This window comes from Pseudoalteromonas luteoviolacea NCIMB 1944 (assembly GCF_001625565.1).
GTDB lineage: Bacteria > Pseudomonadota > Gammaproteobacteria > Enterobacterales > Alteromonadaceae > Pseudoalteromonas > Pseudoalteromonas luteoviolacea_F.
This window is the reverse complement of the sequence record NZ_AUXS01000026.1, coordinates 115,344-167,039: the sequence shown is the minus strand read 5'-3', so window position 1 is coordinate 167,039 and position 51,696 is coordinate 115,344. Positions and strand designations below refer to the sequence as shown.

Annotated in this window: 39 protein-coding genes and 1 pseudogene (1 of these 40 cut by a window edge); 27 read left to right on the top strand and 13 right to left on the bottom strand. The window is 42.6% G+C overall.

Annotated elements, in window-relative coordinates; all coding sequences use genetic code 11:
* Positions 1–327: 327 nt before the first annotated feature.
* The 6 genes from N483_RS10220 to N483_RS10200 all read right to left on the bottom strand — a co-directional run bounded on the left by N483_RS10220 (position 328) and on the right by N483_RS10200 (position 5,317).
* Entirely contained in the window at positions 328–714 is a 387-nt protein-coding gene (locus N483_RS10220; RefSeq protein WP_036976996.1) for a hypothetical protein, read from the bottom strand.
* A 59-nt stretch (positions 715–773) separates the two neighbouring features.
* Positions 774–1,403, bottom strand: coding sequence for a hypothetical protein (locus N483_RS10215; RefSeq protein WP_023401161.1), 630 nt, complete (start codon positions 1,401–1,403; stop codon positions 774–776).
* Positions 1,404–1,980: 577 nt separating this feature from the next.
* Complete coding sequence (locus N483_RS26950) at positions 1,981–2,223, bottom strand: hypothetical protein (RefSeq protein ID WP_155250802.1); 243 nt, start codon at positions 2,221–2,223, stop codon at positions 1,981–1,983.
* On the bottom strand, positions 2,204–3,148 hold the full coding sequence (locus N483_RS10210) for an ornithine cyclodeaminase family protein (protein ID WP_023401160.1): 945 nt from the start codon (positions 3,146–3,148) through the stop codon (positions 2,204–2,206). The genes N483_RS26950 and N483_RS10210 overlap by 20 nt, the downstream gene beginning before the upstream one ends.
* Positions 3,149–3,160: 12 nt before the next feature.
* A complete protein-coding gene (locus N483_RS10205; RefSeq protein WP_023401159.1) occupies positions 3,161–4,240 on the bottom strand; it encodes a M24 family metallopeptidase in 1,080 nt (359 codons plus the stop codon).
* Positions 4,241–4,588: 348 nt separating this feature from the next.
* Positions 4,589–5,317, bottom strand: a complete 729-nt coding sequence (locus N483_RS10200) for a hypothetical protein (RefSeq protein ID WP_023401158.1) — start codon at positions 5,315–5,317, stop codon at positions 4,589–4,591.
* A 186-nt stretch (positions 5,318–5,503) separates the two neighbouring features.
* Here N483_RS10200 and N483_RS10195 point away from each other — a divergent pair, with 186 nt between their 5' ends.
* The 9 genes from N483_RS10195 (at position 5,504) to N483_RS10155 (ending at position 13,162) form a co-directional block, all read left to right on the top strand.
* The gene (locus tag N483_RS10195; RefSeq protein ID WP_023401157.1) at positions 5,504–7,891 is read left to right on the top strand and encodes a hypothetical protein; all 2,388 of its coding nucleotides are present in this window, start codon (positions 5,504–5,506) and stop codon (positions 7,889–7,891) included.
* 380 nt (positions 7,892–8,271) lie between these two features.
* Entirely contained in the window at positions 8,272–9,270 is a 999-nt protein-coding gene (locus N483_RS10190; protein WP_023401156.1) for a sphingomyelin phosphodiesterase, read from the top strand.
* 342 nt (positions 9,271–9,612) lie between these two features.
* Positions 9,613–9,813, top strand: a complete 201-nt coding sequence (locus tag N483_RS10185; protein ID WP_023401155.1) for a hypothetical protein — start codon at positions 9,613–9,615, stop codon at positions 9,811–9,813.
* A gap of 329 nt (positions 9,814–10,142) precedes the next feature.
* Positions 10,143–10,508, top strand: coding sequence for a DUF2306 domain-containing protein (locus N483_RS10180; protein WP_023401154.1), 366 nt, complete (start codon positions 10,143–10,145; stop codon positions 10,506–10,508).
* A gap of 95 nt (positions 10,509–10,603) precedes the next feature.
* Positions 10,604–10,993, top strand: a complete 390-nt coding sequence (locus N483_RS10175; RefSeq protein ID WP_023401153.1) for a hypothetical protein — start codon at positions 10,604–10,606, stop codon at positions 10,991–10,993.
* Positions 10,994–11,105: 112 nt separating this feature from the next.
* Positions 11,106–11,483 (top strand): MerR family transcriptional regulator, encoded by a 378-nt coding sequence (locus tag N483_RS10170; RefSeq protein ID WP_023401152.1) that lies wholly within the window; start codon positions 11,106–11,108, stop codon positions 11,481–11,483.
* Positions 11,484–11,519: 36 nt separating this feature from the next.
* On the top strand, positions 11,520–12,095 hold the full coding sequence (locus N483_RS10165; RefSeq protein ID WP_023401151.1) for an NAD(P)H-dependent oxidoreductase: 576 nt from the start codon (positions 11,520–11,522) through the stop codon (positions 12,093–12,095).
* A gap of 386 nt (positions 12,096–12,481) precedes the next feature.
* Positions 12,482–12,712 carry a hypothetical protein gene (locus tag N483_RS10160; RefSeq protein WP_023401150.1) on the top strand — a complete coding sequence of 77 codons (231 nt, stop codon included), beginning with the start codon at positions 12,482–12,484 and terminating at the stop codon, positions 12,710–12,712.
* Positions 12,713–12,940: 228 nt separating this feature from the next.
* Complete coding sequence (locus N483_RS10155) at positions 12,941–13,162, top strand: hypothetical protein (protein ID WP_023401149.1); 222 nt, start codon at positions 12,941–12,943, stop codon at positions 13,160–13,162.
* A gap of 114 nt (positions 13,163–13,276) precedes the next feature.
* Here the strand turns inward: N483_RS10155 and N483_RS10150 are convergent, their stop codons facing one another.
* From N483_RS10150 to N483_RS10125, 6 genes are all read right to left on the bottom strand, one after another.
* Positions 13,277–13,744, bottom strand: coding sequence for a GNAT family N-acetyltransferase (locus N483_RS10150; protein ID WP_023401148.1), 468 nt, complete (start codon positions 13,742–13,744; stop codon positions 13,277–13,279).
* An 80-nt stretch (positions 13,745–13,824) separates the two neighbouring features.
* The gene (locus N483_RS10145) at positions 13,825–14,487 is read right to left on the bottom strand and encodes a DNA alkylation repair protein (RefSeq protein WP_023401147.1); all 663 of its coding nucleotides are present in this window, start codon (positions 14,485–14,487) and stop codon (positions 13,825–13,827) included.
* A gap of 93 nt (positions 14,488–14,580) precedes the next feature.
* The gene (locus N483_RS26945; RefSeq protein WP_023401146.1) at positions 14,581–34,761 is read right to left on the bottom strand and encodes a non-ribosomal peptide synthetase; all 20,181 of its coding nucleotides are present in this window, start codon (positions 34,759–34,761) and stop codon (positions 14,581–14,583) included.
* A gap of 92 nt (positions 34,762–34,853) precedes the next feature.
* The gene (locus N483_RS10135) at positions 34,854–36,596 is read right to left on the bottom strand and encodes a carbamoyltransferase (RefSeq protein ID WP_023401145.1); all 1,743 of its coding nucleotides are present in this window, start codon (positions 36,594–36,596) and stop codon (positions 34,854–34,856) included.
* Between the two features lie 77 nt (positions 36,597–36,673).
* Complete coding sequence (gene fabD, locus N483_RS10130; RefSeq protein ID WP_023401144.1) at positions 36,674–37,786, bottom strand: ACP S-malonyltransferase; 1,113 nt, start codon at positions 37,784–37,786, stop codon at positions 36,674–36,676.
* Positions 37,787–37,800: 14 nt separating this feature from the next.
* A complete protein-coding gene (locus tag N483_RS10125) occupies positions 37,801–39,288 on the bottom strand; it encodes a PfaD family polyunsaturated fatty acid/polyketide biosynthesis protein (RefSeq protein WP_023401143.1) in 1,488 nt (495 codons plus the stop codon).
* Between the two features lie 272 nt (positions 39,289–39,560).
* On the opposite strand from N483_RS10125, the gene N483_RS10120 reads away from it, so the two are divergent.
* The 11 genes from N483_RS10120 to N483_RS27610 all read left to right on the top strand — a co-directional run bounded on the left by N483_RS10120 (position 39,561) and on the right by N483_RS27610 (position 46,170).
* Positions 39,561–40,073 carry a M23 family metallopeptidase gene (locus N483_RS10120; RefSeq protein WP_023401142.1) on the top strand — a complete coding sequence of 171 codons (513 nt, stop codon included), beginning with the start codon at positions 39,561–39,563 and terminating at the stop codon, positions 40,071–40,073.
* A gap of 171 nt (positions 40,074–40,244) precedes the next feature.
* Complete coding sequence (locus N483_RS10115; RefSeq protein WP_023401141.1) at positions 40,245–40,613, top strand: hypothetical protein; 369 nt, start codon at positions 40,245–40,247, stop codon at positions 40,611–40,613.
* A 675-nt stretch (positions 40,614–41,288) separates the two neighbouring features.
* Positions 41,289–41,687, top strand: coding sequence for a hypothetical protein (locus N483_RS10105; RefSeq protein WP_023401139.1), 399 nt, complete (start codon positions 41,289–41,291; stop codon positions 41,685–41,687).
* A gap of 547 nt (positions 41,688–42,234) precedes the next feature.
* A complete protein-coding gene (locus tag N483_RS10100) occupies positions 42,235–42,714 on the top strand; it encodes a DUF1203 domain-containing protein (RefSeq protein ID WP_023401137.1) in 480 nt (159 codons plus the stop codon).
* A gap of 120 nt (positions 42,715–42,834) precedes the next feature.
* Positions 42,835–43,326 (top strand): GNAT family N-acetyltransferase, encoded by a 492-nt coding sequence (locus N483_RS10095; RefSeq protein WP_023401136.1) that lies wholly within the window; start codon positions 42,835–42,837, stop codon positions 43,324–43,326.
* A 24-nt stretch (positions 43,327–43,350) separates the two neighbouring features.
* Positions 43,351–43,605, top strand: a complete 255-nt coding sequence (locus N483_RS27260) for a hypothetical protein (RefSeq protein WP_023401135.1) — start codon at positions 43,351–43,353, stop codon at positions 43,603–43,605.
* A 125-nt stretch (positions 43,606–43,730) separates the two neighbouring features.
* Complete coding sequence (locus N483_RS10085; RefSeq protein ID WP_023401134.1) at positions 43,731–44,042, top strand: DUF6966 domain-containing protein; 312 nt, start codon at positions 43,731–43,733, stop codon at positions 44,040–44,042.
* A gap of 462 nt (positions 44,043–44,504) precedes the next feature.
* On the top strand, positions 44,505–44,828 hold the full coding sequence (locus N483_RS10075; RefSeq protein ID WP_023401132.1) for a hypothetical protein: 324 nt from the start codon (positions 44,505–44,507) through the stop codon (positions 44,826–44,828).
* A 95-nt stretch (positions 44,829–44,923) separates the two neighbouring features.
* The gene (locus tag N483_RS27475) at positions 44,924–45,523 is read left to right on the top strand and encodes an SMI1/KNR4 family protein (protein WP_023401131.1); all 600 of its coding nucleotides are present in this window, start codon (positions 44,924–44,926) and stop codon (positions 45,521–45,523) included.
* Between the two features lie 106 nt (positions 45,524–45,629).
* On the top strand, positions 45,630–46,058 hold the full coding sequence (locus N483_RS10065) for a hypothetical protein (RefSeq protein ID WP_023401130.1): 429 nt from the start codon (positions 45,630–45,632) through the stop codon (positions 46,056–46,058).
* Positions 46,045–46,170, top strand: a complete 126-nt coding sequence (locus N483_RS27610) for a hypothetical protein (protein ID WP_023401129.1) — start codon at positions 46,045–46,047, stop codon at positions 46,168–46,170. Before N483_RS10065 ends, N483_RS27610 begins: the two co-directional genes overlap by 14 nt.
* A gap of 264 nt (positions 46,171–46,434) precedes the next feature.
* Here the strand turns inward: N483_RS27610 and N483_RS10060 are convergent.
* A pseudogene (locus N483_RS10060) lies at positions 46,435–47,590 on the bottom strand (IS110 family transposase).
* A 127-nt stretch (positions 47,591–47,717) separates the two neighbouring features.
* On the opposite strand from N483_RS10060, the gene N483_RS10055 reads away from it, so the two are divergent.
* The 7 genes from N483_RS10055 to N483_RS10025 form a co-directional block, all read left to right on the top strand.
* A complete protein-coding gene (locus N483_RS10055) occupies positions 47,718–48,005 on the top strand; it encodes a hypothetical protein (protein ID WP_023401126.1) in 288 nt (95 codons plus the stop codon).
* Between the two features lie 594 nt (positions 48,006–48,599).
* Complete coding sequence (locus N483_RS10050) at positions 48,600–48,980, top strand: hypothetical protein (protein WP_023401125.1); 381 nt, start codon at positions 48,600–48,602, stop codon at positions 48,978–48,980.
* A gap of 34 nt (positions 48,981–49,014) precedes the next feature.
* Positions 49,015–49,464, top strand: a complete 450-nt coding sequence (locus N483_RS10045; protein WP_023401124.1) for a hypothetical protein — start codon at positions 49,015–49,017, stop codon at positions 49,462–49,464.
* 545 nt (positions 49,465–50,009) lie between these two features.
* Positions 50,010–50,444: a hypothetical protein gene (locus N483_RS10040; protein ID WP_023401123.1), complete on the top strand. Its 435-nt coding sequence runs from the start codon at positions 50,010–50,012 to the stop codon at positions 50,442–50,444.
* Positions 50,445–50,566: 122 nt separating this feature from the next.
* On the top strand, positions 50,567–51,031 hold the full coding sequence (locus tag N483_RS10035; protein WP_023401122.1) for a hypothetical protein: 465 nt from the start codon (positions 50,567–50,569) through the stop codon (positions 51,029–51,031).
* A gap of 115 nt (positions 51,032–51,146) precedes the next feature.
* Positions 51,147–51,566, top strand: coding sequence for a hypothetical protein (locus tag N483_RS10030; protein ID WP_023401121.1), 420 nt, complete (start codon positions 51,147–51,149; stop codon positions 51,564–51,566).
* A gap of 118 nt (positions 51,567–51,684) precedes the next feature.
* Positions 51,685–51,696, top strand: the start of a protein-coding gene (locus N483_RS10025) for a hypothetical protein (protein WP_023401120.1). 273 nt of this gene lie beyond the right edge of the window; only the first 12 of its 285 coding nucleotides appear in the window; its start codon is at positions 51,685–51,687; its stop codon lies beyond the right edge, outside the window.

Here is a 51,696-nt window from a genome sequence, read left to right as displayed (position 1 = left end):
GGCTTGCCCCGCAATCCATTTACTAGCTAGGAACTACGTTAATTGTTCGGAATTAGTTGACCACAACACATGGATCCTGAAACAAGTTCAGGATGACGAACTTTGTTGGTTCAGGAGGATGGTCTTTGGTTCAGGAGGGTGGTCTTTGGTTCAGGAGGATAGTCTTTGGTGTAGGTGAGGGCCTGTCGTATTGGAATGGCACAGCTTAAGGAGCGTCACAGCTGCCAAGGCTGTCATTGTGGGCTTGCTCCGCAATCCATTTACTAGCACTGTCTCGTCATTGTGGGCTTGCCCCGCAATCCATGTTTATTAATGCAAGATAGGTTTTCAAGGTGCCAGCTCCTGTCTTAACACTTGAATGGTAGCATCGGCGGATTGTGCATGTGTTTTTGTGAGGAGCGTTTGCTGTATGTGTTTGAGTTGTTTGAGGTCGAATGCAATTTCGTTTAAGAGTTCTAGATGTTCTTCTCGTTCCCAGCGCTTTGAGTGGTTCTTTAATTGCGTATAGTTCTTATTGATAACGGACCAAGTGATCTGCCATTGATGTTTGTATTTTTTCTCTTTGGTTAATATCCATCTTTGCAGGCTAATTATTGATGTATTTAGCGCTTGAACGACTTTTAAATTAGCTTTTATAGATGGGTCCAAAACATGTTGGATGTGGCGAGATGATTCAGTAAGTTGGTTGATTTGGAGCAAGGAGAATACGGTCATTGACAGAAACACCAGAGTTATCGCTCCAAAGCTAAAGGCTATCTACTTTTCCAAAGCATTCATGCGGCTTCACTCTTTTTGGGTTTTTGGCGAGTTACTATCAAAGCACTAGTCACGGTGAGCAGCAGCAAACTGGGAAGAACAATTAGGCCGATTTGCAGCAGTATTTTTGTTGCTTGTTGGTCCACAATATCTAATTTGGTGTGTACTGAAACAGCCCAAGGTTTGGTGCTTATTGGAATTTGATAGTTAATATCTTTAGACCCATCATTTCTTGTTTGAATTCCGCCAAATGGAACACCTTCACCAGCCGATTGCGTAAAAGTTTTAACCTCGACGCCATTGTCCATAGTCCAACCAGTTGTATCTTTGTTGATATTTGAAGGCTTAGGGTGCGCGATCACTTTATTCTCGTGCTCGATGATACAAGCAAAATGCTCACTACTTTGTAGTGTGTTTTCTAGCATATTCTGGACATCACTAAGTACCTTAGCTGAGTCTTCGCCTCGTTCCAGTTCAATAGATACAAGCGTTGCTAACCTTTCTGCCTGTTCTCGATTTTTATCTAGATTGAGCTTGAATAACACGTGATATAGTTGGTTGTGAAGGAGGGGAGTTGCAACAACGACAACAAAGGTGGTTATAATAAAAAACGTACCAAATACTTTTAAAAAAGAGAATTGTGTCATATGTTCGGCTCTTTAAAAGTCCGTTCCTAATTTGCAGGCAGATAACTGGCTGCGGCCCCATTATTACTTTTAATACAAACAAGTACACCAAACAAGCCTATGTTTATCCCATATAGATGGTTACGCGATTTACCTTGATGCAGATATATATAAATGATGCGCTAAGGTAAATAATTGTGTGGTGCAGTGAACTATTTATATCTAACCAAAATAAAAGCGCTTATATACTTATAAGTGCATTGCTTTTTGATTGGAGAATAATTGCTACTAATTATAATCGGCTATTGAATAATAGCTAATATGTCCGTTATTTTTGCTACAAAGCCATATTTTGACTGTGGCAACAGTCCAAGTCCTAGCGCATATATGTGGTTAGAATAATTATAATGATGTTTAAATTATCGTTGATGATTGACTAAAAGCAGTGTTTGTTTCTTTGAGATACGTAGCATAGAGGTGTATTGTTAAGATAACTTTCTGTGTGCTACATGAAGCGAAGCAGCCACTAATAAACCTAGTGTCATAGCTAGGGGTTAATACCAATCAAGCGGGAGTGATTGGTATTTGCTACTGAGCATTATAAATGCCAGATGTTTTTGTCATCGGCTAACACCTGGCATGCTTCACCTGATTTGTAACGCAGGTAAAAAGCGTCGTCGTAAAGCACTTTACTGCTACAGATCACATCTTCATACCTGTAACAGATCAGCAGATGATCTTGATGGCAAATCAACGTATTACACAGACGTTTGTCATGAACAATGTTAACTGAGATAACCTGACACGCCTTGCACTTAGCCTTACTCTTGAACCAAGTCATAAACAAGTTTCGCCGTCACTAAATCACTTAAAGCTGTGCCCACAGATTTAAAAAGCGTAATTTCACTTTGGTTAGTCCGTCGATAGGTATGACTCTTGGCCAGCTCAGTTAATTCTGCCTTAACCTGTGATTCACTAAATACGCCCTCGGAAATTGGGAGTAGTAACTCACCAGCTTCATTTAACACATTAATTCGACTGTCTACATATACTGAGCTGCGGGTAACAGTGCGAGTGTCGCACTCCCTGTATTGTTTGTGATGATTTCCAATTAAGTCAATATGAGTACCAGGGGACACCCAGTTACCATCAAAAAGAGGAGTATGGCTTCCTGTGGCACAACTGATCACGTCGGCAGATGCAATCAAACTTTGGCATGCTGTACCAAATTCAAATTGTATTTTCCCGTGCTGTGCAGACAACACTGACAATAAGGTTTTTGCTTTATCAGGGTTTCTGGCGACGACAGTGACTTTTTCGTAGTCACGTACATTCAGGTGTGCATTGATCATAAAAGGTGCGAGATTACCTGAGCCAAAGAACACTAAGTGTTTGGCATCCTTTTTTGCTAAATAGGAGGCGGCGAGCGCAGATACAGCAGCCGTGCGCCAAAGTGTCACTTCGGTTCCATCAATAAGCGCAAGTGGCTCCCCAGTTTGACGAGAAAATAGCATTATCTTTGAGTAGAGACTTGCTTTGTCCTGTTTAAAGTTTTCCGGAAAGTATGTAAAGGCTTTCACACCAATGACTTCGTTGTTCCAAGCTGGCAGCACGGCAAACGCATCGTGATTATCAGCTGAGTTATCTAGCTCAAACACTTGGCGCATCGGCATATTGGCGTCACCCGAAAAGCCTTCAGCAATGGTATCAATTAAGGCTTTAAAATTGAGTGCTTGTTTTACTTGTGCGCGATTAATTAATTGCATAACTTTGCTTCCTTATAATTCAAAATTTTGCGCAGAGTGAGTCAGCTGTTGATAGCCGTTTGGAGTGACCACTATATCTTCTTCCAGTCGTACTCCCCCGACATGAGGAATATAAATCCCTGGCTCTATTGTGATCACATTGCCGGCGCTCAACACATAGGGGTTATTGGGCTTGATAAATGGATGTTCATGTAGAGCAAGGCCCAACCCATGACCAAGCCCTTCACCTGCGAATTGAGCGAATTCGCTATTATTCAATACTCGATGCGCAACCTGATTCAAGGCATCGCAAGACACGCCTTGCTGTACTTTTTCTAATGCTGCATGTTGGGCACGTTGAACGGTGTTAAACATGGCTTGTTGTTGAGCACTGGGTGTGCCGTAAATATAGGTCCGTGTCATATCTGAGCGGTAACCACCAACAACAGCACCAAAATCGATTAAGATCAGATCACCATGACGTAATGCACGTTCACTAGGATCGCCATGGGGTAGAGCACTTCTTTCGCCAAAAAGTAAAATAGTATCAAAGGAAACCCCTTGGGAGCCTTTTTGACGCATTTTGTATTCCAGTTCCAACGCCAGATCTCGCTCCTTTACCCCTTCACGGACGAGCGTTAAAGTTTCACAAAGGGCTGCATCAGCAATGTTGGCAGCCTGTTGAAGAAATGCTATCTCTATGTCATCTTTCACTTCTCGTAGCGTTTCCACCCAACCATATGCACCCTGTACATACGGGTAGGTCAAGTCAGCGGCAATGGCTTCCCACTGAGCTACACTGACATTTTCTGATTCATAGGCGATTTTATTGAGCTCTGGAAATAGCGCTAAAATACACTGGCCTAGGCGCTGGGCATCTCGGTCACGTTTTATCACGTGTATATTTTCCGTTTCCAAGCAAGCCCGTTCGTAATATCTATAATCGGTAATTAAGTAAGTGTTGCTCTTGGATATTAGTAATGTGGCAGCATTGCCACTAAAACCAGAGAGGTATTGAATATTCTCATGGCCTGAAACTACCATCATATCTATGTCATGCTGTGACAACTTTGCTATCAATTGTTGTCTTCGAGAGTTATGGTTCGCTTTCAACTACGCCACCTATTAGAAATTGAGTGATGTACTTCACTCTGTTAACCAAATTCAATGTCTTTGCTGTGAAATATATTGTATACAATTGTGATAAGCAAGCTTTAAATAATTAGTGACGGAGTGTTACAACGCGCAATGTTGCAATAGATGACTTTGATTTTTAGCTAAAACTTAAACCCTAGCTATAGAGCTTGGGGGGATATAGTGACAGCAAGAGGGTAAAGGTGTTTAAAGTTATAGAATGTGGGCTAATTAAAAGCTTTAGGAGTGACTACTAGAGTAAAAAAATGCATTGGCAACCATCAAAGAAAGCGCAGTGTTTCTGCGCTTTACAGGTTCAGTGTGTTGTTATAGCTGTTCTTTTATATCAATGAGTTGAATTTTACCTGAACTATTGTCTATCAGTTCAAATGAGTGAGCATTTCGCACCAAAACACTTCCACTGCCATCGTCTATAACTACTTTCCCGGATACGTTCTTAACGACTATTTTCCCTGAGCCATCTTCAATGGACACATCGCCGTCAACCTGCTCAACAACAACCTTGCCTGAGCCATCACCAATGGCAATTGCACCATGCACACCATGGATGTTAATGTTTCCGGAGCCGTCTTCAATCTCTACCGACAAGAGGTTATTGCTGATCCTGATTGACCCTGAGCCATCTTCAATTCGACTTACGCTGGCATTTTCGATTATGATCGCGCCTGATCGGTCTTTGATCTCGGTTAGTAATTCACTAGGTACGGTTATGGTTAAATGGAGCAAAGTGTGGTTGTACGCTCGGTGACAGGTATTGGCGGTCAGCAGTGCGATGTTTTTTTGCTTAATGAGTTCAAAGCAGTAGTCTGTGCTCGCCTGAGATTGATATATATCAGCTTTAACACTTATCTTATCGGTCTCTTCGCCAATAACCGTTAGTTTTCCAGAGCCTGCGTCAATTTTTAATCTATCTAAATCAGCTACGGGCAATGACAGAGTGCGACTTTCCACAAAATCAAAATCATTTGAAAACAATTGCATTGCAGATAGCTGAGTGCAAAAAAAAGCCACAGCTGTCAAAAAGTAAATTTTCATCTCAATGTCCTTAGATACGCATTTTTAACTGTGACGCAGTAGTCTAGAAAAAGGTTTAAAGGCCATTTTGAAACGCAAGCTTTTTGGCGTTTCAGCTACCTAACTTGTCGGCGTTAAGCGAATTTACTTGGCTCTCCCCTTAAATTATTGTATACAATATACATAAGTTGATAATGAGAAGCTCCTATGCGTAAAACTTGCTTAAGTATCTGTCTAGCCACCTTGCTAAGTGGCTGCGCTGCGACAACACCGATCAAGACGTCGTCTAAAATATTACCTCCATCAAAAATGCAGGTGGAACTTGACGTTTCTGGCCGCACCAGCACCTTAAAAAATATTGATATTCAATATGTTGGGAAAAACATTCCGCGTACATACAGTGACGGTAAAATCACTAACAGCCGTGGATATGATTGGTGGGTAAGCAAGCATTTTGCTCTAAAGAGTGATCTTCCAGAAGAAAAGGTTCGCTTGTATTTAGAGTTACTAGAGATGTCATACCCGCATTACGTTGAATTATTCGGTATGGAACCCAGTAACATAGAAAACCAACGTATCGCGGTTGTTTATGGTAGCTCTAGAGCCAGAGTGCGAGAAGCGATGCTAGATGATGGCTTTTTACGTGGGGTGCATACACATGCTGGTGGCGAAACCATGTTTTACAATCGTGCTGGCTATAGTTTCCCAAGCCATCGGCAGCATCACCAACGGTACATTGTTATCCATGAAACCATGCATGCATTTCATATGGCGCTTAATGGTCACTCAACATGGGCACCTAATTGGATCACCGAGGGAATGGCTGATGCGATAGCCAGTCATACTTTTGATCCACAGAAAAAACAGCTCAATGTAATGGTTTTTGACCGAGCGCCGATGAACTACTTAACGTCAGGACTTGCCCAATATCATCAAGGGGGACAACCAAGTTTTGAACAAATTAATGACAACCCGAGCCTTAAACGCGGATTGAATTTTTTTATCGTACACTTTTTGTTGAGCGATCCGACACGTTACCATTACTTTAAACGCTATTTGAAGGAGTTAATGCGTGCAAATCCTGACTCGCAGGAGACATTACCGACAGCCAATAAACTACTAAAAGCAACTTTTCCAGATTGGCCGACTCTTGAAGCTGAGTTCAGTCAATTTGTTAAAACTGCACAATCTAGCTTTTATATTGTTCAAGGGCCTTGGGAGCAAAGTGGAGCAGGTTACTTCCTAAGAAGTGATAAAAGTGAAACTCTGCACCGTCTTGATATTATTGCTGACAATGACAGCTTGCAAACGACTTTAGACTTTCCCGCACCGTCTTCGCACCCCTTGATCATGCCTGTGAGTAAAAACAGCTTGGCAGCCTTAATACATTTCGAGCCCGAACAAGTAGGGCGCGGCGAAATTGGTATTGGTCTGTTAACTGAGCTTAGCAAAGACAGCAAGAAAAAGCGCTTGGGGCTGCTCAAAGAAGCTGATTTTAGTCAAGATAAAATGCTGACTTTATTAATAAAAAATGGCAACAAGCTTGAGTTTAATGGAGCCGGTTATGACGAATCAAGCCAGTATGTTTCTCTGACTCCTGAGGCCATCGAAGATATTCAAAAGTATCAGCAGTTGGCACTTAATTTGACCAAGCTAGATGATCAACTTGTGGTGACGCTCAATACTAAGTCTCAAAGCCAAAAAGTGACTTTTAATATGCCTAAAAATGCGCAAGATAAGGTTAACTTGCAGCAAATTGCAATCCTTGGTAAAGCGATGAACCATACGCTTACGCCATACGTTTTTGGCCACACAGCGTCTGTAGTATCATTAAATGAGTCTATCGCTAATCCTTGGTTATATCGAGATGCTCCACTGGCAATGCGAGCATTCAACACCTGCGAGGAGTTTACTCACGATATACCACAGTGCCGAACCCAGTTAAAAAACGCCTTTGATAAGCTCACTGATCAAAACAAGCATGATGAGTTGTCTACACAATTACGACAATACTTGACGCTTTGGCGTAGTCAAATTCACCGCCCAACGGCAAAAACCCTCAGCGGTATTGAGCTTCAATTGAGGTTTGACAACGACCAGCCTTTTGTCAAAGCCATTAACCCAAGTGATAGTGTTGCTGAGTTAATACTTACTGGCGAAGGCGGTAAAGCTGTAACCCACTCACTCTTACCTGGAAAAAGTCGCTTTGATTTGACAGATAATACAGCCACTTATGGCTATAAACTGAACTGGCAAGATATACAACAGTCTGGGCTGTTAGATGTCGAAAGTCAGCGCTTTGACGGTGTGTACTTGAATGCTTCGTTACAACAAAAACAATTGAAAATAGCGCTAACCGGGCCTTATTCAGGCGCTACGTCTGGCGAATTAGCCGTTCAGTTTTTACCATTTGAAAAGCCAGTAAAGAGCGCTCACATTTGGCAGGAAAGTGTAGACATATCGCCCTATGAGCAAAAAATTTGGCAACCAGCTATACATGCTTTACCTAACTTAAAAGATGGTATTTTAGAAGTGACAGCGACTTTGGAAGTTGACGGTGAACCCGTCAAATTACAACAGCGAATTAAACTTTAAATTCATGCTGAGCATTTTGTATATTTTTTCCCTTTGTAAAACTTGATTGTTTTAGTCAATCCAAAGGTTAGCTGTAATAGCTAACCTTTTTTTAGTCATATGCCTCTCGAATTGACCCAATTATCTTCTGGTCTATAGAAAGTAATGAGACTAAACGGCAAGTCTGTGTTCCCCATTTTGCATTGCCTATACGGTTCTTAACAGCAATAAAAATTCCAGAAAAGTGTCATAAAAAAAGCAACTTAGCGCAATCAAACCGACATTAAAAATGATTATTTTCATTGCTGCGAAATTTTCACCAGTTCTCTGCGTCTTGAGTGTGCAGTAGCAAGTGAATATCTCAATAAAAACCAAAATAATAGTGATGTATTGGAGAAAAAATGAAAATTAAACATGTCCTGCTGTGTGCAACAATGCTAATGAGTATGCCAAGTGTGGCTGATTCTCTCAAAGTGATGGCTTACAATATCATGCAGCTAAATGTGCAAGATTGGGATCAGAGTAATAGAGCGCAACGTTTACCCTTGGCGCTTACTTCGCTTAATGACAGGCCTGATGTCATTATTGTCAACGAAGTATTTAATAGTGATGCTGAGCAGGCACTCGCTGCGTTATCTTCTATATATCCTTATCAAACACCGAATGTTGGACAGGATTGCAGTGGCAGCGGCTGGGACAGTTTGACTGGTAACTGTTCCAATAGCCCGTTTGTTATCCGAGGGGGTGTGGTGATTATTTCTAAATATCCAATCATTTCGCAAAAAGCGCATGTTTTCACTCAGAGTTTGAGTGGTAGTTGGGACTATTTGGCAAACAAAGGCTTTGCTTATGTTGAAATAGAAAAAGGAGGTTTGCGTTACCACTTGATCGGCACTCACTTGCAAGCAACACATGATGGCAATACCGAGGAAGAACATCGTGTTCGCATGGGCCAGTTAAGTGAAGTTCAAGCTTTTATCGAGGCACAGAATATACCTAGAAGCGAACCCTTGATCATTGGTGGCGACATGAATGTAGAGTGGAGCAAGCGGCAAGAAGTGGCAGACATGCTCACTACAGCAAGAGCGAAGTTGAATTTTGAAACGCCAGTGATAGGCTCATTTTCCGCAAAACACAATTGGTTTACTAAAGCCAATGCATACTATTTTGATTACAGCTTAGAATACAACGATACCTTGGATTATGTATTTTGGCATGCCGATCACAAACAGCCTAAAAACAATCCGAGTATGGCTGTGCGTTATCCAAAAGCTGACAAAAATTGGTACTGGAGCTATTTAAAGGGCAACTGGAACCTCAGTAGCGGCCGCCATTATCACAATGGCTATTATAATGAGCTATCAGATCATTATCCGGTGCAGGTAAACTTTGAGTTTTGATTAAGTGCTAAGTAGGTGCTTGATTACGACACTCAAAAAAGAGTGAGCAGGGGATAGCTTGGCTATTTCAATCAAATTGACGTCGATTTTTGTTTTAATTGAGCACCGTTTATCAACGACATTTATTTCCTTTAAATAAGGTTGAAGCAGGGTGGAAGAAAGAATCCCTAAAGCTTAAGTTGTATGAGCTTGCAGTTTTTAAGCTTAATCCGAGTTACTATTTCTTCTTTCATTAAATTCTAAATAATCTATTGTTTACAATTTGTTCTCAATGTATAACGTTAAGTGGCTGTACTAAAAGTAAGCACATTTTGGGTTTCACAATTAATTAAGGAAAGAAAAATGATAAAAAGTATCTTAGCCGCAACGGCACTGATTGTTGCTACATCCATCCCGACTAATGCAAATGCATACGAAGAAATTTTGGTAGAGTGTTATAAAAATGGTCGCCTATTATGGAGCGATGTTTTTGAATCATATAATGAATCTCGTACTGCTGAGAAAATTTGCAGAAGAATAGGCGGAGAACCAATTAGCTACTAAAATCGAGCATACTAAAACAGTAAGTTTGTATATAGCACGAAAGAAGGTCAGCACGATAGCTGGCCTTTTTTGTAACGGTCATAATCAATTTTGAAGTACATGTGTGCGGGTAGTACATGACCCGCATATTTAAGTATTTATACTAATATCCCGTATTTTATGATGTGGCCGAATAGCTAGGGAGTGTATTGTGGCTCAATTTCAGAAAGTGCTTTGATAAACCAGATAAAGTGCTTTAAGGTAACTATTCAACTGCTGTTTATTTAAACTAGAATATAGAAGCTGACAGATGTTTAGCTGGGCGATTCACTTCTCATTAAAGGTTGCATATGGATATTGCACTCCCAACACTCATACATTTATTCGTGGTTATTCCAGCCATAGTTTTAGGCCTTCTAAATTTGGCAATGGAAAAAGGCACTCGTATACATAAGTTCATTGGTAGATTGTGGGCTGTGCTTATGTTAATCACCGCTTTTAGCTCTTTTTTTATTCAACCAACAGGCAGCCTAACTTGGCTACATTTGTTTGCTATTTTAATTATCGTCTCGGTTGTTGCTGGAACGTACGCCATTTATAAAGGTAATCGAAGGGTACATATTGATTGCATGTGCGGCGCATATATTGGCACTGTGATCTCCGCTGTTGTTGCCGCAAGTATCCCAGGGCGCTTATTACACACCATGTTGTTTTAACAATATCGTACTAATTTACTCAGCTCTCTGTTGATACTGTGACTTACATTTTATGCTATAAATAGCGAAAAAATAAAAGGTGTAAAGAGGTTTGTATGACAAAGGAGCCATGGGTTAATAGTGAAATTTTGGCGGGAGGGCCTCTGGTTGGAAACAAAGAAGGCTTAGAGCAGCTAAAAATTACCATTGAGCAAGTACTGGATGGCTCATCAACTTCTCAGTGTCAACTCTCACTTTGTGACAATATATCGGTCCATATACAAGAAACCCAACAATACTATACGGCGCAGCAGGAAGATCATCGCACCTGGCTTCAAAAGCTGCGTGATAACTTAATCGCCAGTTTATTATTTAGTTGGCTTTTTCTTCTACCCCTAGCAGCGCTAGCGCACATTGCTCATGATATATACGCACAGCCCAAGCCAGAACCTCGGTGCCTGATCCCAAATCAGCCATTAAATAACCACGATAAACTTATTAGATAGCGATTATTCCTGTTAGCCATAAAGTGAGTTGTTTTTGAGCGATGTGGATAAAACAAATATATCGTGAATTATTAAGGCTAATTCCATTCATCTCACAAATTAAAGGAAATCTATGTATATCGGAGAGGTTGCAAATAAAACCGGATTATCAATAAAAGCGATTCGATTGTATGAAACGCGAGGCTTGATTAAAACACCTTTGAGACAAGGACGCTACCGCGTATACGAAGATTCGCACATAGAGGTGCTGAACCTAATCAAAGAGGCCAAGTCGTTAGGGTCTACTTTAGCTCAACTTGACGAGGTGATTGTCTATCAAAATGGGGAAGTAGATTGGCTACGAATAGAGCAGTTTCTGGTTGGGCTTAAGTGTCAGTTGTCACGTCAGGTAGATTCGTTAAATAGCAGGATCTCTCGGATTGAAAATTGTCTGTCTACGATAAAATCTTGTCCTTCTATGCTTGACTCTACCCCTAGGGGAAGAGATTAGACTCGTCATCAAACTCAAAAATAGGAAATGAGTAAAATGACGAAAAAAATACTAGTTCTAAATGGTAATCCAAAATCAAACAGTTTTGGTCAACACTTGGCAGATATCTACAGTTGTGAAGCCAGAGAATACTTTGAAGTAAGACGTTTTAATTTATCTGACATGACATTTAATGCAAACTTGCAGTATGGCTATAATGCAGCACAGGTGCTGGAGCCTGATTTAGTCGATTTTCAGAAGGCTGTTTTGTGGGCCGAGCATATTGTAATTGTTTCACCGATTTGGTGGGGGGGGCTCCCCGCTAAACTTAAGGGCTTGTTTGATAGAACATTTTTACCAGATTTTTCTTTTAGATACGAAAAAGACAACCCTGTACCTGTACAGCTTTTATCAGGAAAGACATCCCGGCTTATTCTAACAATGGATATGCCAGCGCAGCATGTGGAAGAGCAAGCCGCGCCAGTTATTGCTCAACTTGATACGTATACATTGCAGTTTTGCGGTATTCAAAAAGCACAAATAAACTTATTTGGTTCTTTGCTCTTAGCAACACCCTTTGATAAGCAAAAGTGGGAGGGATCGGTAAAATATTTGGGAAGCAAAGGTCTATAAAAGCAAACCATTCAATGTATGAAAACAAGTTGGCTAATCGTACTAAAACAGTTGGCCGACTAACGACCTCTTTTTATTGTCTGAATATGGTTACCTCAACACACACTAATTATGTTTAATTGATAAATACCTGGTTGAGTATTACCTCTCTCGTTGCGTCTAGTTTATTTAACTTGATTAAAGTAGAAGCACTCTTTTGTGTTCTCGTATTCAAAAAGCTCTGGTATTTGGTAGGATTTGATTAATTTTTTCATGATAAATTAATGATTTTATAGAATTTAAATAACAGTGGCTTTGGCGTTTTATGGTTGTTTACAGTCTTTTTTGTCTATTATATATTCGACTTGATTTTAATCTGTTTAATTTAAACAAGGGAGTTTATAAAAATGAAATTAAAATCAATGTTGTTTGGCTTTGCTACAGCGGCTACTTTATCTTTAAGTAGTCATACAATAGCCTCTATTGGTAGTAATACCATGCTTATTACGTGTGTAGACCAAAGCGAATCCAAAGTGCTGTGGTCAGATCGCGCCTCTAATCCCAGAGTGCAAAACGCTTTGTTGACGAGGTGCTTATATGAAGGCGGTTTCCCTGAGGTTCGTTTTATTACGTATTAAATACATCAGATGTGATGTATGGCGTTAGGGGGTACCTCCATTTAATCTTTCTCAGCAATACTAGGTAAAATAGTGGGTTTTAGCATGAAAATCTATATTAATAAGATTCATGCATTTATAAAATCTAGGTGTTTAAAATAAACCTCGATTTTGTTGTTCTATTTAACTGTGCTGCATTGCTTATTTTAATATTTATATCAAAGGTATAAAACAAGGGAGTATATAATAATGAAACTTAAATCAATTCTATTTGGCGGCATAGCTGCAATTGCTCTATCACTTGGTGTGCAATCAACTGCTCATGCATATATGACGATTTTGGTTACTTGCGTAGACAAAAATAACTACAACATCTTATGGACTTCTAAGTCTATTTTCCATGCCCAGTACAGAGAAGATGTAAGGCGTTGTATCGCGGATGGTGGTTACGCTGAGGTCGATTACCTCTAAATATTGAGTTGACCAAGTACGTTTGCGTTAAGCAAACGTACTTTTTAATAAACCTAAAACTCTTGTTTTTAAAAGGTTTAGCCTGTGAATTCAAACATCACTTTTTTGCAGTGTCTAACACATCCCCTTCATAATGTAGTTTGGCCCCGCTGGACTGCCCAAATATTTTTCATTCGTGTCTTCAAAGCCTGCTTTTTTATAGCATTGGTATGCGAGGTTGTTACGGCAGTTGACGGTTAAATAAATTTGCCTGTACTCGGGGTAACAATCGCTTACGTAAGGGAATAGAGCATGCACCGCTTTTTTGCCATAGCCTTTGCCTTGTTGGCGTTTATCAATCACAAATGCTCGGATCCCAACAGCATCTTTTGGGCAAAAGTCATATTTCTGTGCGTAAGCGAGATCAAGCTTAAAATAACCAATGACCTTGTCTTGATGTTCAATTACATGCAGGTGAGTGGTGTCGCATATATCATTTAAAAACTCGGAAGCAATGCCTGCAAATTCAACCTGATTATCTTCAATCTGAATGGCTTTTACCTGTTCTAGATGTTTTTCAGAGAGCTTAGTTATCGTTATCATGATGTGCTCTTAAGTGTTATAAAGTAACAAAAGAATAATTGATATCTTCCAAAATTACCATATTCGGGACGAAGTTCTATTCACAGCGACATGAGCTGCGTTTTGGTTTGTTTATCAAGTTTTTCTAGTGCATATCGAAATGCCACTCGAGGCATGTGTTTGTGGTGAGTTTTGAGGTAATTAATAACGACATCCGGCGATGACTTGGAAAGCACTTTTAGCAGCCAGCCATAGCCCTTTTGCACCAAATCATGTTGATCATTGAATAACAAGTTTGCCGCGTTTAAAGGGGCATTTAGGGGAAATTTTCCTTTATTTAATGGGTAAATCAAAATGACGGCGACGGCTCTTCGCACAGCGAAGTTACTGTGCATGGCCCAAGGGTGGGTTTTATCAATTAACTCTGGGTATTGCACCATCAGCTCGCCAAAGGCATGGGTACAAAAATCGTCGCAGTCGTACCAGTCGGTGATGTATTGCAATAACCAACGTTCGAAAATATCAAAGGTACTTAGGGTATATTGTTTTTTGACTCGAAACGCCCAGTCATAGGCGATTAAACTGAGCATCCAGTCACGCTCTTCAAGCAATTGCTCACACAGGTGCAATACAGATTCAATCTGGTGATCCGTTAATTGTCGGTAAAGCGTTGCAGAAAGTTGCCGAGCTTGGGCTGTTTTGATTTTTTGCTTCGGGTAGCCAAGTTCAGCCAAAGCGCCTAAAGCAATGTCTTTTATATGCATAGCATGTATCGATGCGTTGTTTTAAAACACGTTAGCTGATTTATGGCAAAAGCTCAAAGCTATACAGAAAAACAGCAGCTTTGAGCTTTGGCTTTAGTTTGATTGCGATGCTTGATCTGGCCAAATTATTTGATAATGCGGGTCTTGTCGCCACTGTTTAAAATAGGTGTTAAACAGAGTTTCCCATTCACCAAATCCAATCTGGTATTTTTCTACTAGAGATAAATAGTTGTCTTTGTCATACGGCGACATTGGCATCAGATAGGTTTCGAATAAGTACTCATCATAACCAGGGCGCTGAGTGAGTAATCCGTTCATAATGACTTGGGTATTCCCCTCCGTTGCATGTTCAATATAGTGTTTGCACGAAGCAATGAAGTCATGTTTTTCACCTTGTTCAAACTTCAGGTTGTGCGCTTTGGCCAAGTCGTAAAACTGACTTACTGGCAGCGGGGTGTTGTTTGCTACATGAAACACCTTATTGCGCTTTTGCTTATCACCCATTCCTAGCACAATTGCGGCCGCGGCTTTATCAACCGGAATGATATCCAGCAAATACGGTACGTCAGTGGGCTGTATAGGGGTGCGCATCATCATTTTTAGAATACGGTGGAAAATATCATCAGTGTTACCAATCCCCGTTTGTGATGACCCCGAAATTTGAGCAAAGCGGTAAACTGTGTATGGGACGCCATGCTCTGAGGCTTGACGGATATTCTCTTCTTGCACCCACTTAGATTGACCGTAACCGCTACAGATAAGCTCAGCATCTTTAATGTTAATAAAGTCCTCTACTGGGTTGACAGAAAAGTGGGAGTTTTTTACCTGTGTGCTGGCAGTCGTACTCGACACAAAGTGGAGCATTTTAAGTGATAGCGTGGTTGCCATTTTTAACAGCTGATTGGTGCCTGCCACCGACTTTTTGAATGCAAAGTAAGGCTGAATATGATTGACATAAGACGCCGTGTGGACGATGTGCTGTACCTGAGAGCATAAAGTTTGCCAGTTTTTGTCAGACAACCCGAGTTGTGGTTTTTCCATGTCGCCGATCATAGGCACGATGCGCTTCATGTTCGGTGTAATCCGGTAGCTTTGGGCTGAGTGCACAATACGGTGCTTTACCTGTTCTAGGTTACTAGCACGCACGATACAGTAGATGGTGGCGTCCGTTTCATCCAGTAACTGCTGCAAAATATGACTACCTAAAAAACCCGTTGCGCCGGTAAGTAATACTGATTTAACCGCGCCGTCATAGGCCTTTTCTAATGAAGTAGTGTCGTCTATTGGGGTAAAGCCAGCATCCAAAATAAAGTCAGGTTTTTGCGGTTTTTCTTCACTTTCTTTGCCAGTACTCTCTGCGATATAGAGCTGTTCAATGTCATCGATGAATGCAGCGATGGTGTTCATGTTTTTAAACGCATCTGCTTGCAATTCGATGTTAAGGTTTTCTTTTAATTGCTGAAACGTTTTTAGCAAAGAAATGGAGTCAAACCCATAGTCGTACAGGTCGCAATCTAGGTCAAGCTCATCGGCAGAGACGCCAATCACGTTACTGACGATTTGGATCACAACAGCCCGTATGTCTGATGTTTTTACGACTTCAATTTGAGTTTCTGTTGTGTTTGTAGTCACCTGAGTAAACACCGCTTTTCGAGTCATTAAGCGGGCAGTGTTGTGATAAATTTTTTCTGGAACTGAGCTTAGCAAGGCGCCTATATTTGTCACTTCGGTGCTAAGTAAACTCTGCATCAACATGAAAGCGTCGGGCATGTTAATCAGTTGGTAGCCTTTTTTCTCGGCAAAACGATTTTCGATGCTTTTTACTGGATCATTTGAGTGCCAGTAGCCCCAATTAATGGCCAGCGTTTTACCTTGTCTTTGGCCTGTATTCACCAGTTGTTGACGGGCATGTGCAAAGGTATTTTGAAAACCATTGCCATATGAGTAAGACAAATGATTTAAGCTACCGAATACGGCCATAGATGAGAACATCACAAACATATCTAGTTTTGACTCGGCGAATGTTTTATCTAGGTTTATTGAACCTCGGACTTTCACCTGCATGGCTTGTTCAAAGTCGGCCCAGCAAGTTTCATCCTGTGAAAAAGCGGTGCCTAAGTGCATAACACCATTTAGCGAAATACCTTGTGCATCAATAAACTGCTTAACCGTCAAAAGGTCTGGCTCGCAAGAAACATCAGCGCTGAAGTAGTGTATTTGCCCTTGATTATGTGTTTTGAGTTGCTTTAACGCTTCTGCACACTCCTGTTCACTGCGCCTGCCGATTAGGATAAGTGTGGCATTAAACTCAGTTAATAACTGCTTGCTCAGTGCCATGCCAAGTTCTCCAAGTGCGCCTGCAATTAAATACACCCCATTTTGCTTGAAGCTGTGAGTGCTTAGCATTGGCGCGTTTGAAGGTATCGAAGCTTTGTTCAGCGCCAATGCAAATCGAGTTTGGTTTTGGTATTTCACTTGATTTGGCTGAGTGGTGTCGCCGCTTAAACTTGGACAAACGACCTCCTGCAGCAATTTATCAGCCCAATTATTATCCTCTACGGTAAATTCAACTAGGCTCCACACATGTGCTGGGCTGCGCATGGTGTAGCTTCTCAGTAGCGCGCTCATATCTTCACAGTGGGCATTTGCCAAACACTCAGGCAGTGCATAAAACAGCTGCATTGTGTGTTTATCAAGCTTTGAGATGGCTTGCATAAACTCATACAGGGGTTTTACCTGCGCTGTTTTTATATCAGTTGGTTCAGCGATAAAAAAGACTAAGTCCGGCAAGGTATCTTGGCTAAGTGTCAATGTGCTCAGTGCACCGTAGTTCACTGTTTTAACATCGAAATCAGCGAGCTTTTCTTGCAGTGGCGCAGCGCTTTGCTGGTCTTTTGCGACGATCAGCACATTTTTACCAGCGAGCAGTGGGGTTAACTGAGCGCGCCAATCTGATGGGCAGGCCAAAGGTGCAGGTTGCCATTGATTCTCAAGTAGTAGCCAAGGCGCAGAAGGCTTTTCAGTTGTTACGAACGGCGTTGTTGGCAGACTGATTTTTTGCACCGCTGCTTGATAAAGTACAGGCCAATTTATAGCGTGGCCTTGAAGCCAAAAGCGCAATAGCGCACTGGGGTTTTGCTTGAGGTTTATGGCATCCTTATCTTCAATAACTGGTACTTGTGCTGTTGGTACTTTTTTGATCTCCAGAGTGTCGTTTGCAAGTGTGTGCTCCAGCTTTTGTTTTAAAGACTCGATAGAGGACACAACCCAACCTGTGCGGTATTTATGAGCCGTTCTACCCACTTGTAGTGTGTATGCAAGTGACTCCAAAGACACATTGGAATGTCGATCTAGGTACGCATTAAGCGCCTCTGTCTTTGCTACTAGCGCAGGTTGACTGACCGCAGAAAGTACAATGGCTGTCTCATTAGGCGATGCGTTTGCATTGAGTGCAGGCTTAGCTGTGTACTCTTCAAGCACGATATGGGCGTTCACGCCACTTATGCCAAAAGAGCTCACACCGGCGCGGCGCGGTTGCTCACTTTGCCAGGGAGTGAGTGCTGTTTGCACTTTAAATGGCGAGTTATCGAGCCCCAAGTAGGGGTTCAATTCGTCCACATGCAATGACGGTACAAGGGTTTGGTGCTTCAGCTGCAGTAACACTTTAATTACCCCGGCAATGCCTGCGGCAATTTCAAGGTGGCCAATGTTACTTTTCACAGAACCGAGTGCACAGCCTTGCACACTGTTTGTTGTCGTACTCACTTTTTTATAAGCGGCTTTAAGTGCATCTAGCTCCACCGGATCACCAAGAGAGGTTCCCGTGCCATGACATTCAACGTAACTCAGCGTACCTGGGTCAATGCCTGCATCTTGCCAAGCTTTGTCTAACAAGCGTGTTTGCGCCTTTGCATTTGGTACTGTAAAGCCCTGAGACTTACCACCATGATTGATTGCGGAGCCTAAGATTGTCCCATATATATGATCTTTATCTTGCTCCGACTGCGTGAGTCTTTTAATGAAGATCATGCCAACACCTTCGCCACGAACAATCCCATCGGCATTTGCCGAAAAAGTACGGCAGCGGCCCGTTGGTGACAGCGCGCCAATGTCATGCATGGCAATTGATGCGCTTGGCGATTCGATGACATTCACCCCCCCAACAATTGCTTGGTCACACTCACCATTTTGAATTGCTTGCACAGCTTTGTGTATGGCAACTAAGGACGATGAGCAAGTTGTATCGACGCCTTCACTTGGACCGTGTAAGTCTAAGAAGTAACTCATCCGGTTTGGCGCATAAGCAGAGGAGGTGATTAACCCTTCATGGTATCCCGCCTGACAGCCAATGAATAACCCAGTATTGGTGCCCGCCAGTGATTTAGGGTCGTAACCTGCGTCTTCAATACACTGCCAAACATGGGACATCAATAAGCTTTCTTGCAGCTTAATACGCTCGCTCTCTGCGGGCGCTATATTGAAAAACAACGGGTCAAAACTTTGATTACGTTCAAGGCGACCAAGCCAGTTAATGTCAGTTGGTAGAGGTTGCTGTGAACGGGTATCACAATTGGTTTCTGACCAATCAAACTCGGTGACACAGTCCGTTTGATTGGCAAGGTTTTGCCAAAATTGTTCGATGTTGTCAGCTTGTGGGAATTGCGCGCTGATCCCAATGATCGCGACGGGATCTTCGCTTTCATCAGACTGGCAAGAGGCTTGTTCAAGTTTGAGCTGTGAGTTTTGGCAAGTGTTATTAACTAGCTTGTCACTGTGCTCATCTAATATATGCCCCAATATGCTGTTGAGTGTGGAGTGCATAAACAGCACGCTAGGTGACAGCTCCAGTTGGTACTTGGCGTTAACTTGATTGATAAAGGTGATAAAGGCTATGGAGTCTGCACCAAAGTCGCCAAGATCTGTGTCAGGGTCAAGCTCTTTGGTATTAACACCTAGAATGTTAGCTGCGAGCTCGGCAAGACCTGTTTTTAGCTCATCGGTTAGTGCATCAATACTGTCGAACTGACGGGTCTCTCGTGTGCTTTGCGTGTTGTCAGGTAGCGCATCATTTGCAAACTCAATTAATGTTTGTGGGTTTTTAAGCGCGTGATAAAACGCCTCAATGCCCATTTTTGTTGGCATAGGTGCGAAGCCAGTTTGGGCGAGTATATCTGCAAAATCAGGGTTGATCTTCATGCCACCATCTTGCCAATATGGCCAGTCGATACTGACGCTTAACCCTTGTCGTTCTCCACGTTTTTGTAGTGCGCTGCGATGATGCATGTAGCTGTCTAAAAAGGCATTGGCAGTGGCATAGTCTATTTGCGTGAGGGCTCCATTAACGCCACTCAGCCCGGCAAAGCAAACGAAAAAGTCCAATGCGAGCTCTTGGGTGGCTTCGTCCAACGCCACCACACCTTCCACTTTTGGGGCAAGCACTTGAGCAAAGCTTGCCCGGTCTTTTTTGTTTAACAGCGTGTCTTTAACAATGCCAGCAGCGTGGATGACGCCACTGAGCTTACCATGCTTGGCAAGGATATCGCGCACCATCAACAGTACGTTCATTTTGTGTGATACGTCCACACTGTGGTAATACAATTGGGTGTTAGCGGCTTTTAGTTGGGCTAACTGCTTTTGCACATCAGGGTGATTATCGGGTTTACGACCTGTGATAACGATGGTTTTATTAAAAGGCTGTGAACTGATTGCTTTGATAAAATGGCGACCAACTCCACCAAGCCCACCAGTTATAAGGTAAACGCCATCGGTTTTGAACGGCATCTGCGGTTCAGTAGGTACGATTGTTTGATACGTTAAAACTTCTCGTACACCTTGTGTGTAACGTACAAAGTTATCGTCAAAACCACTTTGCTCCGCGTAAAGTATCGCAGCAAGGTTGTTTTGAATTGCCGCATCATCTAGCACAACAAGCTGTGTTTTCAGCGTTTTGCATTCAAGGCTGGCGGTTTTTAAGAGTGCGTGGAAGCAAGTATATAAGTTGCTTAGCGTATCCCCAGAGCCAATGTCGGCAATGACTAATTGCAGTTTTATTTGCTGCTTAGTTGCTGCTTTTTCCTTAATCAGTTGAAGTAACTGAATGCCAAAGTCCGAGATTTTTTGCTCAATTGAAAAGTGCTCAGATTGTAACGAGTGTACTTGAGCATCAGGCAGCTCACTGACTTGCGCATGTGCTGGAAAGTCGCAAAAAACTAGGTGATGTTCTTCGTCGTGGCGTTGTGATACTTGTTCTTGATGAGCTATGGCTTTTTCAATCCAAACAGGGGTTTTAAGCGTAGTTTCACCTGTAGACTTTGTTGCGCCGTCTAAATTTGGTGCTCGCACAGTATTTTCATTACCAAGGGCAATCGTTTTTAATGCAAACGGGTAGGTGGGCAAGCTGAGTTTTTTAAGCTTAGCGCCTTGGTAGATGAAGTCCCAGTCAGCAAAGCCAGATGCCAACCAAGTGGCTAATATGCCCTGATAATCGCCTTGATTAATTGCTGAAGCCAAATTAAGTGGATGCGTTTGAACTGTGCCTGCAAGACTCGGTGTTGGTGCATTCAAATACTGGATGAGTTTTGTCTTTAGTTCATCCATTGAACCGACAACAAACCCTGTACGCACAGGCATAACTGTGCGGCCAGTTTGCAATGTGTAAGCCATTCTAACCAGTGCTTGTTGAGATAACTCATTTGTAGTTAGGTAATCGCGCAATTGGCTTACTTGCCTGGTCAAGACTTCTTCATTTTGTGCAGACAAAACAATGATGCAAGACTTGCTTTGTAACTGACTTTCAATTTCATGGTCGAACGATTCGCTCGCTTCTTCTAACACGGCATGGGCATTGGTACCACCAATGCCAAATGAGCTGACAGCCGCGCGCCTCGGTAGTAGTGGTGTATTCCAGTCTTTTGTACGGTCGACGATATAAAATGGTGAGCTGTTCATGTCGATGTGCGGATTAGCAGTGTTGTAATGCAACGAGGCGGGTATTTTTTTGTGATACAGCGCCAGCGAGGTTTTAATTAAACCAGTTAACCCAGCCAATGTGTCGGTATGGCCAAGGTTTGACTTGACGGCTCCTAGACCACAAAACTGCTTGTCACTACTGTGCTGCTGGTACACCTGCTGTAACGATGAAAACTCGATAGGGTCGCCAAGAGCAGTGCCAGTACCGTGAGCTTCAACATAACTGATTGATGCAGGTGACACCTTGGCAGCTTTTAGCGTTTGCTCGATAACCTGCATCTGGCCTTTGGTCCCAGGAGCGAAAAAGCCCGCTTTATCTTTGCCGTCATTATTGATTTTAATACCACGGATCAAGCTATAGATGTTGTCTGAATCGTTGATGGCATCATCGGCGCGTTTTAACACAATGACAGAGACGCCGCTGCCGCCAATCATGCCGTCGGCTTTTTCATCAAACACTTTACAGCGTGCATCAGCAGCAAAATTTAACCCTTTTTCGTACTCATATCCGGTATAACGCTGCGGATATAAGCAAGCTGCGCCAACAATTGCATAGTCAATTTCACCAGCCTTTAGCGCACTGCATGCCAGCGCGATGGCAGACATGGACGATGAGCAGTTGGAGTGCACAAACAAGCTGGGACCAGTAAAACCAAGGTGATACGAGATAGTAGTGGGGAGTGTCCCTGGTTGATTAATGGTTGAAGCCACATAGTCTTGTGCATTTAAAATAAACTGACCATCTTTAAACTTGTTTTGCAGAGCCAAGTCTGGGTTGTCAGCACCTGAAGATGAAACATAAACTCCGGTATTTGGCATAGTTTGAGCGCTGTAGCCTGCATCTTCTATTGCTTTCCATGCGTGCATTAACAGCTGGCGCTGTGAATAACTCATGGTTTTGGCATTCTTTTCAGAGATATTGAAAAACTCTGGATCAAACTGATCTTGGCCTTCTACCCATGAGTCTAGCCATGTGACGTCACCTTGCTCGGAAGACTCGCTAAGCCTTTTAAGTAGGTCTTGTTCGTTGACTAAATTTTGCCAAAAAGTGGCGTGATCAGGCGAGTCTGGATACTGACAAGACAGTCCTATCAATGCCACATCTTGATTCTGTGCGCTACTGGTAACCTCGTTGTTTCGTATGATTGCAGAGTTTGATGGGTTATCTGCCGATTGAGCTTGTGCAATAAAATCGGTCATAGCCTCTATGGTGCTGGACTGAAAAATCTGCGTCAGCGGAAATTCAACATTTAACTGTGATTTAAATTTTGCGGTCAGTACATTGGCCAGCAGCGAATCTCCCCCCGCTTCAAAAAATGGCACGTCAGAGGCGATATGACCGACCTCAAGTACTTGTTGCCAAATTTGCGTCACGGCTGATTTGAGCTCTGGCTGCGCCAAAGGCTTAGCAAACTGGGGCTGAGTTGCACTGATACTGGCGGCACTTTGTGTATTCAACAAGGCCGTCTTTGGTGCTTGATTAAAAGGCAGTTGTGTCAGTAGTGCTTGTTTATCAATTTTACCATTTGCAGTTAGTGGATAGTGAGGTACTAATACGAAATAAGCTGGCACCATGTATTCAGGTAGCTTGGTCAGTAAATCTGAGCGTATTTTTGCAGTAGATGGTGCATCTGGTGCAATGATATAGGCGACCAACACTTGACCAAGCTGCTTCTGTGCAGCAATGACGTACGCGTCTGTGATATAGCTAAGTGATTTGAGCGCGTATTGCACTTCGCCAAGCTCAATACGGTGACCGCGGATCTGGACTTGGTCGTCGGCTCTACCCATGTATTCAAACAGGCCTGATTCATTTAAACGAGCTAGATCTCCTGAGCGGTAAAGGCGTTTACCTGAACTATGTGTAATAAAACGCTCATCAGTTAGGGTGGTTTGATTGTGGTAACCTCGAGTCACGCCGCAGCCTGAGACAAAAATCTCTCCTATTTGCCCATGTTGGACTGAATTTAATTGCGAATCGAGTAGCAAAATATCGTAGCCGGGGAGTGGACGGCCGATGATGCTGCGTGCGTCTGTGTCATACACCATGTTGGCATCAATGGTGATTTCAGTCACGTGCACCGTAGTTTCGGTGATGCCGTACATGTTGACAAGCTCTGCCTGAGGTTGCGCGTGCTCAAACCAAGGTGTCAGTTTGTTTAAATCTAACGCTTCACCACCAAATATCACTTTGCGCAACATATTGTGTGGGCTTGCCAATAAGCCGTCCATCAAGGGGTAAAACGCCGATGGGGTTTGGTTCAAAATAGTCACTTGGTTATCTATGACAAATTTGGCAAAGCTCACCGATTCTTTGCGAGTAAGCTCATCGGGGATCAACAGCCTGCCACCGTGCAGTAGCGCGCCCCAAATTTCCCACACCGAAAAATCAAACGCATAAGAGTGGAATAAACACCAAGTGTCTTGCTCAGTAAAGCCAAATTTAGACTGAGAGTTATTGAACAAGCTGGATACGTTGTGATGCTCAACTAACACGCCTTTTGGCTTACCTGTGGAGCCCGATGTGTAAATAATATAGGCGAGGTTTGACGGCGAGGCTCTATTGATATTGGCAACTTGCTTATTTCCAGTCAGGGCCGTTTGTAAGTTGATCACCTGATTGTGCTGGTTGACCCCCGCGTCAGGCAGATCAGCGCCAAGGACCAAAATACTTGGTTTCGCGTCTTGTAAAATATGGTTAATGCGCGTCTTTGGTGAATTGGCATCGAGCGGCACATAGGCTGCACCTGATTTCAAAATACCGAGTATAGCGACAATAAGTTCAATCGATGGCTTTGCACACAGTGCAATCAGGTTTTCAACGCCATGTCTAAACTCCGGGTGGTTGAGTAGAGTGTGGGCGAACTGGTTTGCCTTATCATTGAGCTGACTGTAGCTGATAGACTGCATACCAAAACAGACGGCAGTGCGCTCAGGGTGCTGCATTGCTTGTGCTTCAAATAAATCTACCAGAGTTTTCTCAGAGGGGTGGTTTGCTGAGGTAGGTATTGATTTGAGCTTCGTAAATACAGGCAAGTTACTTAGTATCGGGTCGTTTGCAAATATCACATCATCAAGCAGTGTCAGATAGTCTTTGGCAAATGTATCGACTACATGATGAGGGTAAGCTGCTGCATCAAATTTAAATGCAATCTTAAAGGTGTTCGAAAGCGGCGTGACCTCAAGGCTTAAATCCAATTCAGGCTCTTGTAAACACTGGCTCCAAATGGCGTCAACCAGTGCTTGATTGGACTCAATCCAATCTGGTTTCAAGAAGTTATGATAAGCAAAGCCGATTTGGAAAATGGGGTGGCGATGCATAGTGCGTTCAGTGTCAGTCACACGAACAATTTCGGAGAATGGATAACTGCTGTGTTTAATTAGCTCACCTAACTGGCGCTGATTTTGAGCGGCAAGATGTGCAAATGACTGTGCCTTATCCAGCTTGGCCCTCAACGGTAATTGATTGACAAACAAACCTACAGCATTGGCCATTTCACTGGTTGGGCGGTGCAGTACTGGCACGCCTAGGGTGATATCTGTACGGCGTGTGTTGGCACTTAAAAGTGTTTGAAATACCGATAAGAAAAATGCGGCTGGGTTTATTTTATTGCTGCTGCAATAACGGTGAATCCGCTTTACGTGGTTGCTATTTACAGGCAGCTCAATACGTTGAGCTTGTTTTTGATTCTGAACTGGCAGCTTGCCAGCAAGCGTTAGCTCAGGCTCAACTCCTTGCAGGTGTGTTTGCCAGTAGTGCTTTAATGGCGCGCTTTGTTCGCTATTTAGGTGCTGCTTTTCCCATTCAAGGTAGGTGAAAAACCCATTGTTTTCAGACGGTTGCGCAATTGACTCATTGGCAACAAGGGCATGGTAAGCTCCCCATAACTGCTCAAGCAACAAGGTTGCAGAGACGCCGTCGATGATCAAGTGATGGAAAACTAGCACCACGACATTAAGTTCGTTATTCATTTGCCAGTATTTTGCACGCCATAACAGCTGGGCTTGCGCTGAATGTGTCTGCATCAAGGTAAATGGTTGCTTGATATCTGACTGGATCAAACTAACCAACGTTGACTTTGATGTGACATGAGTTTGGCTTTGCATCAATATAGGTGTTTGGCCTGTTACTTGCTGCTGTGGTAACCCCTCTACTTCAGAAAGTTGAACCGATAAAATCGGATGCTTTTGAGTAAGCCAATTGAGCGCTTCTTGCATGCAAGGCACATTCAAGTTATTCACTTCAAACACCATTGGTACGTGATAGTTGCTCAACAGAGGGTTTTGTTTGTGCAATAACCACAGACCTTGCTGGGCCTTGGATAGCGGCATTGGAGCAGTGAAGGAGTTTGGTGCTGACGACGGAGCATTTTGAGCTGCGTGCTCATCTAACTCACTTGGTGATTGATGTGCTTCTAAATAATCACACAGTGCTTCAATGGTGCTAATTTCAAACATCAGTGTTGGCGGCAATGTGTCTATTGCCAAAAAGTCATCTGTCTCTAACTTGTGTACCACAGACATCAACATGATGGAGTCAAAACCCATGTCTTTAAAATCGGCCTCATCATCTAAGTCGTGACTGTTTATTTTGGTAATGTCGGTGATAACGGACTTAACGTAGTCGCGGATCTGAGCGCGACTTTTTCCACAACCCCGTGGCATTGTATAACTATGTTTTGGCGTTGCATTGAATTGCTGCCAAAGGCCAGTCAATTTCTTTGTATCACCATATAAAAAACAGTGTTGGGTGGGAATATGTGGCAATGTAAAGATGCGATAAAAGGCATCAACTCCCACTTCATTAGGCATCACTTCTATGCCTTGAGATTGCAAAATAGAGGTGGTTAATGAGTCAACCAGCATGCCGCCTTCTGACCACAGCGGCCAGTTGATGGATAGGCTTAAGCCACTGCGTGTGCCTTGTTCTACCTGCGTTTGGCGATTTGCTATAAAGCGGTCCATAAAGGCGTTGGCACAGGCATAATCTGCCTGTCCCATATTGCCAAAAACGCCTGCAATGGAAGAGAAACAGGCAAAAAAGTCTAGGTCACATGTCTTACTCGCTTCATCTAGGGCAATCACGCCAGCCACTTTTGGTGCAAAGACGTCGGCAACTTGTTGCGGTGTTTTATTGCTGATGAGTTGGTCTTTAACTATGCCTGCACTGTGTATGACCCCAGTAATGGTGCCGTGTTTGGCTTTGAGGCTATCAAATAGCGCAGTGACTTCATTGCGGTTTGAGATATCCAATGATACATAACTCAGCCTATTTTGCTCGGCGCTGAGGGTATCGAGCTGAGATTGAATAGCTGCACTGTGAGCGCGGCGACCAATTAATACCAACTGTGCACTTGCTGTATGTTGAATGATTTGTTTAGCAAAGGTTTGGCCGAGCTCACCGAGACCACCAGTGATCACATAGACGCCATCCTCTTTCCAAGGCAATGTCGTGGTGTCGACTTGCTGAAAAGCTTGTAAATCAAAGTTTAATACCTGCCTTTGACCTTGTTTGTATCGTATACAGGTATCCTGCTTTTTCGCTTCATCCTCAACAAGGTGTTCAAGGTTGTGGGCTTCATCTACAGCGATAATCTGGGTTTCGATGCTGGTATATTCGATGGCTGCGGTTTTAAGTACGCCGTTTAGTGCTGACAGTAAATGTGTTTGATCTTTGAGTACCACTTGTACCAGCAGCTTATTGGCTGTTTTTTGAGTCGTGGCGCCTTGCTGTACTTCAAGTTGCTTAAAATAGTTAATTAAATCATTGGTGTATGCTTCAAGTTGATCTTGAACTTGGTTTTCAGAGCTGTTTAACCGAGTACTAGATACCGAGTAGATCTCAGGTAAGTCACTGCCCAGTAAGACAACTTTGCGATGATAAGTGGCAGGCTCTTGAGACGTTAACGCTTTATCAGCCCAATTGGCTGTGTAGTGCAGCAGCTCAGCAGGTGTACGGGATACATTTTGGGCTTGCTCTTGTGGCTCGAAAGCGTGCGTACTTTGCACCTTAAAATCTAGCGCAACGTTTGCAGCTGTTTCTGCTTTGCTAGGTCCTTGTTTTGGCTTTGCTGAGCTTGCGCCTTGTTTTGGTAGCCAAAAGGATGTTTTGGCAAACGGATATGTTGGCATGCGTAAAAGCGCAGGTGTTTTGTTTACATACAATAACGGCCAGTCAATGTCAGCGCCAACCACCCAAAGTGCAAGTAACTTGGTTAAGTCACCTTGCTCTATCCAACGGGCAAAGTCGCTGCTATCTAAGGCACTTAAGATCTCTTTACCTTGTTTGACTTCTCCCTGTTTATATTGACCGCGCGCTTTGTCTAAAAAGCGCGACAATACTGTACTTACATCTGAAAGCGAGCTTGCTGTAAACGCCACTCGGTGGTCCATTTCTTCACGGGCACATTGCAGCGTGAAGGCTAAACTTTCCAGTGCGCTATCTTGTACATTTTTATCTACTATCCATGACTGCAATGCGAGTGCTTTGTCTTTAAGTGCGTCGGTGCTTTTGGCACTGAGCGCAATGATCACAGGACGCATAGATACACTTTGCTGCTGAGCGGGCTGAGGTAGATATTCTTCCAATACAACATGGGCATTGGTACCACTAAAGCCAAATGAGCTAACTGCTGCGCGACGTTTTTGCTGATTGTCGGTCTGCCATGCAATGGCCTCTTGATTGACAAAAAACGGCGTGCCTTGCCAGTTAATATGGCTATTACCTTGTTCAAAGTGCAGTGAGGCAGGGATTGTACGGTGTTTCATAGCAAGTAGCGCTTTGATCACGCCAGCAACACCAGCAGCGGTAAGGCAGTGGCCGATGTTGGTTTTGACTGAGCCCAACGCACAAAACTCGGTGTTGTTGGTATGCGCTCTAAATGCGCGAGTCAGTGCTTGAAACTCAATGGGGTCGCCAAGCTTAGTGCCTGTGCCATGAGCTTCGATCATTTGAATTGAATCGGGTGCAATATCAAAGCGGGTATAAATATCGCGGTGTAGTTGCTCTTGTGACAATGAGCTTGGCGCTGTGATCCCACTGGTGGTGCCATCTTGATTGGTGGCAGAGCCCAAAATTACGCCGTAAATGTGGTCGCCATCACGCTCAGCGTCTTCCAGTTTTTTCAGTACTAATACGCCTGCGCCTTCCCCAGGCACAAAGCCATTGGCGCGATCGTCAAAGGTGTAGCAAGTGCCATCCGGGCTAAGCATGCCTGCTTTACCTGCATGAAGCGAGAACTTGGGGGTGCATAAGGTCGCAACTCCGCCAACGAGCGCACTGCTGATCTCATTGTTGTTCAATGCCTGACACGCACTGTGAATGGCAACCAGAGACGATGAACACGCAGTGTCTATGGCAAGGGCAGGGCCTTTTAAATTCAAGAAGTAAGAAACACGTGCGGGGATCACAGAACCTGCATTACCCCAAAAAATTTGCGCCGGCGCATCGTCTTCAGCCAAACCTGCATAATCGCTTTGCGCGCACCCCAAATATACGCCAACATTTTGCCCGGCAACCTGAGTGACCATATTGGCGTCTTCTAATGCCTTGTAGGCCTCTTGCAAAAATAGTCTTTGCTGCGGGTCCATGTACATGGCTTCTTGTGGCGTGATGGAGAAAAACGGCGCATCAAAGGTGCTGATGTCATTGAGTAAACTGGCGTATTTGCTCCAGTTTTGCTGATTGTCATTGAGCGCAGTCAGATCCCAGCGTGTTTGTGCTTTGACTGAGGTTCTTTTTTCAGCCAGCATTGCCCAAAATTCATCGAGGTTATCTGCATCGCCGAATTGGCCGCTCATACCAATAATGGCAATTTTACCGCCATTGGTTGTGGTCTCTAAAGATTTGTCCTCATCAGTCGCAGGTTGCGAGACTTTAGTGTGAGCTTGATGCTTACGTAAACTTTGAACGCTGTTAGTATTTGTCGGTTGTTCAACCGCTTGGCTTGATACATTTGATTCAGTGGGGCTTTTAGCTGGGAGCGATGCTATGGCTTTATCTTTGTGTTCGGCGAGGATATAGGCGCTGAGAGTCTCAATTGATGGGTAGTCAAATAGCAAAGTAGCAGGCAAGTTTAGGTCAAACTTTGCATTTATTTCATCAAGCATTTGAATAGCTAAAATAGAATCTACACCGTAGTCGGCGAACGACTCCTCTGCATCTAATTCACTTGGCGCCATATCTAATGCGTTGCTGGCAATGTCAAAGAGCGCATTTTGAACAAACTCAGAAAGTTCGGATAGATCTGCGTTGGAATTTGTCACCTGTTGCTGATTTTGCGTTGTTGTCATGCTGGTCATATTGTGCAGTTTTGTTGTTTTGTCACTGTCTTTGTTCTGTGTATTTCCCCCACGCTTTGGCATGCTTTTTTGCAAAATAAAACCGTTGCTTTGAGCGCAAAATACTTGCTGTTGGCTTGTGGAGTCTGCCGCAGCAAACACATTATTGAACCCTGATTCGTTTAGCGCTTGTTGCCAGCTCTCAATTGATAACATAGGCGAGCCAGATAAACGCATGTGCGAATCTTGGCTTAGCCACCATCCTTCCAATAAGCCGAATGTGAGGTGGGTAAATAAGGATTTTTGTACCACTTCGTTAATGAGCAAAATGCCGCCCTGCTTCAAACTGGCTTTGGCATTTTGCAGGGTGTTTTTTATATCCGCAGTGGCATGTAACACATTGGTGGCAATCACTACATCATAGCTGCCTATCTCAATATTTTGAGCTGCAAGTGGTTTACTGATGTCGAGGTATTTGGTGTCAACAAACGGGTAATCAGTTTGGTACTGAGCTTTGGCATGATTAAAGAACGCTTTTGATAAATCGGTATAGGCGTACTCTGCAATTTGCCATTTCGCAATAGCAGGTAATACAGAGCGAGTCGTACCGCCAGTACCCGCGCCAATCTCTAACAAACGCACTGACTTTGCATTGCTCAGTGTAAGGTATGCTTGAAGCTGCTCAATAAGTACTGCGTTTGCATAGTCAGCAACAGGGTTGTTTTGATAAACCGCTTCGACTAAGGCCATGGAAGCATTGGGGAAAACTGCATCTGTGGCTTTAATATCACCATTTAAAATGGCGGGTAAACTGGCTAAGCAGCTGTCTAGCAAGTTTGTAGAGGGACCTGATATTGGCTCAACTTCAACATCTTGGATAAAACCGTTTTGTAGCAGTTGCTCAGCTTCTAAATAACGCGCAGTTTCGCTCCACCATTTACTGAAATAATCAGGTAGTGCTGCGAGTGCTTTTTCACGCTTTTCGGGGGGCTGCCAACCGGCTTTGTTGAGTGCGCTGCAAAGCTGCTTTAAATCGACATCGGCTTTATTGTCTTGCGTTGGCAGTTTATGCTGAGAATCTTGTTGGTCGAGCGAATAAGACATGCCTTGTGAGCTAAAACTTTGTAACTTAAAGACGTCTGTGGATGCGGCTTGTGTCATTTTCAACACGCCTGCTTGCACTAGGTTTGAGTCCATAAATGTTGCAAGTGCTTGCATGCCTTGCTTTGCTTCTATTGAGCCAATGCCAATGGCGCGCATTTTCTTTTGGTAATATTCATCTTGGACCACGCCTACAGAGCCCCAATAGCCCCAGTTGATGATTTTAACCGGGCATTTTTGTTGGTAAGTGCGTGCTAAAGCATCCAAATAGGCACACCCAGCGGCATAATTACTTTGCCCTGCAGCAGGAGAAAACGATTGCATCGAAGAAAAGAACAAGAAAAAATCTAAATCCGCTTGGCTAAATACTTCAAGGGCCACTTCACCAGTTTGTTGTTTGGCGTGATAGCTGCGGTGCAGCTGCGCTTCATCCATGTTTGCCAGCGCTTGATCTTCCAGATGTAAAATAGAATGCACTACACCATTTAAGTTGCCGTACTGGCGGGTGATGTCTGCAAATGCATTTTCCATCGCCGTTTTATCACCGGCATCACACTGTATGTAAACAGGGGCTTTTCCAAGTTTTGCTAGGCGGTCGATATCGCTTTGAATGTCTGTGTTTATTTCTCGGCGGCCAAGCCAAATAATCTGCGCATCGTGGTGTTTTATCATCCACTCACTCCACACTTGACCAAGACCGCCTGCGCCGCCAAGGACTAGATAAGTGCCTTGGTAGGTCATGCTGGTATTTGGCGCATGGTCTAGATATGTATGCTCGGCGAGTTCAAACGCAAAGTACTGAGCGCCGCGATGCGCGTACAAGCCAGCAGGTAGCGCTGTGAATGCACTAGGAATAGCGGCTAACTGCTCTGCATCTATGATACGCACAGTCCAGTTTTGGTTTTCTTGCGAGACACTTTGCAATAGGCCTATCAGGCCAGCTCCTTCGCAGGTACTTGGTTCATTTTGGTCAAAAACTGCTTGAGTATTTTCTGTCACCAAGGTGATTGATAACGGCTTGTTGGCAAACCCTTGTGCAAGTAGTTGCTTCAACTGCCTAAACAGGTTCCGCGGTTGGGCGTATTCCTCTTTTGCAATCCAAAGTAGCTGGTCAACAGAGGCGTCAGTGCACGCTTCTAGCCAGTCTGGTTTTAATGCTTGTGGACCAAAGTAGAGCGAGCGCGTACCAATTGACTGCGCAAGATCAGGCGTTATGGCTTGCCAGCATGGCGTTAACGTTAGTAGTTTTTGTGCGTTTTGTTGGCTCGGTTTTAAAGCACTCATTGGCACATCTCGGGTAGAAAAGCCTTTAATGCGAACTAATAAACTGCCATCTGGAGCGAAAATATCTAGGTCACACTTTTGTGTGCTGTCAGTGTTTGTGCTTAATTGCGTGGCCTTTACCCATATCTCATTGTGTTGGACTTGGCTTAATGGGTTGGCGTTGTAATAACTGACTTGTTCTGTGGCAAACGGCAGAGCCGCGTTTTGCTGCTCAGAGAATAAGAGTAGCGACTGCAACGCAGCATCCATTAAAGCGGGAGTCAGGCTAAAACCTTGACAACAAGATTCCGGTACCCTGACTTTGGCCGTTACTGTCGTGCCTTGCTTGCTTAATTGCTGAAGTCCCTGAAAGCTTGAACCATATTCTACCCCCATGTTTTTAAACGTTGTGTAGATATCTGAAGGGGTAAACTCAGTATCAAATTCGGTGGTCTGTTCAAACTGGGCATTAGGTAAAGCTTGCTGCGAGATGCAAACCTCTCCAGACGCACACACTAGCTGTGTGCCATCGTGTTTTTGCCACACTTCAAACTGAATTATATTGTTAGCTTCCCAAAGTGATAGATAAACGGTTCTTTGTTCTTTTGTTGCTAAGGTGAAGTTGATCGGCCGCAGCCATTTGACGTTTTCTATTTGAATGCTGTGCGACTCATCTAAATCATGAGACAGCGAGATTGCGGCATGGACCATTTCTAAGGTGCAGACCCCGGGTAATATTCGCTCACCGTTTATTTGGTGGTCAGCCAAAAAGAACTCGTCACCACTAAGAGTTGAACTAAAGAGTAGCTCATCAAAAGCTGGCAGTGCTTTATGCACAAGCGGGTGCAACAGCGTTGCTTTTGTCTCTTCTTTTTTTGATTCAATCCAGTACGGCTTTGGGTTAAATGGGTAGCCGGGTAGGGCAAGCCTATTTGGCAAAGCGTTTTGGTAAAGCGTTGTCCAATTGACATCGACACCAGTGAGCCATTGACTTAGCACGTCAACGAGGTTTTTATTGTTTGCTTCAATACAGGTGTTGGCTTTGTCCTTATCTGCTTTACCTTGTTGCCAATTTGCCTCGTTACCTGCGACAAATAAGTTGAGTTGTTTAGTTATTTCAGCGATGGAATTAGCTGTAAAGGCAAGGCGATGAGTCATGTTCTCACGGCCGACCTGTAAGGTATATGCCAAGTCGGCCAGCACATTGTTTTGTAAGTTTTGTGCGGTAATAAAAGTACTTAGCTGTTTGGCGCGCTCAAGCAAATCTTGTGACTTTTTAGCCGACAACACAATGGCAACAGGGGCATTGAGCTTGATTGAATGAGTCACTCTTTTAGGTGGTGATTGTAAAATGACATGGGCATTGACCCCAGCAAAGCCAAATGACGAGATACCAACAAGCGGGGTATCTTGGTTAAGAGGCACACAGTCAGTGGCCAATTGAAATGGCGACTTATCGAGGGAGATCTTCGGGTTTAAGGTCGCAAAGTTTTGCAGCGGTGGCACTTGCTGATGTTTAAGGCTCAACAATACCTTGATGATGCCTGCTATTCCCGCTGCTGATTCCAAATGACCGATATTGGTTTTTACTGTGCTGAGGTAGCAGGTGTTGTCACTGGCGGCATTTTTAGATTTGGTTGCACGAAAAGCGCGTTTTAATCCTTGAATCTCGATTGGATCGCCGAGTCGAGTGCCAGTGCCATGCAGTTCGATGTATGATAAATCATCACTATGAATTCCAGCATTGTCTATGGCTTCTTGGATCACTCTAGATTGAGAAAATGGACTTGGTGAGGTGAGGGTATTGGTGTGGCCGGAATGACCAACGCTACTGCCCTTAACTACGCCATAAACAGTGAGGTTTTCTTTTAAAGCGCGCTCTAATGGCATTAGAAGTACCATACCTACGCCTTCTCCACGCACATAACCATCGGCGTCGGCATCAAGGGTTTTACAGCGTCCGTTTGGCGATAAAACACCAAGCTTACTGAATGACACATAGCGACTTTTAGTGATAAGCAAGTTGACGCCACCGACCAGAGCTGCGTTGATTTCACCCGCATTGAAGTCGTTCATGGCTTTATGTAGTGCAACTAATGACGATGAACAGGCAGTATCTACGGTCTCGCTAGGCCCTTGGAAATTAAAATAGTGGGAGATGCGATTGGCAAATACCCCAGTAGACATGCCCGTTAAAAAATGTGGGTCAATATTGCCTGTGGCAAGCTCTTGATAATCTGTATTACTGCAGCCTAAGTACACACCCGTTTTAGTGTTTTTGAAGGTGCTTGGAGACAAACCTGCATCTTCAAAACATTGCCACGCCAGTTCCATGCTCAGGCGTTGTTGTGGATCCATACTTTGCGCTTCTTTAGGCGAAATGGCAAAAAATCCGGCATCAAAACCGTCAATATCATCAATGAATCCACCCCATTTACTGACAATTTTTTGTTCATCTTTTTTCGGGGTTGGATCAAAGTCATCTTGCCATCGCCAGCGCGCAGCTGGGATCTCTGTGATACTACTTACTTTATTTGTTAAGTTGTGCCAAAACTGCTCTTTGCTGCTTGCGCCGGGAAAGCGCAGCGATATTCCGACAATAGCAATATCTTGTTGAGCGTTTAATTGCGTTTTGGCCATAGTATCTTGTTTGTTTTTCATGGTTTGTCTCAGTAAAACGGATGTATAACTTATAAAGTGACCGCCCACCTTGGCGGTCGCCCCAAATCAATGTTGATTTAGGGCGCGTGTTGCTAGTTTTTCTCGTAGATGGTGTTATTGATCACCAACACATCGATACCTGACATCAAGAACACCGCAAGCATGTCTTCAACAGAATGCACAATGGGCTTACCCATGATGTTGAAGCTGGTATTGAGTAGCACAGGTACGCCTGTGATCTCTTTAAAGCTACTGATCAAGTTGTAGTAAGGTTCGTTCCATTCTTTTTTCACTGACTGCAAACGGCCCGTATTATCAACGTGCACCACAGCTGGGACTTTGTCCCGCACAGCTTCTTTAAACACCAAGGTACGTTCCATGTAAGGAGATTCTTGGTAGTTTTCAAAGTACTCATCGCCGTATTCATGCAAGATGGAAGGTGCAAAAGGCCTGAATTCCTCTCTGAACTTAACCCGGGCGTTGATGGTGTCTTTCATATCCGGCAAACATGGATTTGCGAGGATTGAGCGGTTACCCAAAGAGCGAGGGCCAAACTCTGCGCGTCCCTGTGCCCAACCGATAATTTTACCTTCGGCTAAAAACTCAGCGGTTTTCTTGTAGACTTCATCACCATAATCTGTGGCTTTTAGATGGCCGTACTGCGCCAGTTTTTGCAGCGACTTTTGTTTGACTGTGGAGCCTGTGTATGGGGACTGTACAGTTTTACTCGGCTGCCAGTTTGGGTTGTCTTGTTGATAGCTCAAAAACGCAGCGCCAATGGCATTGCCGTTGTCAGCAGGCGCAGATGGCACAAAAATATTTTCGAATTTAGAGCGCTCAAGTGCTGTGCCCATAAATGATGAATTCAGCGCACAACCACCAGAAATTGTGAGATTTTTAGATGGCGCATAGTCATATGCTGCATTGATCAAATCCATGAAGATTTCGCCAAATACCAGCTGGCCTGTGTAGGCAAAGTCTTTATAGCGCTCAACTGATTCACCTGGCTCTCTTGCCATGCTTTTGATCTCTTTCATGATGGCGTTGAGGTTTTTAGGCACCGCAAAGTTACCGTTTTTAACTTGCAGTGATGAGCGTAGTAAGTCATAGACCTTTTGGTCTTTTTTACCATACGGAGCAAGACCCATTACTTTCCACTCTTCTCCCTTTAGCGGGTCAAAACCAAGGTTTTCACAGATAATGGTGTAAAACAGTCCAAGACTTTTAAAAGAGCGTTTTACCTTGATAGGAGCTGGCTTTATTTGGCCATTTTTATAGCTGTAATAGGCAATACTGCTTTTTTCACCCATGCCATCTACGACGATACAGGCTGCATCGTCGTACGGGCTGTTAAAACACGCATTGGCTGCGTGAGTTAAATGGTGATCGTGATAGCGGACATCGGTAGGCTTTTTGGTTCTGTAGTTGCCGACAATAAAGTTACGGCAACCTGCTTCAAAAAAGCGTGACAGGGTTCTGCCCGCAGCAGCTTGAGAGGCGCGAGCAAAGTAGAATTGATCTTTAATATCGCGAGTGTTGACGTCGATATTAAATGAGAAGGTTTCTAAAATACTTAAAACCACATTTTCTAAAATATTGGTGCTTTTTTCGCGGCCCTTGCTCCATGTTTTGGCAATCACTAACTCAGTGCAGTCAGCGCAGTGGGTTTTGAGCACTTCCTCAATGTAGTAAGGGTTGTCTGGTAGACAGTATAAGCCGCGCTTGTAGCCTAAAAAGCGTTCCGCGTCTTCAGCGAAAATCAGTTCGCCTTTTTCGTTAACGATCGCAATTGCAGGATCGTGAAATGAGGTTGCTAAGCCAATGTAATATTTCATCGCTGTGGTCCAAAAGTATTGTTAATGTTTATTCTGTTGATGGCCTTTTTCAGGCCAGTGTATTTATTCATGTTGTTTTAAGCCGTTGCCGCTATGTGAGCCTTAATAACTGCTGGACTTACGTCATTTAAATGGAAGTATCCGCTGTAATCGTGCAAATAAATTGTAGGGCGGTGACCAAACTGTAAGGTGGCTTGAGAGCGTGTTTTACACGGAGTTGTTTGGCCTTTTACCATCACCTCAGTACCAATTGGGTAAGTATTATTCCAGCGTGTCACTTGTTGTTGCGGTGTGGCAACTAGGTGATTGACCTGAGAGTTCGTTACTGTGCTGAGTATTGGGGTTTTGGCAAAGTTTTGCTCAATGGTTTGTACTAGTTTGGTCAGGACCTTTTTTGGGCCAAGTTCCAAAAAGCACATATCACCTTGTGAGAGCAAAAATTCGATGCTTTTTGTCCACTGTACAGGTTGGGTAATTTGGTCAATTAAAAGTCTTGAGATGTTTGCGGCTTGGTACGGTTTTGCGGTCACATTAGCAATCACTGGCGTATGCAGGGGAGCAAACTCGATGGTTTGAATAAAGTCAGCAAATTCAGCTTGAGCTGGGGCCATATAGCGAGAGTGAAAAGCACCACTGGTGTTGAGTTTGATAAAGCGGCCTCCTAGTTGTTCAATACCGGGTTGGCTTTGAGTGATGTCATCGGCAAGGCCGGATATCACTATCTGCTCTGGCGCATTCAAATTAGCAATATCAATAGACTCTAAGTTGTTGTCTAGTAAAACGCTTTTTAACTCAGACTCAGTAATATTGAGCACCGCCGCCATAGCGCCTGAGGCCGCATTACTCATTAGCTCACCGCGTTTTTGTACCAGCTTTAAACCGGTCTCAAAACTTATTGCACCTGCGGCAAACAGAGCTGTGTACTCCCCTAAGCTGTGACCAGCTAAATAGTCTGCTATACCCTGTTGTTTCTGCTGCTGTAAAAAGGCGAGGGCGCTGACAGTGTAAAGCGCAGGTTGAGTAAATTGAGTGTGATTAAGTTGCTTGTTGGGATCTGCTAAGCACAGCTCGCTAATTGAGTAGCCCAGTAAGTCACTTGCTTGCTCGGTATACGTAGGAAACTCAGCAAATAGCTTTTTGCCCATGCCGACGTATTGTGATCCTTGTCCCGGAAATATGTATGTTTTCATATCTACTCCGTTTTTTATTTGTAAGCGAGGTTAGCTGCCAGTAGTTGTCGAACCTTGGCATTCATCAATTCAGCGGTGTCGCGCATCAGTTTGTCTGCAATCTTATCAACGTGACGGTTTTGCCATGACTCCAGCTCTGTGCCTTTCACCCATTGGTTAAAAGCACCAAGGGCAGGGCCGGTATGTACCTGAAAGTTCACTCGCGCTTGTTCATCACCGCTGAAGGCCAGTTTCATACTGTGGGCAAAATACCAGCGAAACACCCGCGCCATTTTGTACTTGCTGTCTTGCTCTGCACGCGTTACATCTTCAGGGCGGCCAGTTGCCAGCAAGTACGCTTTGGTTTGTCGCCAAATGGCATCAAAGCTCATGTTGAAATATTTGTCTTGTAGTTGGGTTTTGAGCTTGTCAGGCAAAGCATCGAGTGAGTCATACTGCTGGTACAGTTGAAATAGCTTGTTAGCGCGAGCCGCAAAAAATACACCTTTTTTAAGTACTTGTACCTTGGCTCCCGACTCAAACATATCGCCAGCTGGAGCGTAATCAGTGTCTTGTACATTGATGTTTTGCAGCATATTTTTAACTGTGTCTGAGGTGCCAGCTTCGACGGTGCATTGGTTAATCGAACCGGTAAGAATAAAGTCAGCGCCCATCATAAATGCAGCAGCTGCCGAGCTGGGCGTACCAATCCCACCTCCAAGACCTACACGAGGCACATGAGCAAAGCCATATTCTGCAACTTTTTGGTTGCGCAGACTTTGTATTGAAGGGAGCAGCACTGCAGGTAAGCCTCTGTCTGTATGGCCTCCTGAGTCTGCTTCGACGCAAATGTCATCACACATAAATACCGATTGGCTTAATTGCGCTTGCTCAGTGGTGATCTTGTTCGCTTCGAGCAGTTGTTGCACGACCCGCATAGGTGCAGGGCTTAAAAAGTGACTTGCAACCTCGGGGCGCGAGAGTTTGGCAATCACTTTGTTGCTAGAGCGCACAATGCCTTGCGCGTCTTGGTATAGGCCTTGAAGGCGATATAACACAAGCGCAGGTGTGATGCGGATAAATGCCGCCGCTTCAATACAGCGTATACCGTATTTTAAGTACAGCTCAACAGTGGCAAGCTCAATATCAGGCGAGTCTAAATTAGCGACCAAATTCATGCCATAAGCTTGGCCTTCAGCAAGTGTTTTTTGAATATGAACAATATCATGTTCAATGTCTTTTATGGCTCTACCGCCAGTTCCTAAAAAACCCATCAATCCAGTATTAGCAAGGGCAGTCACTAGCTCTTTAGATGCAATACCACGATACATGCCCCCAGCTAAGTAGGCATATTTTAAACCATAGTCCTTGCGAAAACTGGCACAGCCAAGACTGGATGGCAAAATGGCTGTGGGCTCATTACTTTTCGTGTTTTTAGTACTTTCTTGGTTTTTATTGTTATTTTTTTGTTCACAAACGACACCAAATGATTGGAAGTTTTCCTTATCTAGTGTGTGCGGCATATCTATTCCAAGCGAGTTTACGGCTAATTATGGCAAATAGTGATACATAATTATGAAAGCAAAATGGAGGAATAAATCAAAATCGTATAGTACAAGATTATTAGATTGTAATTTAATCAGAGGCATATTCAGCACTTTTTAAGGAGTTTTAGTATTTAATCTACTTTTAAAGGCTTGTTACCGGCTAAGTTATTACTTTTCGTGCAAAACGCGCAATAGATTTATTCGCTTTTTTAAATGTGTGACAAGGTGGTTTTTTCAAGGAGATTCATTTGAAGTTGTTTAAATATGTATTTTTAACCCTATTAGTTGCAATAGTGATTGGGGGGCTGGTCCCGCAATCTCTACATATACCTGTACGTGGTGCCACTGTAAATGATTGGCACCAAAACACCTTCTGGTACGAACCATGGGGCACATCAGGGGTGCACAAAGGCATAGACATATTTGGTAAAAAAGGCACAGAGGTATTATCGGCGTCGAGTGGTGTTGTGCTTTTTGTCGGGCAGGCCAATAAAGGTGGCAAAGTTGTGGCTGTGCTTGGGCCAAAATGGCGTATTCATTACTATGCTCACTTACAAAGTTACTCAATCTCCCAAGGGCAGTGGCTTAGTTCAGGAGAGTCAATAGGTACACTTGGCGACACTGGTAACGCCAAAGGCAAACCCGCACATCTGCATTATTCAATACTTTCTCTAATCCCTCTGCCTTGGTGCGCTACACTAGAAACACAAGGTTGGAAAAAGATGTTTTATTTAGATCCTGGAAAGGCGCTGGTGGAGTGAATTTGTTTTGGCCTTTGCTCTGTGCTACGTATCTTATAATTTTAAATGCCATTATTACAATTCAATTAAACTGTGGGCGCAAAATAGCTTGCTTGCGCTTATTCTTCGCTTAGTTTAGTCTGCTATTCTTAGCCGATTATTAAGGTGTTGTATTCTCTAGGAGCATCGTAGATGTACGATAGAAGTTACGGGATTCTATTTTCTGAGTTTTCAGACTCAACAAAATATGACGACTTTAGGTTTGTTATTCCATGCTTAGAAGCAATTCGCCTTCAGCTAGAAAGCTTATCACTGAAAAGCGATGGGGTTTTTGAATTCTATCTAGTGTCAGTCTGTAGCCATTCAACCGATAACTGTTATCCGGAAATTGGTGTACACACTAAGTCGGGTAAGCTATCAGACTCAGATTACGACCTCCTAGAATCCATTGTAATCAAAGAAACTCAGTCTATATCTGCGGAAAGCCAATATTCTAATCATTCTAACCTAGCGGCACCATCTTGGGCGAGGTTAAAAAAACTAGGCTCCTATCCAGAGTGAGCATAAAAAACGCATCGAACATAAAGAGTGCAAAAAAAGCTTGGCTTGCGCTTCTTCGTCGCTAAATTTTGCTTGGCATTTTACACCGCTCATGCGGGGGGGTATTTGTCAAATATCACCGCTATACGACAATTGACGTACTCTAACCATTTCTAATTTGGTGACATCTGCTTAACTTATTGTTATGGTTGGCGGTAATAAAGTGCGTATATAAATAGCCGTTGCTGTACGGCTGGAATTAAGTTGTTGTTATGCGACATTTATCGTAGATAAAAATGTTAGGGTTACATTCAAGAGTTGCTCACTAAATGGAAGCTTTTAAAAAACAACAGATAGCCAGCTACAGTTCTAGAGTGTTAGCAATCTTATTAGTAGCTATCATTTTCGCTGCTATTTTTCCTAGCTTCAAGCCAAACTCCAGCGACTTTTATTTGGCCTTAACTATTTATTCTTTAGTTTTGGTTACTTTGTTGCTTTGCATTTTCCAAAATAGATTTCGCCTTGTAAAGCTTTTAGGTTGGTTACTCATTTTTTTTATATTTAGTTTTGTTTGGGTTTAGTAACTCTAACAAAACAATTAATTCGGACGCGTAAAGCTTGGCTAGCGCTCCTTCGTCGCTAATTTTAGCCAACTATTATTAGCCGATTACAACGGCGTTAGGTTTCCCTTAGACTATGGAAGAACTTGAAATTAATGGAGTAGTACCCGAACTCAGTGGGAGAGAACTAAAACAGTTGATTGTGCAGGAGTTCTGGTATGAAGGTGTCTGTGAAGAAGAGGCCAATGTCGTCTATCTCAATGTCGGAAATACTTGGTATCGACTTTACTTTGATTGCGGCATCGTTTTCTGGCGTCACGATATTACTGATTTTGAAAATGAGCACATAATTAAATTTGATGAAACCTCATATAAGTTTCGTGACCTCGGTAACGAGTTGAATATTGCGGGGTCGCAAATAATATCTTGTGAAACGGAAGCCATTGAAAATGGGTCTAAGGTTACTTTCAGCTTAAATGGTAGGTCAGGCATCGTCTTTAAATGTATAGGTGATGATACGAGTTGGGAGACATAACAAGTCAATTATGGCATGGACGCAAAACGCATGGCTTGCGCTCCTTTGTCGCTAATTTTAGCCTGCTATTTTGCGCCGGTTAGGCAAGCGTTAGGGTTACAGGGTAGATATGTCGCATATTGAACAATTTTGTGAATCAGCAATTGCCAAAGGAGATGGCACATCTTCAAACGACCATGAATATTTTGAATCTATGAAGGAACCCATTCAGAACCTCACGAATACTCCGAATTACTTTCTTTACTTAAGCATAAAAATGATTGGGTAGTTTGCTGGTCTGCCTGTCACCTTCTAGCAACAGAGCATAAATCAAAAGCCATTAAAGCTCTAAATGCTTTAGTTCAAAAAGGTGGTGTCTCTGGTTTCAGTGCAGAGATTGTGGTTCAAGAGTATGAGCGTGGTTCCATTGCATCTCCTTTTGTGCAAAAGTAACCCTAACAAACAGTTTAAAGGCGTACAAAAAACAGTTGGCTTTGCTCGTACCTCACAAATTTTAGCCAACTATTTTTAGCCGTTTATTTTCGGCGTTAGCTATTGAGGGAGTCAAATGAAGTATAAAATAGTACCTGTAAGATCGGATTTCTTAGATAAAGTTAGAAATGTTGGTATTGACGATCAAAATCAACCTGTAGAAGTATTGGAAGCTAAAGGTGGTGAACCATGTCGAGATGTGCTTCGTGGCGCAAAGGCTGGTGAAGAACTAATATTGGCCAGTTATTGTCCGTTCACAAAAACAGGCCCGTATAAAGAATATGGTCCAATTTTCGTACTGGCAAACTCTGAGAGTGGGGAGTTTGATAGTAACAAACTGCCATTGCCAAATGGATCTGAAACCGATTATTTAAGTCATACATTTGTACTAAAAGCATATTGTGCTAATGAGCGTATATTAGACGCAAAATTGACATCACCTGAGCAAGCAGAATCAGATCTGGAAGAGTTTTTAACCAATGAAAAGGTAAGCTTTGTAATTGCAAGATATGCTGCTTACGGTTGTTACAGTTTCAGAGTTGATCGTGTGGCATAGCTAACAAGTTGATTAATGAGACTAATCTTACTGTGTCGTTTTATGCTATTGCGCTTCGCGCGCAAAAACTATCCCAGCAAAATTTGCAATTATCAAGGCGTTAAGTTTTAGGAAAAAATAGTGGAAGTATCACTCCGTTCAGTAACTAAGGGTAATTACGAAGAGGTTTGCGAGCTTGATGTTACAAAAGAGCAGGAAGAATATGTCGCATGCAATATGTATTCGTTAGTCGAGTCGATGTTCAATGAGGGGTATGAAACCAGGGCAATCTATTTAAAAGAAGAACCGGTTGGATTTTTTATGTGGGTGCAAGAATCCAATGAAAGAATATCGATATGGCGTTTCATGGTTGATAAGAAATATCAACAAAAAGGAATTGGTCGTAAAGCATTGAACCTTGCCTTGGATGAAATAAAGCAGGAACCAGACCTCCGAGAGATCGAGATTTGTTATGATCCTGCTAATCCAGTGGCAAAGGAGTTCTATTCTAGCTTTGGGTTTGTAGAAATTGGAATGGACGAAGACGGTGAGGATATGCTTGCCGTTATTGAGTTAACAAAAAAACCTAACAAAAACAGTCATGGGGCGCTGAAAAGCGCGCCCGTGCTGTAAGCGTTTTATGCCTAAGGTAGAGTTGTGGAATTAATCGAAGCTATTTTATTGGGGTTGCAACTTAAGAACCTTCAAAAACCCTTTGTATTTTTCTCAATGCTAATTGGTTTTTTGTTTTTTACATTAGCTGGTTTCGGGATGTTATTCGGTATTTATGAAATCCTTGTTAGTGACAAAGCTGGAAAGCTATTGCCTAGTTTAGGCATAATGGCATTTTCGATATTGTTTTTTGCTCTAGCCAGTGTTTGCAGCTATATGATAAAACGCTGCTTTAGATAGGCTTAATCGACATATAACAAGCCAATAATGGTAAGGACGCAAAAAGCTTGGCTGCGCTCGAACCTCGCTAATTATAGCCATGCATTTTGCGCCCCATATCGGAGCGTTAGTTGCCTAGGGAAAGCATGTACGAAAATATCCGAGTTCAGTTAACCGAAATGATCTCTTTGTTAGAAGACGAAAAATCAGATTGGTGGGTTAAACACTTTAAACGTGCGTTATCAGCTTTTGATTCCAATGAGTTTCTTAATTGTGCCAACATAATAATGGCAGGAAGTGGCGGTATAGGTAGCCTAAATGATTTAGTTCTAGGGCAATCAACCAATGCCAAAGGTGAGTTCTGTTGGAAAGCCAATGCTGATGAACTAAATCAAAAGTACAAGCACTTATTAGGAGAGCTTTACGCATTTTCAAAGTCAGTACAAAAAGGCAGCTAACAAGTTGCTCAAAAGGACGCAAAACGCTTGGCTTGCGCTCCTTCGTCGCTAATTTTTGCCAAGCATTTTTTGACTCTGAGCAAAGCGTTAGTTGCACTGGAGAATTATGAGTACAGCTGGAATTGTCATTTTTGCGTTTCTATTTATCACGTTTATTCTTATTTTTAGAAGTTTCGTTATTTTTACATCGGCTTTAAGGCGTGGTCAGTTTAAACTAAGAGAGCTTAATTGTTGGTTAGGTGGCTCAATTATTTTTGTATTAACTTTTTGTGCTACGATGCATTATCACGAAGAGTTGGGCATCAAGAAAACTTGCGCACAAAACGCAGCTTCTTGCTGAGAAGGTACAACTAACAAAGTCGTAAACGCGGACAAATAACCGTTGGCTTTGTTCGTGTCTCACAAACTATAGTCAACTAATATTAGCCGGTTACAGCGGTGTTAGCTATACAGGCGAGAAACATGAATATTCGAAAATTTGAGCCAATGCCGACGCGCCCATGTAAGTATTGTTTGGCTTTGCAGGATGATTCAGTTTTTACCGACTTTGATGTAAATCCAAATGGCTGCCTTTACTTGGTAAGAATATCTTTTGATGGCTATGGTTGTTGCGAACCACAAACAAAAATTAAAGAAATGGACGCGGTAAGTTCAGAAAATTTAAAAGCCTACATAGAAAACAATAGTTTTCAGTCTCCTGAAGTAAGTAACCTACTGAGTAAGTACTTTCGTGAGAATAAGTCAGCTCTGTGGGAAGAGGCTTTAGTAGAGCATGGGCTTATTTAAGAGCATGAGTGTGGTCTCAGCTAACAAGTCAAAGCTCTCGGACTTAGCAAAGCTGCCAGCTTCACCAAGCGGGTGTTTGAGACGAAGGAAGTAATTTGAAAATTGAGTTATCTCCAAAACAAGGCTGGTCTACTTTTTTAGATTCAGCAAAAGTAGAGGGTGTTGTGTTTGAACATATAAGTATCAAAGAACACGGCGGGCGTTGGAATTATTATAATTTCACTAGTAATACATCGATTTGGGAATTAGACAAAAACTTAATAACGATTACTTTTGATGTTTCAGAAGAAGAAAATATTTGTGCTTTATCTGAGTCAGAGAAAATGGAAGAATTCGAGTTAAAAATACCTACTGATATTGCAATTGCAGAGGCTCAAGAAAAGCTAGGTTTCACTTTTCCACCTGAATATGTAGCATTCATTAAATCTGGGTATGACCTAGGTGATGCACCACTTGAAGCATTAGAAATAACCGATCCACCTAGTTATGCTGACATATATGAAACATTGGTGAGTGCTCGACAGTTTTATGACTTACCTGTTGAGCTCATGCCTATTTGTGAAGATAACTCTGATTACTATTGCATTAATAGAAGTGGTGAAGTGGTGTTTTGGTCGCACAATGGGGTGACTGATGAAAAGTGGGCTAGCGTAGCTGAATGGCGTAACCAAATGGTATTAGAAGCAGGCGAATAGCGTACAACTAACAAACTATTTAAAAGCGGGCAAAATTCAGTTGGCTTTGTTCGTTCCTTACAAGTTATAGCCAACTATATTAGCCGTTAGCAGTCTTTGGAGAATTATGAGCGACATCGAGATACTAGAAGAGAAGCTATTAGGGAATTTCTATTCTCGTATAAGTATTGGTGATACATTCGATCTATATTTCGATAGTTTTTGGCTTATCTCTCAAAATGTTATTTCTCCAGATGAAGAGGGCTTAAATAGAGTTATTTCTGGTTATCAGCCAGCTAAAGAAGCAATCGACAAGGAAGATATTGCTAAGGGAATAATTCTTACTACAACGCTTCGGCAAAAGATAGCAGAGGTTTTCTTAAATTCTGATTTAAGCTTAGAGCTGAGTTTTGAGAATGGTGTTAGATTAAAATTTACAACAGACACCGAGATAGTCGATTGGCAATGGGCAATAAATGAGAATGCTCAAGATCCGCATATTGATTGTATTGTAGGTGTTTTCGAGGAAGGGGAGATTCGGCATGGCAACGGCTAACAAGTACAAACCTGTCACTCAAACTGTTACGTACGTACCAACTTTGCCAGCCGCTGTGCTGGGCGTTGGTATGACTCCCACTGTCAAGTTAAACGCACTGATCCTCGCCTAACTTTTTAAGCCATAATTATTACAACTCGAATTAGAGCGAGTTAATACATAGGATGAAGCAAGTAATGTCGTCGGTTATCTTGCTGATATTCGTTGGTTATTACTATTTCTAGTAACAGAGCAGACCTTACTTAGTTCGTCGTGGCACCTGTCTTCAGTCTATGTTCGTGGTTCAATGCAGCGTTAGCTACATTGCCATCCTAACGCCGTCGGTGGTTGTGTCTCACCCGATGCTTGATCCAATGTATTAACTCTAATTCGTTGTTCATGCGGGTACTCTTGCCAATCTCAGTTTTGTGTTCACAGGCGTAAGCACCACTTCTTTAGCGATTGCCCATATGTATGCAATCATTTCTCGGGCGATAGCAGTGACAACAAGATTGTAGTGTTTCCCTTTGTCTATCATTTTTTTATAACGCTTGCAGAGCCTAAGCTGTGCTTTCCACGCGATATCAATAATTTCCTTTGGTAAACCTTCTTGTCGCTTTTGCATATCTGTCGATATGTTTGCTGCGTAGCGATATGTATGCGCACCTTCAACAAGGAGGCGTCTTGCTCGGCCATTTCCGCATTTTGTGATGGCGCCGATATGGCGTTTGCCACCACTCGAGTGTTCACTGGGTACAAGACCTAGATAACTCATTAATTTACGGGGATGGTCGAAGCGTGATAAGTCGCCAAGCTCAGCGACAACGCCAGCGGCCACGAGTAAGCGAACACCGCGCATCGCCTGGATTGCTTTCACTACAGGATAGTAACGCCATTGATAAACATGATGAGAGAGCTCATTGTCGAGTCGCTCCAATCGTGCAGTTCGCTCGTTTATAGTTTGAATAAACTCTTGTAAAACTATTTGTTGTGCTGGGTGAGGCAGTACTAGTTCAGTAAGCCATCGTAAGTGTTTAGTTGACCAATTTGCAGTGCCTGTATAGTTGATATTGTTGCGAAGAAGCAGTGCCTTTAGCTGATACTTTGCATCTTTTAAGTCTTTCATCGCGACTTCTCGAGCACGAGATAAATCACGAACAGCTTCATCTTCTGGCTCAGGTACATAAATAGGGGTTAAGTCTTCAGATTTAAGTAATTTGGCCAGTTTAAAGGCATCACGCTTATCGGTTTTTACACGCTCCCCAGGTTTTTTAGGAATAAGCGAAGGGGGCAACCACGTAGCAGCAATGCCCAATAGAAGTAATTAAGCGGTAAATCCAGTAACCACAAGGGCCAGCTTCATAAACGAAATGCAGAGTTACATTAGGGTATTTAGATTCAAATTGCCTGATAAGTTTTTTAATAGCGACTTTAGCAGAAGAAATGCGACCGAAATGAATGGGTTGAGCGCCACGATTGTCTTCAATATAGGCAACTTCAATGAATTCTTTATGAGTATCTAAGCCAATGAAAAGTATGTTATGTTTAGTCATGCTAGCCTCTGCTATTTAGTTATTTGACAAACTAATTATGGCTCTGGCTTTAAGCTAACCCACGAAAATGCGGAGGCTAGCACCGTGTGGGAGTCATTATGTCTAGGTGTTTAGGATAGCTGGTGTAATGGATACAATTATGTTTTATATTATAGTTTCATTGATGTTTATATTTTGCATAATAATGCTTGTTCTTTCTTCGCTCCTTTATAAGCATATTTTACCGTCAGCACCAGAAAGAGATTTATCTGTTCAAAGTAATATTTGGCCTTTAACGTTAGCTGCTGAACATTTTTCTGAATCAGGGCAAAGAATTAGAACTATAGGTTTTAAGATTCTCTGGTGTTGCGCAGGCGTCATTGGAGTTATTATTTCAGGTATAATTGTTTTTTTACTGGTTGTAACTAATACCTAACAAATCGCCAAAGTACGAACGGAAAAAGCTTGGCTTACGTCACTTTGTTCCTAATTTAGCCAACCATTTTACGTCGCTTAGGGCTACTAAGGAATCGAGGTGCGGAGTGAATTTCAATATTTCTTGAACGAAGGTGATCATGCTGCCTTTGACGATCACCTATGGAGCATCGAGGAGTGAACATTAAACATGGGCAACACTTCGATGAGGTTCTACTAGATGATGGCCTCATCCTAATATAACGAAGTGTACTAGAGGACGGAATCCTTACTTCCGGCCGAATTGCAATTGCTTCAACTGATTTGGATTGGGCTTACAACTGCTCATCTCATCAGGTAGTTGAGTCACTGTACAAAAAATTAAGAAATGGGCTTAAAAAACGTTGCGTCAACTCTCAGGCTTGTTTCAACGAGCAATTAGAGATTCTTACGACCCAAGCTGTAAATCATTTGATACTGTTGGTGGGTGAATGCTTTGTAACAAACTAATTAATAAGGACAAAAACAGTTTTCTATTTTCGTTCCTCAACATTTTAGCAAACAATTTTCTGCCTATTATTAAAGCGTTAGCTGCCAATCCATATCGGAGTATTAAGTGTCTACGAAATATTGTCTGTTCTTTATTATCAGTGTGCTTATTTCTCTGCCGAGCCACGCTAAACGCAAGGCTCCGAAGCCAGTATCACCAATCATTTCTGGCAATTATGTTTATACTGTTCCACATTGGTCTCATGAAAATGGAACTAATCAAAATGGTGGATACATACAAGTCTTAGACACTAAAACAGGGAACCCCATATGGGGAATCCAAGTATATAAAACATCTTATGAGCAATCTCAAGAATCTGATGTTCAAGATGTTTTTATTACTTCTACCGAGCTAAATTTTTGGGGCAATAAGTTGAAAGTTACCAATGAATTGGGTCATATCTATACTGTTGATCTAAAAAATAAAGCTGTAAGCTCTGTTGAGTAGACACTTAACAAGGCGTTACACCTTAAGGAAGGCCATGTATAAACTTTTAATCTTGTTTATTTTTTCTAGTTTTGAAATATTAGCTTGTGGTGATGTAAAAGGTTTTTCACCTTTTGCCATTAATCATCAAGCCCAGAATAAATCTGAGCATGAAATGATAGAATACGAAATACTTTCACCAATCCAAAAAGGTGATGAGTTTTTAAGTAGTGTTACAGCACGTATAAAAGGCGAGTTTATAGTTAACTTAGATATACGTGACGATCACAACTATGTAGGCGAGTACTACAGTTCATATTTAAGTATTGCTAAAAAGCACATTAATGATACTGAGATTATACTGTCTTACAATACTACAAAAAAAGATAGGTCCACTGTTATTTTTTGCGCAAATTGGAACGTCTATAAACTGAAAGAACTTCTTGCTTTCGAGCCAGCGGAGGTTGCTCCGCCACCACCTCCAAGACTACCAGATTCAAAGTAAGCGCAATTGATGTTTATGTTTAACACGGTAATGATGTGTGGGATGTCTAAAGCTTTGGCTGGCGCTCATTCTTCGCGAATTTAACGCCTCATATTGCGGCGTTGGGTGTTCGTAAATGACTGGAGCTCCAATTCTCATCATTGCACAACTTTTCATGTTAGGGTGGTCTATGTTTCTAGCTGGTAGATGTGGGTATATTTACTGGCTACAAGTAATCGTTATAATTAGCTCTTCACTTTTTTGCATTACAGTTATAGCGTCGCTAGCTGAAAGCACTCATTGGTTAATTTTTTTTCAAGGGTGTGTTTTTATAAACACACTCTTCGTGTTATTTAAATACCATTGTAAAAACAACTAACAAACTATTTATAAGAGCATGGTGGGCAGTCACAAATTCACTGCTATTTTTGGTGATCTCAGCGTAAATTATTGTTATTGTCGAGCGTAATAAATTGTGTATCTGAATAGCCTTTGTTTTGCGGCGGACAGTACACTGTTGTTATGCGACATGTATCGTAGATAAAACGTTATGTACTAAGGTGATTATGACTAAATCAGCTCAGGTAATAGTTTTGCTGTTTTCCTTTTTGTGTATGTTCTCTGGTATAAATGGACTGACTAATAACACAAACACTGCTTATACAGTTGAGCGAGTCGCGGAAGGAACCGTTCTGGTCTTGGAGTGTCCAAGAAAGTCTTCTGCTCGTTTGAAGCTAACTAATTCTGAAGACGTGTTCTCCTTACCCAAATCATTTAAAGACTCTACAGGCTGCCGCAATGAAAAGGTTGCTCAATCATTTATCGGTAGGTTAGCTAAGCTTTATATTAGTCGTAATGGTAAGGTAGTTGGTGCGAATATTTCCGGCAAATCGTATTTAACATCGTCCGAGGCCCGCAGTGATTCAAGGACTTCATCAGTCGCCATTCTTTTCATGGGTGTAGCTATGTTTGCTCTTTGGATGTTTAAGCGTCGTACATAACAAACCAAATCACGGGACATGTTTTTGCGTGCTTTTTGTTGTTTAAAAGTCAGAGGTTTAGGTGTAACCTTCAGTTTTAATTATCAAAATTCCCGTGTTTGGGGTATTAGGTACAATCGAGTATGGAATACGATTACAAGAAAATAATTAAAGAAGGATCATCAGATCTGGAATCCATTAAAGGGTTAAGGCTTGATTCGGCTTTAGCTAATGTTGTCGCGGATGAAATAAATGTTGTTCATCTTCTATTTGATGGTGTTTGGTACTCAGTGCATGGTCTTGTTGGCTCAGAGGTTATGGGTTTTAAACGCAGTCTCGAACAGTTTCAAGAAGAAAGCTCCAATGAAGGACGTTGCGTTTGTAGGCTTCCAATGTTAGAGCAATTCATAGGTTTTGAAGTCGTTGAGGTTAGGCAAATCGGTGAGGCGTGGAATGGCCATGGTTTCGAATTAAGCTTCAAAGATGTTCCAGATAAAACCCTAATTCTGCAATCAATATATACTGGATCCGAGCCAGAAGACTTCAATGATTGCATGAGAATTGGTGTTGGTAATTATGTCTATAAAGTACCAGAACTTAACAAGTAAAGGCACCGAATCTCAAAACGCCGCTTTATTCTGGTTTTGGCCCCCGCAGCGGTGTTGTATTTAAATCAGGTAGGGTGCAAGGGAAAAAGAATCAGTGATACTTCAAGAGAACACAATGCAATCTGTGGTTTTTATTTTTGAGTTTTCTACGTTAATCGCACTTCGTGGTGCGTTCAAAAAAGTTCATGAAAGAACTGATTTCGCCGAAAAGACTGTAAAAGAATTAGGCAATGGCAGATATCAACTTCGCATTACCAAACTTATCAAGCTAAACGAAGAAAATATCGAGAAACACAGAACTGAGCTAACGTCAGATGTAAAGGGTTATGGCGGCAGTTTTGTATCCTGGAAAGTACACAAGGTAGTTTCTGGTAACAATATAGATAATAAGAAGGTAAGTAATACGTCAAAGCTGCTGTATATGCTGACTACAGCAGGCGATGCAAGGACATACAGGCAATATAAAGTGCCGCTATTTTCCATATTGTTCACCATTGTTTTGTTTCTGGTTTTATCCTTTGTAGGCGTCGTGTAAATATAACAAACGCTTCAAGCGGTTGATGCAAAACGTTTGGCTTGCACTCCTTCGTTGCTCATTTTAGCCAAGCATTTTTCGCTGTTTAGGCGAGCCGATATGTGTCTTTGGAGATATCATGGACAAATAC

Bases quoted from the DNA above. Each gene is read 5' to 3' on its own strand.
- N483_RS10220 (WP_036976996.1), bottom strand. From the start codon at position 714: ATGACCGTATTCTCCTTGCTCCAAATCAACCAACTTACTGAATCATCT.
- N483_RS10215 (WP_023401161.1), bottom strand. From the start codon at position 1,403: ATGACACAATTCTCTTTTTTAAAAGTATTTGGTACGTTTTTTATTATA.
- N483_RS26950 (WP_155250802.1), bottom strand. From the start codon at position 2,223: ATGACTTGGTTCAAGAGTAAGGCTAAGTGCAAGGCGTGTCAGGTTATC.
- N483_RS10210 (WP_023401160.1), bottom strand. From the start codon at position 3,148: ATGCAATTAATTAATCGCGCACAAGTAAAACAAGCACTCAATTTTAAA.
- N483_RS10200 (WP_023401158.1), bottom strand. From the start codon at position 5,317: ATGAAAATTTACTTTTTGACAGCTGTGGCTTTTTTTTGCACTCAGCTA.
- N483_RS10195 (WP_023401157.1), top strand. From the start codon at position 5,504: ATGCGTAAAACTTGCTTAAGTATCTGTCTAGCCACCTTGCTAAGTGGC.
- N483_RS10190 (WP_023401156.1), top strand. From the start codon at position 8,272: ATGAAAATTAAACATGTCCTGCTGTGTGCAACAATGCTAATGAGTATG.
- N483_RS10185 (WP_023401155.1), top strand. From the start codon at position 9,613: ATGATAAAAAGTATCTTAGCCGCAACGGCACTGATTGTTGCTACATCC.
- N483_RS10180 (WP_023401154.1), top strand. From the start codon at position 10,143: ATGGATATTGCACTCCCAACACTCATACATTTATTCGTGGTTATTCCA.
- N483_RS10175 (WP_023401153.1), top strand. From the start codon at position 10,604: ATGACAAAGGAGCCATGGGTTAATAGTGAAATTTTGGCGGGAGGGCCT.
- N483_RS10170 (WP_023401152.1), top strand. From the start codon at position 11,106: ATGTATATCGGAGAGGTTGCAAATAAAACCGGATTATCAATAAAAGCG.
- N483_RS10165 (WP_023401151.1), top strand. From the start codon at position 11,520: ATGACGAAAAAAATACTAGTTCTAAATGGTAATCCAAAATCAAACAGT.
- N483_RS10160 (WP_023401150.1), top strand. From the start codon at position 12,482: ATGAAATTAAAATCAATGTTGTTTGGCTTTGCTACAGCGGCTACTTTA.
- N483_RS10155 (WP_023401149.1), top strand. From the start codon at position 12,941: ATGAAACTTAAATCAATTCTATTTGGCGGCATAGCTGCAATTGCTCTA.
- N483_RS10150 (WP_023401148.1), bottom strand. From the start codon at position 13,744: ATGATAACGATAACTAAGCTCTCTGAAAAACATCTAGAACAGGTAAAA.
- N483_RS10145 (WP_023401147.1), bottom strand. From the start codon at position 14,487: ATGCATATAAAAGACATTGCTTTAGGCGCTTTGGCTGAACTTGGCTAC.
- N483_RS26945 (WP_023401146.1), bottom strand. From the start codon at position 34,761: ATGAAAAACAAACAAGATACTATGGCCAAAACGCAATTAAACGCTCAA.
- N483_RS10135 (WP_023401145.1), bottom strand. From the start codon at position 36,596: ATGAAATATTACATTGGCTTAGCAACCTCATTTCACGATCCTGCAATT.
- fabD (WP_023401144.1), bottom strand. From the start codon at position 37,786: ATGAAAACATACATATTTCCGGGACAAGGATCACAATACGTCGGCATG.
- N483_RS10125 (WP_023401143.1), bottom strand. From the start codon at position 39,288: ATGCCGCACACACTAGATAAGGAAAACTTCCAATCATTTGGTGTCGTT.
- N483_RS10115 (WP_023401141.1), top strand. From the start codon at position 40,245: ATGTACGATAGAAGTTACGGGATTCTATTTTCTGAGTTTTCAGACTCA.
- N483_RS10105 (WP_023401139.1), top strand. From the start codon at position 41,289: ATGGAAGAACTTGAAATTAATGGAGTAGTACCCGAACTCAGTGGGAGA.
- N483_RS10100 (WP_023401137.1), top strand. From the start codon at position 42,235: ATGAAGTATAAAATAGTACCTGTAAGATCGGATTTCTTAGATAAAGTT.
- N483_RS10085 (WP_023401134.1), top strand. From the start codon at position 43,731: ATGTACGAAAATATCCGAGTTCAGTTAACCGAAATGATCTCTTTGTTA.
- N483_RS10075 (WP_023401132.1), top strand. From the start codon at position 44,505: ATGAATATTCGAAAATTTGAGCCAATGCCGACGCGCCCATGTAAGTAT.
- N483_RS10065 (WP_023401130.1), top strand. From the start codon at position 45,630: ATGAGCGACATCGAGATACTAGAAGAGAAGCTATTAGGGAATTTCTAT.
- N483_RS27610 (WP_023401129.1), top strand. From the start codon at position 46,045: ATGGCAACGGCTAACAAGTACAAACCTGTCACTCAAACTGTTACGTAC.
- N483_RS10055 (WP_023401126.1), top strand. From the start codon at position 47,718: ATGGATACAATTATGTTTTATATTATAGTTTCATTGATGTTTATATTT.
- N483_RS10045 (WP_023401124.1), top strand. From the start codon at position 49,015: ATGTATAAACTTTTAATCTTGTTTATTTTTTCTAGTTTTGAAATATTA.
- N483_RS10040 (WP_023401123.1), top strand. From the start codon at position 50,010: ATGACTAAATCAGCTCAGGTAATAGTTTTGCTGTTTTCCTTTTTGTGT.
- N483_RS10035 (WP_023401122.1), top strand. From the start codon at position 50,567: ATGGAATACGATTACAAGAAAATAATTAAAGAAGGATCATCAGATCTG.
- N483_RS10030 (WP_023401121.1), top strand. From the start codon at position 51,147: ATGCAATCTGTGGTTTTTATTTTTGAGTTTTCTACGTTAATCGCACTT.